The 56,936-nt window shown below is 72.0% G+C and carries 53 protein-coding genes and 1 tRNA gene (2 of these 54 running past the window's edge); 26 read left to right on the top strand and 28 right to left on the bottom strand.

All coding sequences use genetic code 11. From position 1 onward, the window contains the following. Positions 1-97, top strand: the 3' end of a protein-coding gene (locus B7K22_RS09670) for an acyl-CoA dehydrogenase (protein WP_084040055.1). The gene continues 1,868 nt to the left of window position 1, outside the view; the window shows 97 of its 1,965 coding nt (coding positions 1,869-1,965); the start codon falls outside the window, past its left edge; it ends in the stop codon at positions 95-97. Between the two features lie 7 nt (positions 98-104). On the opposite strand, the gene B7K22_RS09665 is transcribed toward B7K22_RS09670, so the two are convergent. Continuing rightward, the gene (locus B7K22_RS09665; protein WP_144276386.1) at positions 105-1,223 is read right to left on the bottom strand and encodes an NAD(P)/FAD-dependent oxidoreductase; all 1,119 of its coding nucleotides are present in this window, start codon (positions 1,221-1,223) and stop codon (positions 105-107) included. 87 nt (positions 1,224-1,310) lie between these two features. On the opposite strand from B7K22_RS09665, the gene B7K22_RS09660 reads away from it, so the two are divergent. Beyond that, on the top strand, positions 1,311-1,766 hold the full coding sequence (locus B7K22_RS09660; protein ID WP_084040053.1) for a hypothetical protein: 456 nt from the start codon (positions 1,311-1,313) through the stop codon (positions 1,764-1,766). 88 nt (positions 1,767-1,854) lie between these two features. After that, complete coding sequence (locus B7K22_RS09655) at positions 1,855-2,469, top strand: YitT family protein (RefSeq protein ID WP_234983448.1); 615 nt, start codon at positions 1,855-1,857, stop codon at positions 2,467-2,469. Between the two features lie 11 nt (positions 2,470-2,480). On the opposite strand, the gene B7K22_RS09650 is transcribed toward B7K22_RS09655, so the two are convergent. Next, a complete protein-coding gene (locus tag B7K22_RS09650) occupies positions 2,481-4,304 on the bottom strand; it encodes a DEAD/DEAH box helicase (RefSeq protein WP_084040052.1) in 1,824 nt (607 codons plus the stop codon). A 139-nt stretch (positions 4,305-4,443) separates the two neighbouring features. Here B7K22_RS09650 and B7K22_RS09645 point away from each other — a divergent pair. Further along, positions 4,444-4,517, top strand: a tRNA-Pro gene (locus B7K22_RS09645). Between the two features lie 67 nt (positions 4,518-4,584). Here B7K22_RS09645 and B7K22_RS09640 read toward each other — a convergent pair. Then, entirely contained in the window at positions 4,585-4,854 is a 270-nt protein-coding gene (locus B7K22_RS09640) for a Rho termination factor N-terminal domain-containing protein (protein WP_084040051.1), read from the bottom strand. Between the two features lie 289 nt (positions 4,855-5,143). On the opposite strand from B7K22_RS09640, the gene B7K22_RS09635 reads away from it, so the two are divergent. Both B7K22_RS09635 and B7K22_RS09630 read left to right on the top strand, forming a co-directional pair. Further along, complete coding sequence (locus B7K22_RS09635) at positions 5,144-6,361, top strand: zinc-dependent alcohol dehydrogenase (RefSeq protein ID WP_084040050.1); 1,218 nt, start codon at positions 5,144-5,146, stop codon at positions 6,359-6,361. A gap of 2 nt (positions 6,362-6,363) precedes the next feature. After that, positions 6,364-7,371: an NAD-dependent epimerase/dehydratase family protein gene (locus tag B7K22_RS09630; protein ID WP_144276385.1), complete on the top strand. Its 1,008-nt coding sequence runs from the start codon at positions 6,364-6,366 to the stop codon at positions 7,369-7,371. A 14-nt stretch (positions 7,372-7,385) separates the two neighbouring features. Here the strand turns inward: B7K22_RS09630 and B7K22_RS09625 are convergent, their stop codons facing one another. The 3 genes from B7K22_RS09625 to B7K22_RS09615 form a co-directional block, all read right to left on the bottom strand. Beyond that, positions 7,386-9,038, bottom strand: a complete 1,653-nt coding sequence (locus tag B7K22_RS09625) for an SDR family oxidoreductase (protein ID WP_084040048.1) — start codon at positions 9,036-9,038, stop codon at positions 7,386-7,388. A 202-nt stretch (positions 9,039-9,240) separates the two neighbouring features. After that, a complete protein-coding gene (locus B7K22_RS09620) occupies positions 9,241-10,080 on the bottom strand; it encodes an NAD(P)-dependent oxidoreductase (protein WP_084040047.1) in 840 nt (279 codons plus the stop codon). Beyond that, the gene (locus tag B7K22_RS09615; RefSeq protein WP_084040046.1) at positions 10,077-10,850 is read right to left on the bottom strand and encodes an enoyl-CoA hydratase/isomerase family protein; all 774 of its coding nucleotides are present in this window, start codon (positions 10,848-10,850) and stop codon (positions 10,077-10,079) included. Before B7K22_RS09615 ends, B7K22_RS09620 begins: the two co-directional genes overlap by 4 nt. A 191-nt stretch (positions 10,851-11,041) precedes the next feature. Here B7K22_RS09615 and B7K22_RS09610 point away from each other — a divergent pair, with 191 nt between their 5' ends. The 4 genes from B7K22_RS09610 to B7K22_RS09595 all read left to right on the top strand — a co-directional run bounded on the left by B7K22_RS09610 (position 11,042) and on the right by B7K22_RS09595 (position 15,798). Further along, complete coding sequence (locus B7K22_RS09610; RefSeq protein WP_234983447.1) at positions 11,042-11,581, top strand: PadR family transcriptional regulator; 540 nt, start codon at positions 11,042-11,044, stop codon at positions 11,579-11,581. A gap of 38 nt (positions 11,582-11,619) precedes the next feature. Further along, complete coding sequence (locus tag B7K22_RS09605) at positions 11,620-13,302, top strand: AarF/ABC1/UbiB kinase family protein (protein ID WP_084040045.1); 1,683 nt, start codon at positions 11,620-11,622, stop codon at positions 13,300-13,302. A gap of 135 nt (positions 13,303-13,437) precedes the next feature. Further along, positions 13,438-15,159 carry an FAD-binding dehydrogenase gene (locus tag B7K22_RS09600; RefSeq protein WP_084040473.1) on the top strand — a complete coding sequence of 574 codons (1,722 nt, stop codon included), beginning with the start codon at positions 13,438-13,440 and terminating at the stop codon, positions 15,157-15,159. A 48-nt stretch (positions 15,160-15,207) separates the two neighbouring features. Beyond that, positions 15,208-15,798, top strand: coding sequence for a thymidine kinase (locus B7K22_RS09595; RefSeq protein WP_084040044.1), 591 nt, complete (start codon positions 15,208-15,210; stop codon positions 15,796-15,798). Between the two features lie 23 nt (positions 15,799-15,821). Here B7K22_RS09595 and B7K22_RS09590 read toward each other — a convergent pair whose 3' ends face one another. Together B7K22_RS09590 and B7K22_RS09585 are read right to left on the bottom strand one after the other, a co-directional pair. Beyond that, on the bottom strand, positions 15,822-17,459 hold the full coding sequence (locus tag B7K22_RS09590; RefSeq protein ID WP_084040043.1) for a M15 family metallopeptidase: 1,638 nt from the start codon (positions 17,457-17,459) through the stop codon (positions 15,822-15,824). Between the two features lie 291 nt (positions 17,460-17,750). Continuing rightward, positions 17,751-18,347: a Pr6Pr family membrane protein gene (locus B7K22_RS09585; protein WP_234983446.1), complete on the bottom strand. Its 597-nt coding sequence runs from the start codon at positions 18,345-18,347 to the stop codon at positions 17,751-17,753. A gap of 141 nt (positions 18,348-18,488) precedes the next feature. Here B7K22_RS09585 and B7K22_RS09580 point away from each other — a divergent pair, with 141 nt between their 5' ends. Continuing rightward, positions 18,489-19,400, top strand: a complete 912-nt coding sequence (locus tag B7K22_RS09580; RefSeq protein ID WP_084040041.1) for an NUDIX domain-containing protein — start codon at positions 18,489-18,491, stop codon at positions 19,398-19,400. 23 nt (positions 19,401-19,423) lie between these two features. On the opposite strand, the gene B7K22_RS09575 is transcribed toward B7K22_RS09580, so the two are convergent. Next, a complete protein-coding gene (locus B7K22_RS09575; RefSeq protein WP_159448836.1) occupies positions 19,424-20,059 on the bottom strand; it encodes an alpha/beta hydrolase in 636 nt (211 codons plus the stop codon). Between the two features lie 44 nt (positions 20,060-20,103). Beyond that, positions 20,104-21,345, bottom strand: a complete 1,242-nt coding sequence (locus B7K22_RS09570; RefSeq protein WP_084040039.1) for a glycosyltransferase 87 family protein — start codon at positions 21,343-21,345, stop codon at positions 20,104-20,106. A gap of 125 nt (positions 21,346-21,470) precedes the next feature. On the opposite strand from B7K22_RS09570, the gene B7K22_RS09565 reads away from it, so the two are divergent. Both B7K22_RS09565 and B7K22_RS09560 read left to right on the top strand, forming a co-directional pair. After that, complete coding sequence (locus B7K22_RS09565; protein WP_144276383.1) at positions 21,471-23,123, top strand: polysaccharide biosynthesis tyrosine autokinase; 1,653 nt, start codon at positions 21,471-21,473, stop codon at positions 23,121-23,123. Between the two features lie 23 nt (positions 23,124-23,146). After that, entirely contained in the window at positions 23,147-23,680 is a 534-nt protein-coding gene (locus tag B7K22_RS09560; RefSeq protein ID WP_159448835.1) for a low molecular weight phosphatase family protein, read from the top strand. Between the two features lie 43 nt (positions 23,681-23,723). Here B7K22_RS09560 and B7K22_RS09555 read toward each other — a convergent pair whose 3' ends face one another. The 7 genes from B7K22_RS09555 to B7K22_RS09525 form a co-directional block, all read right to left on the bottom strand. Next, a complete protein-coding gene (locus B7K22_RS09555) occupies positions 23,724-24,821 on the bottom strand; it encodes a glycosyltransferase (RefSeq protein ID WP_084040036.1) in 1,098 nt (365 codons plus the stop codon). After that, positions 24,818-25,936 (bottom strand): glycosyltransferase, encoded by a 1,119-nt coding sequence (locus B7K22_RS09550; RefSeq protein ID WP_084040035.1) that lies wholly within the window; start codon positions 25,934-25,936, stop codon positions 24,818-24,820. The genes B7K22_RS09555 and B7K22_RS09550 overlap by 4 nt, the downstream gene beginning before the upstream one ends. Continuing rightward, positions 25,933-26,976 (bottom strand): glycosyltransferase, encoded by a 1,044-nt coding sequence (locus B7K22_RS09545; protein ID WP_144276382.1) that lies wholly within the window; start codon positions 26,974-26,976, stop codon positions 25,933-25,935. The genes B7K22_RS09550 and B7K22_RS09545 overlap by 4 nt, the downstream gene beginning before the upstream one ends. After that, positions 26,973-28,910 (bottom strand): glycosyltransferase, encoded by a 1,938-nt coding sequence (locus B7K22_RS09540; RefSeq protein WP_234983444.1) that lies wholly within the window; start codon positions 28,908-28,910, stop codon positions 26,973-26,975. Before B7K22_RS09540 ends, B7K22_RS09545 begins: the two co-directional genes overlap by 4 nt. 67 nt (positions 28,911-28,977) lie before the next feature. Next, entirely contained in the window at positions 28,978-30,099 is a 1,122-nt protein-coding gene (locus B7K22_RS09535; RefSeq protein WP_144276381.1) for a glycosyltransferase family 4 protein, read from the bottom strand. 14 nt (positions 30,100-30,113) lie between these two features. Then, positions 30,114-31,445, bottom strand: a complete 1,332-nt coding sequence (locus tag B7K22_RS09530; RefSeq protein ID WP_084040032.1) for an O-antigen ligase — start codon at positions 31,443-31,445, stop codon at positions 30,114-30,116. A 4-nt stretch (positions 31,446-31,449) separates the two neighbouring features. Continuing rightward, positions 31,450-32,433 carry a glycosyltransferase family 2 protein gene (locus B7K22_RS09525; protein WP_084040031.1) on the bottom strand — a complete coding sequence of 328 codons (984 nt, stop codon included), beginning with the start codon at positions 32,431-32,433 and terminating at the stop codon, positions 31,450-31,452. 126 nt (positions 32,434-32,559) lie between these two features. Here B7K22_RS09525 and B7K22_RS09520 point away from each other — a divergent pair, with 126 nt between their 5' ends. The 3 genes from B7K22_RS09520 to B7K22_RS09510 all read left to right on the top strand — a co-directional run bounded on the left by B7K22_RS09520 (position 32,560) and on the right by B7K22_RS09510 (position 36,891). Then, positions 32,560-33,768 (top strand): ABC transporter ATP-binding protein, encoded by a 1,209-nt coding sequence (locus B7K22_RS09520; RefSeq protein WP_144276380.1) that lies wholly within the window; start codon positions 32,560-32,562, stop codon positions 33,766-33,768. Between the two features lie 11 nt (positions 33,769-33,779). Continuing rightward, positions 33,780-34,589, top strand: coding sequence for an ABC transporter permease (locus B7K22_RS09515; protein ID WP_159448834.1), 810 nt, complete (start codon positions 33,780-33,782; stop codon positions 34,587-34,589). Between the two features lie 178 nt (positions 34,590-34,767). Beyond that, entirely contained in the window at positions 34,768-36,891 is a 2,124-nt protein-coding gene (locus B7K22_RS09510) for a glycosyl hydrolase (protein ID WP_084040029.1), read from the top strand. Positions 36,892-36,915: 24 nt separating this feature from the next. On the opposite strand, the gene B7K22_RS09505 is transcribed toward B7K22_RS09510, so the two are convergent. From B7K22_RS09505 to B7K22_RS09495, 3 genes are read right to left on the bottom strand one after another with little or no spacing between them, the layout of a single operon-like run. Continuing rightward, positions 36,916-37,773: a hypothetical protein gene (locus tag B7K22_RS09505; protein WP_144276379.1), complete on the bottom strand. Its 858-nt coding sequence runs from the start codon at positions 37,771-37,773 to the stop codon at positions 36,916-36,918. Positions 37,774-37,784: 11 nt separating this feature from the next. After that, positions 37,785-38,738, bottom strand: coding sequence for a glycosyltransferase family A protein (locus B7K22_RS09500; protein WP_084040027.1), 954 nt, complete (start codon positions 38,736-38,738; stop codon positions 37,785-37,787). 9 nt (positions 38,739-38,747) lie between these two features. Further along, positions 38,748-39,683: a glycosyltransferase family 2 protein gene (locus B7K22_RS09495; protein ID WP_144276378.1), complete on the bottom strand. Its 936-nt coding sequence runs from the start codon at positions 39,681-39,683 to the stop codon at positions 38,748-38,750. 54 nt (positions 39,684-39,737) lie between these two features. Here B7K22_RS09495 and B7K22_RS09490 point away from each other — a divergent pair, with 54 nt between their 5' ends. From B7K22_RS09490 to B7K22_RS09465, 6 genes are all read left to right on the top strand, one after another. Continuing rightward, positions 39,738-40,949, top strand: a complete 1,212-nt coding sequence (locus B7K22_RS09490) for a glycosyltransferase family 4 protein (RefSeq protein WP_084040025.1) — start codon at positions 39,738-39,740, stop codon at positions 40,947-40,949. Between the two features lie 39 nt (positions 40,950-40,988). Beyond that, positions 40,989-42,062 carry a glycoside hydrolase family 99-like domain-containing protein gene (locus B7K22_RS09485; protein WP_200807425.1) on the top strand — a complete coding sequence of 358 codons (1,074 nt, stop codon included), beginning with the start codon at positions 40,989-40,991 and terminating at the stop codon, positions 42,060-42,062. Position 42,063: 1 nt separating this feature from the next. After that, positions 42,064-43,110 carry a glycosyltransferase family 4 protein gene (locus B7K22_RS09480; protein WP_084040024.1) on the top strand — a complete coding sequence of 349 codons (1,047 nt, stop codon included), beginning with the start codon at positions 42,064-42,066 and terminating at the stop codon, positions 43,108-43,110. Positions 43,111-43,116: 6 nt separating this feature from the next. Further along, positions 43,117-44,088 (top strand): glycosyltransferase, encoded by a 972-nt coding sequence (locus B7K22_RS09475; protein ID WP_234983479.1) that lies wholly within the window; start codon positions 43,117-43,119, stop codon positions 44,086-44,088. Between the two features lie 74 nt (positions 44,089-44,162). Continuing rightward, the gene (locus B7K22_RS09470; protein ID WP_084040022.1) at positions 44,163-45,329 is read left to right on the top strand and encodes a GNAT family N-acetyltransferase; all 1,167 of its coding nucleotides are present in this window, start codon (positions 44,163-44,165) and stop codon (positions 45,327-45,329) included. Continuing rightward, positions 45,326-46,459 (top strand): GNAT family N-acetyltransferase, encoded by a 1,134-nt coding sequence (locus B7K22_RS09465; protein WP_084040021.1) that lies wholly within the window; start codon positions 45,326-45,328, stop codon positions 46,457-46,459. The genes B7K22_RS09470 and B7K22_RS09465 overlap by 4 nt, the downstream gene beginning before the upstream one ends. A 47-nt stretch (positions 46,460-46,506) precedes the next feature. Here the strand turns inward: B7K22_RS09465 and B7K22_RS09460 are convergent, their stop codons facing one another. From B7K22_RS09460 to B7K22_RS09440, 5 genes are read right to left on the bottom strand one after another with little or no spacing between them, the layout of a single operon-like run. Then, positions 46,507-47,394, bottom strand: a complete 888-nt coding sequence (locus B7K22_RS09460; protein WP_159448833.1) for a glycosyltransferase family 2 protein — start codon at positions 47,392-47,394, stop codon at positions 46,507-46,509. Beyond that, entirely contained in the window at positions 47,391-48,293 is a 903-nt protein-coding gene (locus tag B7K22_RS09455; RefSeq protein ID WP_084040019.1) for a glycosyltransferase family 2 protein, read from the bottom strand. The genes B7K22_RS09460 and B7K22_RS09455 overlap by 4 nt, the downstream gene beginning before the upstream one ends. Then, the gene (locus B7K22_RS09450; RefSeq protein WP_084040018.1) at positions 48,290-49,225 is read right to left on the bottom strand and encodes a glycosyltransferase family 2 protein; all 936 of its coding nucleotides are present in this window, start codon (positions 49,223-49,225) and stop codon (positions 48,290-48,292) included. The genes B7K22_RS09455 and B7K22_RS09450 overlap by 4 nt, the downstream gene beginning before the upstream one ends. Further along, complete coding sequence (locus B7K22_RS09445) at positions 49,222-50,217, bottom strand: glycosyltransferase family 2 protein (protein WP_084040017.1); 996 nt, start codon at positions 50,215-50,217, stop codon at positions 49,222-49,224. Before B7K22_RS09445 ends, B7K22_RS09450 begins: the two co-directional genes overlap by 4 nt. Beyond that, positions 50,217-51,083, bottom strand: coding sequence for a polysaccharide deacetylase family protein (locus B7K22_RS09440; RefSeq protein WP_084040469.1), 867 nt, complete (start codon positions 51,081-51,083; stop codon positions 50,217-50,219). Before B7K22_RS09440 ends, B7K22_RS09445 begins: the two co-directional genes overlap by 1 nt. 57 nt (positions 51,084-51,140) lie before the next feature. Between B7K22_RS09440 and B7K22_RS09435 the strand changes: the two genes are divergently transcribed. Further along, on the top strand, positions 51,141-52,058 hold the full coding sequence (locus B7K22_RS09435) for a glycosyltransferase family A protein (RefSeq protein WP_159448832.1): 918 nt from the start codon (positions 51,141-51,143) through the stop codon (positions 52,056-52,058). Here the strand turns inward: B7K22_RS09435 and B7K22_RS09430 are convergent. Further along, entirely contained in the window at positions 52,030-52,836 is an 807-nt protein-coding gene (locus B7K22_RS09430; RefSeq protein ID WP_159448831.1) for a hypothetical protein, read from the bottom strand. The genes B7K22_RS09435 and B7K22_RS09430 overlap by 29 nt on opposite strands. Positions 52,837-53,002: 166 nt before the next feature. Here B7K22_RS09430 and B7K22_RS09425 point away from each other — a divergent pair, with 166 nt between their 5' ends. Then, positions 53,003-53,428 carry an OsmC family peroxiredoxin gene (locus B7K22_RS09425; RefSeq protein WP_084040014.1) on the top strand — a complete coding sequence of 142 codons (426 nt, stop codon included), beginning with the start codon at positions 53,003-53,005 and terminating at the stop codon, positions 53,426-53,428. A 34-nt stretch (positions 53,429-53,462) separates the two neighbouring features. Here B7K22_RS09425 and B7K22_RS09420 read toward each other — a convergent pair whose 3' ends face one another. Beyond that, positions 53,463-54,911 (bottom strand): amidohydrolase, encoded by a 1,449-nt coding sequence (locus B7K22_RS09420; RefSeq protein WP_234983443.1) that lies wholly within the window; start codon positions 54,909-54,911, stop codon positions 53,463-53,465. 177 nt (positions 54,912-55,088) lie between these two features. Here B7K22_RS09420 and B7K22_RS09415 point away from each other — a divergent pair, with 177 nt between their 5' ends. Further along, positions 55,089-55,910, top strand: a complete 822-nt coding sequence (locus B7K22_RS09415) for an EI24 domain-containing protein (protein ID WP_084040013.1) — start codon at positions 55,089-55,091, stop codon at positions 55,908-55,910. Here the strand turns inward: B7K22_RS09415 and B7K22_RS09410 are convergent. Continuing rightward, positions 55,867-56,757 carry a LysR family transcriptional regulator gene (locus B7K22_RS09410; protein WP_084040012.1) on the bottom strand — a complete coding sequence of 297 codons (891 nt, stop codon included), beginning with the start codon at positions 56,755-56,757 and terminating at the stop codon, positions 55,867-55,869. The genes B7K22_RS09415 and B7K22_RS09410 overlap by 44 nt on opposite strands. Positions 56,758-56,840: 83 nt before the next feature. On the opposite strand from B7K22_RS09410, the gene B7K22_RS09405 reads away from it, so the two are divergent. Then, positions 56,841-56,936, top strand: partial view of a bifunctional proline dehydrogenase/L-glutamate gamma-semialdehyde dehydrogenase gene (locus B7K22_RS09405; protein ID WP_084040011.1) — the start only. Its footprint extends 3,309 nt past the window's final position; 96 of the gene's 3,405 nt are visible here — the first part of the coding sequence; its start codon is at positions 56,841-56,843; its stop codon lies off the right edge, out of view.

Here is a 56,936-nt window from a genome sequence, read left to right as displayed (position 1 = left end):
CGACCTGTGCCGCGACCTGCGCCCGCACGCGCTGAGCCTCGTCGAGGGGATGGGCATCCCCGAGACCTGGCTGGGCGCCGCGATGCTGACGGACTGACCGGCCCTCAGGCGCGGGCCCGACGCCGCGGGGGCGGCCACTCGGCATCGTCGAGGTAGCGCTCGACGTCGCGCGCGATGCGCCTGGCGCCACGGTTCGCGCTGATGGTCGACGCCTGCGGACCGTAGCCGGCGAGGAAGAGGCCGGGAACGTCGACGGCGTGCCCGTCCGCCACCGTGACTCCACGGCGCGCGTCGACGCCGAGCGGCGCGAGCGGTCCGAGGTCAGCGTGGAAGCCGATCGCCCAGATGATCGCGTCGAGGGGCTCGAAGGTGCCGTCCGCGAGCACGACGCCGTCGGAGACCACGCGCGCGAACATGGGCCGGCGATCGAGCAGCCCGCGGTCGCGCAGGCGCCGCAGCCGCGGCGTCAGGGGCATGCCCGTCGTGGACACGATGCTCGGGAGCTCCCGACCCGCCCGCGCCGCCGCGTCCTGGAGCCGAACGGACTCGCGCCCGAGCTCCTCGCGCAGGTCGGTGTCGCGGGCGTTGAATCTGACGGGGCGGCGCGTATGCCAGTGGACCGAGCGCGCCGTGTCCGCGAGCTCACGGATGAATCCGAGCGCGGATGCCCCGCCGCCGACGACGGCCACGCTGAGGCCTGCGAAGTCGGCGGGGGAGGTGAACTCCGGCGTGACGATCTGGCGCCCACGGAAGTCCTCGCGGCCGGGAACGTCCGGCAGGCGGGGGCTGCCCCACGTGCCGACCGCCGCGATGACCACGCGCGGTGAGAACCCAGCCCCAGCATCGGCCGTCTGCACGTCGAAGGCTCCATCCGCGCTGCGCCGCACCGCGGTGACCTCGACGGGGCGCCGCACCCTGAGGCCGTAGTGGCTCTCGTACGTGCCGTAGTAGTCGCGCACCACCTCCGAGGCAGGTGGCTCGGTGGGGGCGCTGGCGAACGTCAGGCCCGTCGCCTCCATCCCCGGCAGGTCGGCGATCCGGTGGGCGTCACCCAGGCGCAGGGACTCCCATCGGTGCTGCCACGCGCCGCCGGGTCCGGGGCCGCGGTCCACGATCACGACGTCCGTGCCTGGCCGGAGGCCCCGGCGCACGAGGTGATACCCCACCGACAGGCCCGCCTGACCTGCGCCGATGACGAGAATGGGGGCAGCGGCATCGGTCACGGTCAAGGTGTACGCCTTCGCCCGCCTGCCAGGCAAGTCGGTAGGGCTCGTCTAGGCTGAAGCCCCGCCGACAAGAGAGGTGCGCACGTGCTCGAAGGCCTGCAGGAGTTCGCTGGCTCGTTCCCCGACTGGCTGCAGTGGGCCGCGATCGCGCTGATCTCGGCCGTGCCGTTCATCGAGTCCTACTTCGGCGCGTTCGTCGGAGTCGCGATCGGCCTCGCCCCCGTCGTGGCGATCGCCGCGGCGTCCGTGGGCAACATCGCGTCGATGATCGGCTTCGTCTACGTCACCGGTCGCATCCGCGATCGAGCTGTGGGCGACGAGGAGCTCACACCCAAGCGCGCCCGACTGAGGCGGATGTTCGACCGCTGGGGCGTGCCCGGCGTGTCGCTGCTGGGGCAGACGGTGCTGCCGTCACAGATCACCTCGGCCGCGATGGTGGGGTTCGGCGCCTCGCGGCGGGCGGTGGTCGTGTGGCAGATCGTGTCGATCATCCTGTGGGGGACGGCGTTCGGGCTGGTCGCCGTGGGCGTGCTCGGCTGACGCGCCGCCGTTCCTGCAGCATCGAGGACAATGGTGCCTGCGCCACCCGCGCATCGTCCCTGATCGCTCCCACAAGGAGGCCTCAGCCGTGTCCGTCGTCGATCCTCCCATCGCGGAGAAGCATGCGCTGTGGGAGGACGTCCTCGCCCTGCCGTCCGGCGCCTTCCTCATGTCCTTCGGCCTGTTCCTGCTCGAGCAGATCGGGGGAGTGTCCGGCGGGCTCGCGGGTGTCGCGATCCTCGGCAGCTACTGGACAGGCGCCACGTTCGGTCTCGTGTTCTTCCTGGTGAATCTGCCGTTCTACTGGCTCGCGGTACGGCGCATGGGATGGACGTTCACCATCAAGACGCTCATCACGGTGACGCTCATCTCGGTGCTGTCCGCCGTCCACGGGCTGTACCTCGACGTGTCCTCCATCGCGCCGCTGTACGCGGCGATCTTCGCAGGCCTCAGCATCGGGGTGGGGATGATCATGATCTTCCGCCACGGTGCGAGCGCGGGCGGGTTCGGGATCCTGGCCGCATTCCTTCAGGAGTCGCGGGGAGTCCGCGCCGGCTACGTCCAGGGCGCGCTCGACGTGGTGGTGGTGCTCGCGTCGCTCGCGCTGGTGCCGCTCGACATCCTGGCGTACTCGATCCTGGGCGCCGTGCTGCTGAACATGGTGCTGGCCATCAACCATCGGCCCGGCCGGTACTTCGGCTGACGGGCCGGCGCCTAGCGATCGCGGTGGCGCGGCTTGCGGTACGGCTTGGCATCGGCCGATGCGCGCTCGTCCCTGCCTCCCCGTCTTCCTGACGAGCGGGGCTTGTCGGAGCGCTGGCCACCGTTTCGCCCTCGGTGGCCGCCAGGTCCGCGGTCGACCTGCAGCTCGATCAGCTGGCCGCTGATGCGGGTGCGCTCGAGACGCCGCAGCGCCTCCTTGTCGAGCTCGGGAAGCTCGACGAGGGAGAACTCGGGCTTAATCGTGATGCGTCCGAAGTCCCCGCGCTGGAGGCCGCCCTCGTTGGCCAGCGCACCGACGATCTGCCGCGGCTCGACCTTGTGGCGCCGGCCTACGGAGATCCGGTAGGCGATGCGCCCGCCCGACGGGCCGCCTCGACGCTCCTCCCGGTCGAACTCCCGACGCGGGCGGTCGCGGTCGTTGCTGCGCTCCGCGAAGCCCACCTGCTGGGGCCGGTCGCCCTCCGGGTCGAGGAGCAGGGGCGTCTCGCCCTGGGCGACGACCGCAAGCGCGGCAGCGACGTCCGCCTCCGGGACGTCGTGGTGCGCGACGTAGTGTGCGATGATGTCGCGGAACCGGTCGATGCGCTCGCGCTGCTCGAGCGCTGCGGTGATCGAGTCGTCGAAGCGCGTCAGGCGCGTCGCGTTGACGTCGTCGGCGGTCGGCAGGCCCATGGGCGTGACGGGCTGCTTGGTGGCCTTCTCGATCGACTTGAGGCGGCCGCGCTCGCGGGGGGTCACGAAGCTGATCGCGTCGCCCGTGCGGCCCGCGCGGCCCGTGCGCCCCACGCGGTGCACGTAGGACTCGTTGTCGACGGGCAGGTCGTAGTTGACGACGTGGCTGATGCGCTCGACGTCGAGGCCGCGGGCGGCGACGTCGGTGGCGACCACGATGTCGAGCTTGCCGTCCTTGAGCTGCTGGATGGTGCGCTCGCGCTGGGCCTGCTGGACGTCGCCGTTGATCGCCGCGGCCGCGTAGCCGCGGGCTCGCAGGCGCTCGGCGACCGTCTCGGTCTCGTTCTTGGTGCGCGTGAACACGATCATCGCCGCGAAGTTCTCGACCTCGAGGATGCGGGTGAGGGCGTCCATCTTCTGCTGATAGGACACCACCAGGTAGCGCTGCGCGATGTTCGCCGACGTCGCCGTCTGGCGCTTGACCGTCACCTCCTCGGGGGAGCGCAGGTACTTCTGCGACAGTCTGCGAATCTGTGCCGGCATGGTCGCGGAGAACAGCGCGACCTGCTTGTCCTCCGGCGTCGAGGCGAGGATGGTCTCGACGTCCTCGGCGAAGCCCATCTTCAGCATTTCGTCGGCCTCGTCCAGCACGAGGTAGTCGAGCTCGGACAGGTCGAGCGTGCCCTTGTCGAGATGGTCCATGATGCGGCCGGGCGTCCCGACCACGATGTCGACGCCGCGGCGCAGCGCCGACAGCTGGACGCCGTACCCCTGGCCGCCGTAGACGGGGAGGATGTGGACGCCGGTGCGGTGGTTCGCGTACTGCTCGAACGCCTCGCACACCTGGAGCGCGAGCTCGCGGGTGGGGGCCAGCACGAGCGCCTGTGGCTTCTTGCGCCCCGGGGTCAGGCGGTCGAGGATCGGCAGCGCGAACGCGGCGGTCTTGCCGGTCCCGGTCTGCGCGAGGCCGATCACGTCGGTGCCGGCGAGCAGGTGGGGGATGGTCGCCGCCTGAATCGCCGAGGGCGTCTCGTATCCCAGCGCCTTGACCGCGCGAAGCACCGAGTCGCCCAGCCCGAGGTCGGCGAAGGTGAGGGACGGGGAGGCATTCGCCTCGGCGGGCGCGGCTGAATCGGAGCTCATAGGACAACCGTAGGCGCAGCGGGGCGCTGGCGAGTGACGCACCCGCGATTCGCCGCCGTCGGTACCTCGAGGCTCCGTCACCTGTGTAAACTGTTCCGCGGTCCACAGCGCGCCGGTTCACCGGGGCGGAGGGGCCACTCGGGCTGTGGCGCAGCTTGGTAGCGCACTTGACTGGGGGTCAAGGGGTCGCAGGTTCAAATCCTGTCAGCCCGACCGCGAGAGCAGGGCCGTTCATCCTGGTATCAGCCAGGATGAACGGCCCTCGTGCGTGGTGCCCTGGTCAGTGGTCCCTGAGCGCCTTGATCAGCTCTGACTTGTTCATCGACGATCGACCCTCGATGCCGATCTCGCTCGCGCGCTTGCGAAGATCGTCCACCGTCCAGTCCTCATACGACGATGACGAGCCGCCCCGCTCGCCCACCTTGGAGCGCGACGAGTTGGCCGAGGCATTGGCGATCCTCGCGGACTTCTCCTTGCTGTTGCCCTCGTCTCGCAGCTTCTCGTAGAGCTCGTCATCCTTGACGCTGGGACCTGGCTTCCTGCGTGGCATGGCGCCTCCTGCCTGTGGGTGTGCCCTCTCGGTCACTGTAAGGACGCCTCGCGAGCGATCGCAAACGCTGCGGAATGCATCGGCCATGCGCTTGCCATTCCACCCATCGGCGTTCGATCGCAGACTGTCCGAGCGCACACTGTTCGATCGCAGACGGTTCGATGCCGCGGCGCGGAATGCGTGATGCATGTCCGGGGTTGCCGCACAGGGTGGCATGCGTACGACGGCAGGAGGCCATGATGATCACAGCGGATCACCGAAGCACCGATGCGAACCCGGCGGCACGATCATGAGGGCGCTGACGTGGCAGGGGCGGGAGGATGTCAGGGTCGAGACCGTGCCCGATCCCGCGCTCAAGGATCCTACGGACGCGATCATCCGGGTCACGGCCACGGCGATCTGCGGATCCGACCTGCACCTGTACTCGGTGCTCGGCGCCTACCTCTCGCCCGGCGACATCCTCGGGCATGAGGCGATGGGCATCGTCGAGGAGGTGGGCGAGGGCGTCGACAACCTCAGCGTCGGCGATCGCGTGGTGGTGCCGTTCGGCATCGCCTGCGGCGAGTGCTACATGTGCTCGCGAGGCCTGCACTCGCAGTGCGAGACCACGCAGGTTCGAGGCCAGGGGAAGGGTGCCGCGCTCTTCGGCTACACGGAGCTGTACGGCTCCGTTCCAGGGGGTCAGGCGGAGTACCTGCGCGTGCCCTTCGCCCACGTGGGCCCCGTCACGGTGCCCAGCGACGATCAGCCAGACGAGCGCTACCTGTACCTGTCCGACGTCCTGCCGACGGCATGGCAAGCCGTCGAGTACGCTTCGGTGCCGGCCGGCGGCACGGTGGCCGTGGTCGGACTGGGCCCGATCGGCCAGATGGCCGCGCGCATCGCGCGGCATCGCGGCGCGGGCACCGTCATCGGGATCGACTCGGTGCCCGAGCGGCTCGCGATGGCGCGCCGGCACGGGACCGACGTCATCGACCCGTCGGAGGTGTCGGACGTGGCTGAGGCGGTCGCCGACATGACGGCCGGGCGGGGCGCGGACGCCGCGATCGACGCCGTCGGCATGGAGGCGCACGGCTCGCCCATCGGGCATCTGGGGCACCAGACCGTGTCGCGACTGCCGGACGCCGTGGCGAAGCCCCTGATCGAGCACGCAGCGGTCGATCGTATGAACGCCCTGCACACGGCGATCGCCGTCGCGCGCAGGGGCGGGGTGGTATCGGTCGTGGGCGTGTACGGCGGCGCGATCGACCCGTTGCCCATGATGGACGTCTTCGACCGTCAACTGACGCTGCGCTTCGGCCAGGCGAACGTGCTTCGGTGGATGCCGGAACTCGTGCCGCTCGCGAGCGATCCGGCCGATCCGCTCGGCGTCCTGGACCTCAGGACGCATCGTCTGGGCCTGAACGAGGCCCCGAACGCGTACGAGATGTTCCAGCGCAAGGACGACGGGTGCATCAAGGTGGTGTTGGACCCGCACCAGGTCGCGGAGGGCGCGGACGCGCTGTGAGGGTGACGGTCGTCGGGGCGAGCGGCAACGCCGGCAGCGAGGTTCTGCGCGCTCTCGGCGCCGCCCCCGACGTCGATGACGTACGCGCCGTGGCCCGCCGCGTCCCCCGCACCACGCCGCCTGCTCCCTACGACCGGGCGCGCTGGCACCGTGCGGACGTCAGCACCGCGGACACCGACGCGCTCGCGGAGGCCTTCGCTGGCGCCGACGCGGTCGTCCACCTGGCATGGGCGATCCAGCCCAGCCACGATCGCGGGCTGCTGCGCCGGACGAACGTCGACGGCACCGCGCGGATGCTCGCCGCGGCGCGGACGGCAGGCGTCCGCCATGTCGTGGTCGCCTCCTCGGTGGGCGCGTACGCGCCCGCGCACGACGACACGCTCCACGATGAGAGCTGGCCAGCCACGGGGCACCCCACCTCGGAGTACAGCGTGGACAAGGCGGATGTCGAGGCGTTGCTCGACGCCCACGAGCGCGACCACCCCGAGATCACCGTCACCCGAATTCGGCCCGCGCTGACCTTCCAGCGACAGGCGGGTGCAGAGATCGCCCGATATTTCCTGGGGCGTTGGGTGCCCCAGGGACTCATGGATGGCCGGCTGCCTGTCCTCCCGTGGCCCACGGGGATGCGACTCCAGGTGGTGCACGCCGAGGACGTCGCGTCGGCGGTCCTCGCCATCGTGCGCACCGAGCCCGGCGGCGCCTTCAACCTCGCGGCTGACGGGGTTCTCCGCGGCGAGGACGTCTCACGCGCCATGGCCGGAGGTCGCCGTGTCGAGATGCCGGTGCCCGCCGTGCGCGCGGCGGTCTCCGCGGCGTGGAACGCGCGCGTGCTGCCCATGAGCCCCGGCTGGATCGACATGGCGGCGCACACGCCCCTCGTGAGCACAGAGAATGCTCACGCCGCTCTGGGATGGCGACCGACCCGCGACGCCCAGACGACCTTGCACGAGATGGTCGTCGGTCTCGCCGCGAACGCGGCCGCGCCCAGCCCTCCGCTGCGCCGCTGAGCCGCTGAGCCGCCTCAATCGTCGCCCGCGGCGTCCTCGGCGAGCGCGACGATGCGGTTCACCATGCCGCTGAAGATCAGGCCGTGGAAAGGCAGCATCGACAGCCAGTACAGGCGTCCGGTGAGCCCGCGAGGGAAGAACACCGCGCGCTGGTGATAGTGCGAGCCGTCAGGGGTGGGATCCACCCCGAGCTCCAGCCAGGCCTTCCCTGGAACGCGCATCTCGGCCCGCAGGCGCAGCAGCCTGCCACGATCCACGCGCTCGACGCGCCACACGTCTATCGCGTCTCCCACGCGTACCTTGCCCTTCACGCGGCGCCCGCGCCGGTGGCCCACGCCGCCCGCGACGCGATCCATGAGCCCGCGGGCCGCCCACAGCACCGACGCCGAGTACCAGCCGGTCGAGCCGCCGACCTCCGAGATCACCTTCCACACGGCGTCGGGAGATGCGGTGCTGTCCTTGGTCCGGGCGTCGGTGAAGACCGTGCGGCCCGCCCAGTCGGGGTCCGATGGCATCGGGTCGCTGGGCGCGCCGGCGACGCGCGCGTCGACCCAGCTGGTCTCCACCTGGTCGAGCTCGATGCGACCAAGAGCGAGCTCCACGGCCTCTCGGTACCCGGTGGTGCCGCCATCCGGCTCGGGGACGACGTCGTGGATGCGGTCGTCATCCACCACGCACGTGTGCAGCAGAGACTCCACGAGCGGGCGCGCGATCGAGCTCGGCACGGGCGTCACGAGACCGACCCAGTGCGACGCGAGTCCCGGCGTGAGCACCGGCAGCGCGGTGATGCCGCGGCGCGGCAAGCCTGCGACGGCGGCGTAGCCGTTCATCATCTCGGCGTAGGTCATCACGTCTGGCCCGCCGATGTCGAAGGCGTCGTTCACGCCGTCGGGGGCACGGGCGGTAGCGAGCAGGTAGTGGACGACGTCGCGCACCGCGATGGGCTGGATCTCGTTGCGCACCCACTGGGGAGCCGGCATGTACGGCAACACCTCGGTGAGGTGGCGGATCATCTCGAAGGAAGCGGAGCCCGCGCCGATGACGACCCCGGCCTGGAGGACGATCGTGGGCGTGGCGGACGCCAGCAGGATGTCGCCCACCTCCTTGCGCGAGGCCAGGTGAGGCGCGAGCTCGATTCCTGCGGGGTGCAGCGCGCCCAGATAGACGATGCGGCCCACGCGCTGGTCGGCCGCGCTGCGCGCGACCGCGAGGGCGATCTCGCGGTCGGTCCTGCCGTAGCTCCTGCCGCTCGACATCGAGTGCACGAGGTAGTACACGATGTCCACGCCGGCCATCGCGCCATTCATGGCCTCGCGATCCTTCGCGTCCCCCTCGACGATCTCGACGTCATCGGCCCAAGGCAGGGCGCGAGTGCGAGATGCCGCGCGCGTGAGCGTGCGCACCCGGTAGCCTCCCGCCAGCAGGCGCGGCACGAGCCTGCCGCCGATGTATCCCGTCGCCCCGAGCACGAGCACCAGGGGAGTCGAGCCATCGTCGCGCACCGGCGCCCGCAGCTCCAGCTCGGTGCCGTCGGGACTGCTCAGGCCATCGAGAACGGCGGGGCTGTCAGGATGGCCGGCGCCTTCAGGCCCGCCGGCGCTCCCGGGCCCATCCCTGCCCTCAGGGCTGAGCGAGCCAGCGCCAGAGGCGTCGTCCTGCGTGCTCATGGAGGCCATCCTGTCTCGCCGCCCCTGGCGGCGCGTCACCAGCCTGAACCACTCGGTCCAAAGCGCCTATTCCCGTGAACCTCGCCCGCGGTCGACCCGACCGATGTGGAGGCGCCGTGCGCCACATGGGTGGCGAGCGCATCGGCCATTCCCACGTCCGTCGCGCGCGATGCGGCTCGTGCCCCGAGCCGCCGGGCGCGGCTCAATCGAGGAAGATGTCAGGGAACAGCGCGTCGTCCGGTGTCCCGGGGACCGCCGCGTAGCCCGACAGGTCGGTCACGCCTGCGGCCTCGAGCACCTGCTCGACGATGAGCTGCTGCCCCGAGAGCTCCCGCGCCGGCGACGTCAGCACCTTGTGCGCGGCGTCGGCGTAGATGTCCGGCGTGCGCGACAGCCGCATCACCCGGTCACCTCCCAGCAGGTTCTGCACGGCGGCGGTGGCGATCGTGGTGCGCGGCCACAGCGTGTTGGCGGCGACGCCCTGCTCGGCGAACTCGGCGGCGATGCCGAGCGTCGCCATGGTCATCCCGAACTTCGCGAGGGAGTAGCCGGTGTGAGCGCCCAGCCAGCGGGGGGAGGGGTTCAGCGGGGGAGACAGCGACAGGATGTGGGGATTGTCGGACCTCAGCAGGTGCGGCATCGCCGCCCGCGACAGCATGAACGTGCCGCGCACGTTGACGTCCTGCATGAGGTCGTAGCGCTTGGCGTCGAGCGAGACGGTGGGGGACAGGTCGATGACGCTGGCGTTGTTCACCACCACGTCGATGCCACCGAACCGCTCGACGGCGGCGTCGACGGCCCGGGCGATGTCCTCGTCCTCCCGGACGTCGCCCACGACGGCGAGGGCCGCGCCGCCTGCGGCGACCACCGCATCGGCCGCCGTGTGAACGGTGCCCTCGAGCCGGGGGTGAGGCGCGTCGGTCTTGGCGAGCATGACCACGTTCGCGCCGTCGCGCGCCGCACGCAAGGCGATGGCGAGGCCGATGCCGCGGCTGCCGCCCGACATGAGCACCGTGCGACCGGCGAGCCCCGCGCCCCTCATCGGGCGGCGCCCCGCGACGCGCTGGCCTTGGCGAACGCGGCGATGCGGGCCTTCGCCTCCTCGCCATCGAAGGCGCGCCCGATGGTGTGCGCCTCGTCGGCAAGGCTGTCATGGAAGGGGCGTGCGGAGGAGGCTCGCACCAGGCGCTTGGCCTGCCCGAGCGCGCCGCTCGCGGCCTGCGCCCAGCGCCGAGCGAGACCGAGCGCGCGCTCCTCAGGATCCGCTGCGACCTCCGCTGCGACTCCCCAGGCGAGCGCGGCCTCGGCGTCGAGCTCGAGCCCACCGAGCAGGATCTGCAGAGCGCGCCTCTCGCCCACGGCGCGGGTGAGCAGCGTCGACACGCCCAGATCAGGGGTGAGGCCGATGTCGGAGTACTTGCCCGCGACGCGCAGGTCCTCACCCGCAATCACGTAGTCGGCGGCGAGCAGCAGGCCAATGCCGCCGCCCGCTACGGCTCCGCGCGCCGCCGCGGCCACGGGGATCGGAGAGCCGACCAACGCGGCGATCCCCTCGTGGATGGCGTGAGCGCTCTCGGTCACCTGGGGGCCGGCGCCGCCTTCCGCCATCGCGAGCACGTCGCCTCCGGCACAGAATGCGCGCCCCTGCGCGCTGATGACGATCGCACGAGTGCTCGCGTCCGAGGTGGCCGCGAGGCACGCGTCCCGATAGTCGCGCCCCATCGCGAAGTCGAACGCGTTCAGCCGTTCGGGTCGCGCGAACGTGATGCGCGCGACGCCGTCGAGCGTCTCCAGCCGTACCTGCGATGCCATGAAACCTCCTGGCGCATCGTCGGCGATGCGTGGAGTCATCCTGTCATAGCGCCCGCACCGAGGAGGACGCGCGGGCTTGCACGAAGCCGATGCGCGTGCGACCATAGCGATATATCGTTCGGTATCGCTCGGAGGGCGAGCCGACAGGCGACAGAGGTAGGCGACAGAGGTAGGCGACACAGGAGGTCACCATGGGTACGCACCGGTACACGAGCTTCGATCCGTCACAGGCCGGCGACGCCATGCGGCAGGCGTTCGATCAGATGCGGTCCACCTTCGACCGCCAGGTGGGACAGCGCATGGGTCGCGGCGACGTGCGCGCCGCCATCCTGGCGCTGCTCCTCGAGCAGCCGATGCACGGCTATGAGATCATCCGGCAGATCGAGACGCGCACCGGCGGGCGCTGGAAGCCGAGCCCCGGCTCCGTCTACCCCACGCTCCAGCTGCTCGCCGACGAGGGTCTGCTCCACGCCACCGTCACCCAGGACCGCAAGGTGTACTCGCTCGCCGAGGAGGCGAAGGAGGAGGCGGAGGCGTCTGCGGCATCCGCGCCATGGACCGGCGGTGGGTTCGACGCGTCCGGATTGGGCGTGGTGCCGAAGGCGGGCGCCGAGCTCGCGCAGGCCGCGGCTCAGGTGTTCCGCACGGGCACCACCACGCAGCAGGAGCAGGCGGCCGAGGTGCTTAACGAGGCGCGCCGTAAGATCTACTCGATCCTCGCTCAGGACTGACGAGGCCCTTGCCGGACACCGGGGATCAGGGAGGTTCGATGCCCGATCCCGTGCTGGATCGCGCCCGCTACCGGCGGCTGCTCCGGTTCTCCGCGCGGCACCTCGCGACCACGTGGTGGTACGAGGTGCTCCTGCCGCTCGTCGGGCTGCGACGCGTCGCGGAGCGCACTCGTGCCGCGCGCATGCAGGACTTTGCGCGACGCTTCCGCGCTCTCGCCGTCGAGCTCGGCGGACTCATGATCAAGATGGGCCAGTTCATGTCCTCCCGGCTCGACGTGCTGCCACCGGAGATCACGAAGGAGCTCGAGAACCTGCAGGACGAGGTCCCGCCGGTCGAGTTCGACGCGATCCGGGAGCTCGCCGAGGCGGAGCTGGGGGCGCCGCTCGACAGAGTGTTCGCTACCTTCGACAGCGATCCGGTCGCGTCGGCCTCCCTCGGACAGGCGTATCGAGCGACCCTCGCGGCGGTCGACGCCTCGCAGGCGGGGTTCGCGGACGTCGTGCTCAAGATCCAGCGCCCAGGCATCGGGGCGATCGTCGCCGTCGACCTCGCCGCGCTGCGCAAGGTGGGCGACTGGCTGCAGCGGTTCCGGCTGGTGTCCGATCGCGTCTCGATGCCCGCGCTCATCGAGGAGTTCGCCGCCGTCAGTCTCGAGGAGATCGACTATCTTCACGAGGCCGGCAACGCGGAGACCTTCGCAGCGAACTTCGCCGACGATCCGCGGGTGCGCGTCCCTCGGGTCGTGTGGGAGCGGACCTCGCGGCGAGTGCTGACGCTCGAGGACGTGACCGCGATCAAGATCACCGACCGCCCGGCGTTGACGGCCGCCGGCATCGACCCGCGCGAGGTCGCGCAGGTCTTCGCGCGGCTCATGTTCGACCAGCTGTTCGAGCACGCCTTCTTCCACGCCGATCCGCACCCCGGCAATCTGTTCGTCACGCCGGCGCCCGCGGGCGCGGGTGGTCCAGCCTGGACCATCGCGTTCGTCGACTTCGGCATGATGGGGCGAGTCGATCCGGGTGTGAGAGCAGCGATGCGCAAGCTCATCATCGCCTCCGCCGCGCGCGATGGCGCGGGGCTCGTCGCGGCGATGAACGAGGCCGGCGTGCTCCTTCCCAGCGCCGACATCCCTGAGCTCGAGAAGGTGATGTCGCAGGTGTTCTCCCGCTTCGGCGGCATGGGAGTCGCCGAGCTCAGAGACGTCGATCCCCGCGAGTTCCGCGACTTCGCCGTCGAGTTCGGCGACGTCATGCTGGCGCTGCCGTTCCAGCTGCCCGAGGACTTCCTGCTGGTGATCAGGGCGGTGTCGCTCACGTCAGGGGTGTGCACGTCGCTGGACCCGCGTTACAACGTGTGGGACTCGATCGAGCCCTACGCGCAGACGCTGGTGCGCAGCGAGGGCGCTGGCCTCGCCGCTGACCTGGGACGAGACGCGATCGAGCTGGTGCGCATCGCGTGGGGCCTGCCGCGCCGCGCCGACGCACTGCTCGCGCAGGTCGAGCGCGGACAGCTGCCCGTCACCGCCCCGCGCCTCGAACGCACCGTGAGCCACCTGGAGCGCACGGCCAGGCGGCTCCTCTGGGGAATCGTCTTCGCGGGGCTGGTCCTGGCCGGCGCGATCGTCCGGGCGGACGCGCCGGCGCTCGGCACGGCGCTCATGATCGCCTCGGGAGTCCCGCTGGTCATCGCCATGCTCGGGGGGCGACGCCGCAGCCGGTGAGACGATGATGCCAGGCTGTCGCCGCGCCGCCCGAGGCTCTCGCGCCTACCGTGGGTCCATGGATGGGTGGCTGACGGAGCACAGGCATGCCGGAGGCGTGGAGAGTCATGCCTCACGCCCGCGGAGCCGCCCGTGGTGAGCGCACGGGGCGACAGGGCCGATGCGATCGTCGTCGGCGCCGGCATCGCAGGGCTGGTCGCGACTTACGAGCTCACGCGGGCGGGCAAGCGCGTGGTGCTCGTGGAGCAGGAGAACCACGCCAACATGGGAGGCCAGGCCTGGTGGTCGCTCGGGGGACTGTTCCTGGTCGACAGTCCCGAGCAGCGGCGGATGGGCATCCGGGACAGCCTCGAGCTCGCGCTGCAGGACTGGCGCGGGTCGGCTCAGTTCGATCGCCTCGCCGACGAGGACGCGTGGGGCGCGAGGTGGGCCGAGGCGTACGTGACGTGGGCTGCGGGAGGCAAGCGCGACTATCTTCGGGCGGTCGGCTTGCGCAGCCTGCCCATCGTGGGATGGGCGGAGCGCGGCGACGGCTCGGCGACCGGTCACGGCAACTCGGTGCCGCGCTTCCACATCACGTGGGGCACGGGCCCACGGATCGTGCAGGTCTTCGCCGAGCCGGTGCTGGCTGCGGAGCGCGCCGGGCTTGTCGAGTTCGCGTTCCGTCACCAGGTCGACGAGCTCGTCGTGGACGACGGACGCGTCGTCGGCGTGCGCGGGTCGGTTCTGGAGCCCAGCGACGAGCCGCGCGGCGTGCGATCCTCCAGGGCGGCGGTGGACGGCTTCGAGCTGCGGGCGGGCGCGGTCGTCGTGACCTCCGGAGGGATCGGGCACAACCCTGAGCTGATGCGAGCCCACTGGCCCACGGAGCGCGTGGGACCTGCGCCCGAGCACATGATCATGGGCGTCCCCGCCCACGTGGACGGTCGGATGCTCGCGATCGCGGAGGACGCCGGCGGCCGGGTGGTCAACAGGGACCGCATGTGGGCCTACACCGAGGGCATTCGCAACTGGGATCCCGTGTGGCCCGAGCACGCGATCCGCATCCTCCCGGGGCCATCGTCGATGTGGTTCGACGCCACCGGACAGCGGCTCCGGGGGATGTCGGGCGTGCCTGGTGCCGACTCGATCGGGGCCATGCGTCAGATCCTCGGGACCGGCCACGACCACTCGTGGTTCGTGCTCACGCAGTCGATCATCGAGAAGGAGTTCGCGCTCTCGGGCTCCGAGCAGAACCCGGACATCACCGGGCGCAGCGTCCGAGAGCTGGTGCGCTCGCGCCTCGCGAAGGGCGCCCCCGCGCCGGTCGAGGCGTTCAAGAACCACGGCGCCGACTTCGTGGTCGCGGACACCCTCGAGCAGCTCGTCGACGGGATGAACGGCCTCGGGGACGGTCCGGCACTCGACGCTCGGGTGATCGAGCGCCAGATCATGGCGCGAGACCGGGAGATCGTGAACGACTTCTCGAAGGACGTCCAGGTGATGGCCATCCACAATGCGCGCCGGTCGCGCACGGACCGTCTCATCCGCGTCGCCAGGCCCCATCGCATCCTCGACCCCGCGCACGGGCCGCTGGTGGGCGTGCGTCTGTCCATCCTGTCGCGCAAGACTCTCGGCGGCCTCCAGACGGACCTGGGCTCGCGCGTGCTCCGCTCCGACGGGACACCGGTTCCGGGCCTGTACGCCGCGGGCGAGGTGGCGGGCTTCGGCGGCGGGGGAGTGCACGGGCACAATGCGCTCGAGGGCACGTTCCTGGGAGGGTGCATCTTCTCGGCCAGAGCGTCGGCCCTGGCCGTCGTCGACGACGCCGCGCCTGCGGGCGCCGAGCCGCGCTCGCAGGGGCGGCCGCGCCGCTAGGGTGGGTGCCACTCGCGCGCGACGGCATGCGAGGCGAAAGGGTGGGCGATGGCCAAGCTGTACTTCCGCTACGGCGCGATGAACTCCTCCAAGACCGCGCTGCTGCTCACCGCGGCGTACAACTACGAGGAGCGCGATCAGCACCCCGTCATCGTCAAGCCCGGCCTCGACACCAAGGCAGGGGGCTCCGTCTCCTCGCGCATCGGGCTCGAGAGGCCGGTGGACGTGCTGCTGGCGGACGACGACTCCCTGCTGGACCGCCTGCGGGGGCACGGACCCCTCGACCAGATCGACGCCGTCTTCATCGACGAGGCCCAGTTCCTGACGCCCTCACAGGTCGACCAGGCGTTCGTGGTCGCTGTCCGTCACGGCATCCCCGTGCTCTGCTACGGGCTGCGGGGGGACTTCATGACGAGGTCGTTCCCCGGCTCGCTCCGCCTGCTCGAGATCGCGCACGCGATCGAAGAGCTCAAGACGATCTGCCGATGCGGCTCCAAGGCGATCTTCAACGCGCGCATCGTCGGCGGCGTGTTCGTCAGCCACGGCGACCAGGTCGCGATCGATGGCCAGCAGGCGGAGTACGAGTCGCTGTGCGGCCGGTGCTACCTCGACGAGGTGGGAGAGATCGGCGTCGCCTGAGCACAGGGCGCCGCCGGCGCGGCTCAGCTCTCTGAGGTCGCGCCCGGCTTCGGGTCGTCGGTGCCACCGTCGCCGGTGTCCCCGAACGTCGCGTCGCCGAAGGCGCTCGCGGCCGGCTTGACGAGAGCTGGCTCGTCCGGTGCGTCGAAGGCGACGTCCGCGGCGACGAACTCCAGGTGCCACCACTCGGGGCGCGAGCCGCCGGCACGGGCCCAGGTGGGGTGGATCCAGCCGTAGTCGGCTCCGTTCGCGGCGAGCCATGTCGCGGAGGGGTGGTCGAGGTCGACCGCCATGCCCCATCCGTGGTTCGACGTGCCTGGCCGGGCTGCGGTGGAGGGCTTGCGAGCCTTGGTCACGACCTGGCTCGCGTAGGTGCGGTAGGAGTCCGTCATGACGAGGTGTCGGCCCGACTCGGCGTGGTAGGCGGCGTCGGCTGCCTCCAGAGCCGCCGCGGCGTCGCACTGCAGGCGGTGGCCGTCCGCGAAGTCGACATCGCACAGGCTGTCGCGCGCCAGCCTGCCATTCGATCCTGAGACGCCGGCTGGCTGGCCCGACCATCCCGCGCTGCGGGACTCGGCTACGTCCCTGACCACCGCCTTGTGGTCCTCTCGCGCTGCCTCGAGGCTCGCCTCATACGCGGTCAGGCGAGTGGCGTTGATCGTGTCACGACGACTGTTCTCCTCGGCGAGCCAGGACTCATGCGAGACCTGCAGCTGCCCCATGGCGTGATCGAGCTCGGATGTGGCCGCGGCAAGAGCATCGAGCTGCTCCTCGACGGCGACCCCGTCGTCGCGGTCCAGGTCGTCGGCCTCGGCCACGGCCGCGCGCATGCCCGAGTTCGTGGCGCGTGCATCGGCGAGGGTCGCGATCGTCACGACCCGTTGGCCCACGTCGGCGATGATCGCGGTGGTGTGCTCCACGAGCTCGGAGGCACGGGCGAGGCTTCCATCGAGCACGAGCAGGTTCTGCGCGAGGGCGATCGCGGCCGTGGCCTCCTGCAGGCTCCGAGTCTCGGCGTCCACGTCCGCGGCCGCGCGATCGAGCGCCTCGCTGGCGGCCGTCAGTCGCCTTGTGGCGGCGAGTGCGTCCTCCGTCGACTCGAGGTCTCCATCGAGCACCTGCTCCACGTCGGCGACCGCGTCCTCCGCCTCGTCGAGGATGGGGCCTTCGGCGGGTGCGGGGGTCGGATGGGGCGTGGCGTCAGCGGCGGGCGAGATGGGCTGCTCCGCGTCCTCGGCAGTGCCGGGCTCGTCTGGGGATCGGGCCGGCTCGGCACCATCGGCTGCCGCCATGTCATCCGCGACGGGCGCGACGCCGTCGACGACGATCTCCGTCGTGTCGGGAGCACCCTCGGCCGCCTGCGGCACTGCTAAGGAGCGTGCGTGCGCGATCGACTGCACGAGCGCATCGGCCGCGTCGCTGATCTCTGGCTCGTCGGCGAGTCCCTTCGCCGCGGCCACAGCGTCCTCAGCCTTCTCGATCGACTGCGCGAATCGCGTGCGATCCTCCTCGAGCTCCGCGGCTGCGGCGCGGGCCTCGGTCAGCGCGCGGTGTCGGTCGAGAGCGTGCGCTGAATGCGCGCTGAAGAGCCCTATGGAGAAGCAGGCGAGCGAGACAGAGGCGGCGAGCTGGACGTACGGGCGTGAGAGCGGTGAGTGCATGGATGAAGAGGGTCGGGACGAGGACGCGCATGCTGGCGCTGCCAGGCCATGCGGCATCGCACACCGTGTGCGGATCGGTGGTGCGCAGGTCACGGCGAGGAGTGCGCGCCGGACGCGCCCGGGTTTCCACGCCGGGTGGCCCCCTCGGGGGCCGTCAGGAACGCGCGATCTTCGCGGTGGCGCGGCGATGCGACAGGCGGACAACGCGCGGGTGGCACGGGTGGGTTCCACGCGCAGGTGTGAGAATCGTCACCCCGCGTCGTGAGCGCTCCAAGGGCGGTCCCGCGAGCATCACGCCGCGTCCACGCCGACGGCACGTCGCACGGCGAGGCAGCCGTGCAGCGCGGCCGCCACGGCGAGACCGAGCGCTGCGATCGCCGCGATCGTGAGCGTGAGGGGCGTGAGGCCCCGAGCTGGATCGAGGAAGGGGTAGGGCACCCAGCCGTCGATGTGGGAACGGGCGACGAGGTAGCCGAGCCAGAGGGCGGGAACGGCGAGCACCGTCCACCACGTGCGCACCGGCAGGCGACCCGCATGGCCGACGAGCAGCAGGTCCGCCATCAGGATCGCGCCGGACCCACCATGCAGGATGAGGTTCGCCCAGGGGAACACCGGGGTCGCGACATCCGACAGCAGAGCCCAGTAGACCACGCCGGTGAGCACTCCGTACGTCGCGGCATTGACGCGCAGCAGCGCGACCCACCGCGGCTCCGCCGAGCCGGCGATCGCCGACGCGACCAGCGCGGTCACGGCGCAGACGGCGGCGAGCGGAGTGAAGTAGCCGGGCAGCTCGCTCCAGGTGAACGTCCCGTACGTGAGGTCTGCCCACGCCTGCACGCCGAGGGCGGCGAGGATCGCCGAGGCTCCCACAAGCCTCGACGCGCTCACGACGGCACCATTGCTCACCTGCCTGACTTTACTAACACTTTGCTCAACTGTGAAGTAAACACGCCCGGACTGTGACGAAGTCCATCCCCACGGCGTCGCCGCTGCGGTGGCGACACACACGAGCTGTGCCACGCTGAGACCATGGCCCGTCACGATCCCGCGAGCGCCTCGCCGCCGCCCAGGACGGACCGCGATCCTGGCGACGCCTGGGTCCTCGGTCCAGGCGGGGAGCGGTACTGGGGTCGCTACGGCGCGGCAGGGGTGCTGGTGCACGACGACGCACGCGGAGTGCTGCTTCAGCATCGTGCACTGTGGAGCCACCACGGTGGAACCTGGGGCATTCCGGGCGGAGCACTTCACGAGGGGGAGAGCGCGATCGACGGCGCCATGCGGGAGGCGCTCGAGGAGGCGACCGTGCCTCGGCGCGCCGTGGAGCCCACCTGCACGCTGGTGGTCGATCGACAGGTGTGGCGCTACACGACCGTCGTCGCCCATGCGGTGCACGCGTTCACCCCGGCTCCAGCCGATGCCGAGAGCCTTGAGCTTCGGTGGGTGCCCGTGCAGGACGTGTCGCAGCTCGCCCTGCACCCAGCCTTCAGGTCGGCGTGGTCGCAGCTCGCCGGCATGATCGGCCCCCGCCCGCGGGTGATCGTGGACGCGGCCAACGTCATCGGATCACGACCGGACGGGTGGTGGAAGGATCGCCGCGCCGCCGTCGAGCGCCTCGCGGACCGGCTGTCGAGCTGGAGCCAGGACGGGGTGGACGCCTCCGCGCTGGGATTGCCGGGCGACCGCTGGTTCCCCCGCCTCGAGATGGTCACGGAGGGCTCCGGGCGCGGCGGCAGCATTCCCGATGGCCTCGTGCACACCGAGGCGCCGCGTGACGGGGACGCGACCATCGTCGCCCGCGCCAGCATGGCGATCGGCGCCGCCGAGCGTGTGGTGGTGGTCACGAGCGATCGCGCGCTTCGCGACCGCGTCGCCGCGTGCGGCGCGGAGGTCTGGTCTGCGGGGCGCCTCCTGCGGCTGCTCGACGGCGCCGATCCGAGCTGACGGGCGCGGCGCCCGGCTGCGCGTCAGCCGAGCGCGGCGTCGAGGAATGCGCGCGCGTCGGACAGCATCCTCTCGTCCACGCCGTGGCCGAGCCTGTCGTACGCGCGTTCGGTGAGGGTGGAGATCTGCGGGAGCAGCGAGGCGGTCCGAGCGATGGCCGCGGGCCAGATCACCTGGTCTGCGGCGCCGCGCCCCCAGAACACGGGCGGACGCTGCTCGCTGAGGCGCGCATCGGCCACCTCGGAGCCTTCCGCGACGAACCCGCACAGCATGACCGTGGCCGCGACTCGCTCCGGCCGGGTGCGCAGCAGCTGCAGCGCCATGAGACCGCCCTGCGAGAACCCCAGCGGCACCAGCGTGCGCTGCGGGCCGACCTCGCCGTCGAGGGCCTCCCACAGGCGCCGAGTCGCCTCCGCGATGTCGTCGCGCCTGGGCTCGTGGGGCAGGTCGAGCGGAAACCACGCGGCACCGGCGCCGGGCAGCTCGAGCGGGGCGCGAAGAGAGATCCAGGGCAGATCGCACACGTACGGGGCGATCGGCGGCAGGTCCCTCTCGTGCGATCCGAAGCCGTGCAGCAGCACGACCAGCGGCGGTTCATCCTGTCCCTCGGTCAGCGATGCGCGGTCAGGGGCGGAGCGAGGGGACCTGAGGGCGTGCATGGCCTCAGTATCCAGGAGCGTCGGCCGAGGCGAGAGCGGGGCCGTCACCACTCGAGCAGCACGCCGACGTCGGCCAGGTGGGCGACCGACCACACGAACCATGCCGTCACCACCGCCAACGGAGCGAGCAGGACGGCGCCCGTTCGTCGTGGCGCGACGAAGGCCAGGGCGGCGAACCCGCCGTAGACCAGCACGAGGGCTCCGTAGGCGGCTCGGAACGACACCGCCTGCACCATCGTCACGGTGGCGAGCCACGCGCCGACCGCCAGCAGCGCGACCGCCAGCACCACCAGCGCCAGGCGAGCACGGTCGCGCCCGCGCCGCGCGTGCGCCACCCGCGGAATCCACCACAGCGCGGCGATGCCTGCCAGCGCGACCACGGTGATGCCGATGACCAAGGCATCGACGAGCGGAGGGCTCTGGACGCTGTTGCGCACGTACTCCGTCGGCAGCCAGAGGTCAGCGATCGCGCTCTGCGCCACGGACGCCATGTCGCCCGCGCCGCGCGGCGGGAAGTCGTAGCCGGCTGCCTCCACGGCCGAGCGGCCCGTCGGGTCTCCGTAGAGCACGGCATTGCGGACGAACCACCACCCTGCGACCAGGGCGGCCGTGCTCACCACCACCACGAGGTCGCGGGCACGCCGGCGCCACAGCAGCCATGCCGCGATGGCGACGGCGAAGGGCCACGCCGTGAGCTTGGTGAGGACCGCGAGCCCGACGAGCGCCCCGCCGATCAGGCTGCGACGCATCGTCAGCGGAGAGTCGGTGACCACGACGAGCAGCGCGGACGTGCCGAGCAGCAAGGCGAGCGTGTCGTTCTGGACGGAGGTGGACACCGCGAGCAGCATGGGATTGAGTCCGACTGCGGCGGTGACGACCATCGCGACGGACGGGGATGCTGGAAGCAGGCGCCGCGCCACCATGCCGATCGCCACGGCGAGGGCAACGAGCTGGACGGCGCCTAGAGCGCGCGCTGCGTAGAACGCTGCCTCGTCGCTTCCCCCCAGGTGGAACGGCGCCGCGACGACCGCGTAGAGGACGTAGGCGACGGGGCCCATCTGCGCCTCGTAGGAGGAACCCGGCTCGCCGATCCTCGGCATGCGCCCATGGTCGAGCAGGAACGTGACGTTGGCCCAGTGCGCAGGTTCGTCGTAGGGCAGCCCCGGGGGCATCACCACGATCATCGCCACCGCGATCAGCATGATGGCGAGCAGCACGCCCCAGCACTGTCGCACGACAACGAACACGTCCTCGAGCCGGCCGACGGCAGAGGAGGGGGCACCCATCACGTCACGCTACTGGACGGCCGCGCGCCCACGGCGGACGAGCGTCCCCGGGATTCCCTTAGCACCCGGGGGAGAGGTAGTGTGCTTCTACGCTCTTCGAGCGCTGAGGGGGGAGGCGGGTCCTGGTGACTCTAGGGCAGATGCTGCAGGTGCTGTGGCGACGCAAGTGGCTCATGCTCGCGATCGTGGTCACCACTATGGCGGTCACCTGGATGCTGCTCGAGCGTCAGGTCCCCGAGTATGAGTCGACTGCTGTGATGCGCATGAACACGGTGGTTGCGGAGGCTGCCGCCACCGGCGCGGTGGTGGACGTCCAGGTCGACTTCGACCCTCAATCGCTGTCGAGCACGCTGATGGACGACGTCGCGGACACCGCTCGCGAGCCGGGGGCCACCCTTCGTGGTCAGGTGGTGTACGCCCCCGCCGGCGAGTTCGGCAGTCCGCGCATCCTGGTGACAGCCAGAGGCGTCTCGCCCGAGCAGGCGAAGGAGCGCGCACGCGCAGCCATGGTCGTCTATCGCTCGTACGTGGCCAGCGAGATCGAGGACGCGGTCCTGCAGCTGACGGAGCGGCGCGACGCCGCGCTCGCCGAGGCCGAGGAGTACCAAGAGGACGTGGTCGACGAGCCCGACGACTCGATCGCAGCGTCCCGGCTCCAGGACGCGCTGGCTCGCTACGGCGCGCTGCGCGAGCAGATCCGGGTCATCGACATCGCCGGAGCGCCCACGGCCGTGGTGGAGCCACCGAGCGAGGGCGCCGAGCTCGGAGCGAGCCGCATGTCCGTCCTCGCCCTGGCTCTGGCGGGCGGAATCCTCGCGGCCATCGGCGCCGCGCTGCTCCGGGACCAGTTCGACCACCGCATCCGCGGCGAGGCCGAGGTCCGCGAGCTCACCGGTCTCCCGGTGCTGGGCGAGCTGCCCTATGACCGTGCCGTGGCCAGGCGCCACGGCACGTTGCCCGTCACGACCGCGAGCGCCACGGCCCTGGGCGAGGGGCTGCGGTCCCTGCGCTCCGCAGTCCAGGTGCTGCTGCCGCTCAGAAACGCAGCGGTGGTCATCACCAGCGTCGAGCCGTCCGACGGCAAGTCCTTCGTGTCCGCGAACCTCGCGCTCGCCTGGGCGCGCGCAGGCAAGAGCGTCATCCTCGTGGGAGGCGACCTTCGTCGCCCTTCCCTGGCCACGTACTTCGGTGAGGCGGCGGACGGCCCTGGCCTGACCGAGCTGCTCCAGGATGCCTTGAGCGCGGACGCGGCGGCGACGCCGGCCGCCATCGAGGCAGCGCTCCGGAGCACCAACCACCACGGCCTGCGCATCCTGCCGTCCGGTCGCAGTCCGCTCGACCCGGCCGACCTGCTGGCGAATGCGCCCTTCGAGGCCGTGGTCCTCGCGTTGCGCTCGCTCGCGGACATCGTCGTCATCGATTCGCCGCCCTCGCTCGGCCTCGTCGACGCCAGCCTGATCGCCTCCCACGCCGACGGCGTCGTGGTGGTCTCGTGGCTCAACCGCACCACGCGGGGCCACCTGGTCGAGACCATCGAGGCGCTGCGCCTGCAGGAGCTGCCCATCCTCGGGGCCGTGGTCAACGGCGTCAAGCGTCGTCACCCGCGGTCGTACACGCCCTACTACGCCAAGAGCACGTCTCGCTGGCGTCGCCCGCGCGGGGACGAGCTCGACCCGCATGGCCTCGGGGGCGTCGACCTCGAGGGCGACGGCCCTGACCGACCTTCCGAGGACTCCACGCCTGCGGCCGATCGACAGGACTCGGGCCGATCGCGGTAGCGCCCGCGGCGGAGGCGAAGCCGGTGAGCGTCCTGATCGTCTGCCGGGCGAACCGGTGTCGCTCTCCGCTCGCGGCGGCACTGCTGAGCCGCGCCGCCGATGGGGCTCTCACGGTCAGCTCGGCCGGGCTGCTCGTCTCGGGCATCGGCGTTCCTGACAGGGGCGTCGGCGTGGCGGCCGACGGGGGAGTCGACGTGTCGACGCACCGCAGCCGCCGCGTGACCGCCGCGGATCTCGACGAGGCCGACCTGGTGCTGGCCGTGGACGGAGACGTCCTGCGCGAGCTCGTCACCGACCACTCGGCGCAGTGGGCACACGTGCACACCTTCGGTTCGCTGCGTCGTGCCCAAACTGCGGCGCCGCGGCTGGCCCACGAGGGCGCGCGGGAGTGGATCGCGCGCGTGGGCGCGGCGCGCGAGCGTCGAGAGCTCGTGGAGCTGCCCTCGAGCGACGACGTGGAGGACCCCTTCGGCCGTTCCACGCGTACCTGGAGGCGGGTGATGGCGCGTCTCGAGGGGGAGACAGCGGCAGTCTGGGAGGCGCTGCGCCCTCGGTGACCGGGCCCCGCTGCGGGGGTCCGGGCCCCGCTGTGCTCACGGGTCAGGTCAGGTGGCTGCCCATCCACGCAGCGATCCGGTCGCCGAAGTCCTGACCGTCGAAGTCCTCGGCGCGGGCGAGCCGGGCCTCCCGCGAGGTGCCGACGGCGACCTGCACGGCATCGCGCACATGAGCGGGGTCGCGCCAGTCGTGAACGTGCGCCCCTGAGCGGCCGTGCTCGACCGTCTCCGCCCCTCCGCCCACGTCGCTCACCAGCACTGGCGTCCCCGTCGCGAGGGCCTCGAGCGGCATGATCCCGAAGTCCTCGATGGGGGCGAACACGTACACCAGGGCGCGTGAGTACAGCGCGCTCAGCAGCGCCTGCGAGGGGCGTCCGGCGAAGACGACGGGAACCGTCGCCTCGCGTGCGACTCCATCGAGTCGCTCGCGGTCAGGCCCGTCACCGGCGATGACGACGGGAAGTCCGACCGCCTCGCCCACGCTCACGGCCGCCTCGAGCCTCTTGTACGGCACGAGGCGAGATGCGCCGAGCACGTACTCGCGCGGCAGCCGCCGCAGCACCTCGTGCTCGGCCGGCGTCAGCCGGGGCTCCGGGCTCTCGCGAAACGCGCGCACGTCCACAGGGGGGTGGATGACGGTGCTCTCGCGACCCCAGCAGCGCTCGATGCGCGCCGCGATGAAGCTGCTCACGGCAGCGATCGCGGTGGCCTCCTGCGCGCGCCGGCGATCGAGGCGCCGCAGCGGTCGCGCAGCGACGCGAACCGCCGCGGACTGGCCGCGTCGGTCGAGGTCCGGCTCCCACAGGTAGCGTGCAGGCGTGTGCGCGAAGACGAACTTGGGTGCCCCTGGCAGGCGGATGTGATGCGCGAACAGGTGGCTCGAGCACAGCACCCAGTCGGCGGCCTTGACAGGCGGAAACCGCCAGGTGGCCGTCATGGCGGGAAGGGCGGCGGCCTTCGACCGCCGCAGCGGCGTGCGAGCGAGCAGCGACTCATGCGTCCGCCCTGGTGCGAATGCCCCGTGGGTGTCGTCCCATGCGCACACGATGGGCGCATCGGGAAATCGGGCGGCGAACGCCGCGACCACGTTCTCCGCGCCGCCGCGGGGCTCGATCCATTCGTGCGCGATCAGGCCGCTCACCGTGGCCCCCGTCCGTCGGCGACCTCTGCGAGGATCTCGCCGAACTCGCGCGCCCGGTCGCGCCAGTCAGGGACGTCAGCATGATGGGTCGTGGCGCGGCTCGAGGTCGCCGCCTCGACCGCCACGCTGGCCAGCCGATCGACTGGTGCGATCTCGACGCCCGGGGCGTCGCGGAACCCTGCCACCGGAGTCGACACGACGGGTCGCCCGACCGCGCGGTACTCGTAGAGCTTGATCGGGTCCAGCGTCTCGGTGAAGGCGTCGACGCGGTGAGGCACCACGAGCACGTCGGCGTGCTGGAGATAGCCTGGCACCTCGTCGCGATGACGTGCGCCCAGCACGACGACGCCCGTGGCGGCCCGCAGACGTCCGGACGCCGCCGGGTCGAGCGCGTCGGGTCCCACCAGCACCAGGCTGCCGCCGATCGCGGCCATCGCCGCCGCAGAGGTGATGCACAGATCGACGTCCAGGCGGTCCTCGTGGAGGGTTCCGCAGTACAGGGCGATGGGCGACGGCGGGAGGTCGCCCGGCCTGGGCGCAGCCGTGCGATAGCGATCGACCTCGACGGCGTTGGTCAGGAGCGTGCCGCCCTTCGTCGCCTGGAGCCGCGGCGAGCACACGACGACGCGGTCGGCACGCTCCAGCAGCCAGGCATCCGTCCGTCGCAGCCGCTCGCTCTCGCGGGGGCCGCGATCCGCGAGCACCCAGTCGTCCGTGATGTCGTAGACGGCCGGCGCACCCAGAGCGCTCACCACACCGGCCCGGCGGGGATCGTTGATCCATACGGTGGGGGAGCTCCAGCCCAGGTGCCGCACGGCCTGCACCACGGCGCGGTCGAGCGCCCTGTCAACGGTGTCGCCCAGCAGTCGGGGAAGCCACTTGGTCGACTGCAGGGCGTGCAGGCGACCGTCGTACCCGGGCACGCTCCTCAGGCCGTTGCCCTTCCGAACAGCGCGGCCGGACAGCGCGGCATGGAGCGGGTCTGCGGGCGGCTCGACCACGAGCACCCGCCACCTCGGGTCGGAGGTCAGCAGCCCATGGGCGAGGTACTGGTTGCGTCGCCAGACGTCGTCCCACGGCTCGAGCGAGCACAGGACGACCGTGCGGCTCGTCATGCGCGCGCCCGCGCGGGACGGAGGGCCGCGTCGAGCACTGCCGAGGTGGCGGCCGCGCCCTGGAGCTCCGCGCTGAGGTGGTGACGCTGATGCGCGCGCAGCGCCGCGCCGATCGCGGCGCGGGAGTCCGGATCAGCCGCCAGCTCGCGGATGACCTGCGCCGCACCCTCGGCGTCGCCGGCGGCGAAGAGGAGCGACGGTTCGACGGCTCCGACGGTCTCGAGGTGCCCGCCAGCCCCGGACGCGACGACGGGCACGCCTGCCGCCATCGCCTCGATGGCGCTCAGCCCCAGGCCCTCGCGGGGCGTGGGAGCGATCGAGAACGCCGTGGCGCCCAGCAGCCCGGGCACGTCCGGGTGGTGGCCCACGAACTCCACCGAGTCGGAGATGTCCAGCTGCGCGGCCAAGGCCTCGAGCCTCGTGCGCTCGCTGCCGTCGCCGACGACCATGAGCCGCCAGGGCGCGCCCAGGCGCGCCAGCGCCCAGGCCCGCAGCGCCGTGGCTCCGTCCTTCTCGGGCTCGAGGCGCTGGGCGATGATGGCCGTGCGCGAGCTGCGCACGTCGGCTGCATCGCGATCGTCGACGCCGGTGCGCACCACGACGCACTCGCCCTCGACGTGGGCGGCCACGAAGTCGGACACAGCGACCTGCCCGGCGAGACCTCGCGCTGACCACACGGCGAGGCGCCTCACCGCGCCGGTCGAGCCGCGAGGCGCCGCGAAGTGCCGCCAGCTGACATGAGGCATCGAGCGCGCGCGCCGCACCGCCGCGCCGATGAGGTCCGCCTCGGTCATGTGGCTCACGAGCGCGGCGTGCCGAGGCGCGCGCAGGGCCTCGCGGAGCGCCGCCGAGGGGCTGCTCGCTGGCCGCCACCGCGCGCCGACGGCCTCCAGTGGCTCGCGCATGGCCGACTCGCGCCCTCCGATGACGAGGACGTCGTGCCTCGCGCGCGCTGCCCACACGGCCTGGGCGAGCACCGCTCGCTCCACACCGGCGAAGGCGTCGGACCGCACCAGGTGAACGATCGTGGCGTGGGTCACGTCGCGGACTCCCACCGGACCGGCCCGGTGCTGAAGATGCGCCTGCGTCGGCGGGCCTGCTGGCCGCGAGCACCGGGCAGCATCATGCCGCGAAGCGCCGCGCCAGCGACGTTGGCGGCACGGTACACGGCCCATCCGGCAGCACCGTGGTGCTTGCGGACGTACCTCTCGGCGCTGCCGTAGAAGTGCGCCTCGCGTCGCCGCGGGTCGCCGCCGGTCCCGCCCCCCACGTGGGTCGCGGCGACCTCCGCCAGCTCGATCATCCATCCTGCGTCGCGGGCTCGCCGCTGCCAGTCGGTCTCCTCGGCGTACAGGAAGAATCGCTCGTCCATCCCGCCCAGCTGGTCCAGGGCCTCGGCGCGCAGGAGCAGCACGGATCCGATCACGAAGCCGTGCGAGCGGCGCAGGCGACCCAGGCCCACCGCCTCGATCCAGGCCCCGACAGGCGTGGGGAACGGCCACCACACCCGCACCGGGTGCCCCGTTCCCGGCTCCGTCTGCGAGGCGCCCACCGCCGCGCAGTCTCGGGTGGCGCGCAGGCGTCTCTGCATGAGCCGGACGGCCTTGGCATCGATGCGGGCATCGGGATTGAGCAGGAGCACATCGCCCTGCAGGCCGCGCCGCCTGCGGTCCTCGAGGCCGCGGTTCACCCCTGCGCCGAAGCCGACGTTCCCTCCCGCGTCCACATAGACGGCACCTGCGCGCTCCGCGATCCGACGCGTCTGCTCGGACGAACCGTTGTCGACCACGGTGACGGCAAGCGTTCCGTCAAGCTGGGCGAGACAGTCGCCGAGCACCGAGGGATCTCCGTAGGCGACGATCAGCACGTCGGGATCTGGCGCGGCCGCCGGGTCGCACACCTCGTCGTAGAGCGCTCGCTGGCGGAGAGCGATCGAGCTCCACGAGAAGTCGCGTGCTCGCCGCAGACCCGACTCGCGCAGGCGGAGCCATGACGGCCCCGCCGCATCCTGCAGCGCCGCGGCCAGCGCCGGCGGGTCGTCTTGCGGCACGAGCATGCCCGCGCCGTCGATGACGTCAGGGAGGGCACCTGCGCGAGAAGCGACCACCGGCACTCCAGCGGCCATGCCCTCGGCGGCCACGCGTCCGAACTGCTCCCGCCAGCGAGGGGTGTCGCGGGATGGCACGGCGAGGACGTCCAGACGGCGATAGCGCTCGACCAGGGCGGCGCCTTCCGCGAAGCCCAGGAACGCGGTCCGATGCCCCATCCCCAGGGAGCGCGCGCGCTGCTCGAGCTGAGAGCGCAGGGGACCGTCGCCGGTGATCTCCAGGCGTGCCTCGGGGATCCGCGCCACAGCGTCGAGGAGCACGTCCACGCCCTTGTGGGCCGCGAGGCGTCCCACGAAGCCGACGACCGGCCTCCCGGGGTCGGGCGGCATGCGGTCCTCGCTCGAGAAGAAGTCCTCGCTCACGCCCAGCCCGAGAGGGACGCACGGTCCGCGCAACCCCTTCGAGCGCAGGATCGCGACCGCGTCCGAGTTGCACACGTGTGCGCCCGCGGCATGGGTGAGCGCGGAGCGCTCCCACCAGCGGAACGGCGGGGGATAGCGCTTGTCGATGTTCTGCGCCGAGTACAGGACGTAGGGCGCGCGGATCCCCCGAAGCCGTGCCAGCAGCCGGATCTGCGCGGTCGCGACGGAGACGGGCTCCTCGTGGATGTCGATGAGGTCCACATCGCTGCCGAGGGCACGCCACAGCCCGAGGGGGGAGTACAGGAAGAGGTTCGGGTGGCTGCCCCAGGTGCGCACTCCCTGGACGGCCTCGTCCGGTGCGGGCTGCAGCGCGACCAGCTGACCGCCCTCGTTCCACCGCCGAGCGCTCACGAGAGTCACCTCGCAGCCCGTGGCTGCGAGCGCGGACTCCCGCTCCCTCCAGGCCGTCACCACGCCGTGGTGGGCGAACCTCAGCACACGCACGCGCGACCCCTCCCCTCAGCGCCAGCCCCCTCATCACTCTAGTGGCGCCACACCCGCAGAGGAAGGCTCAGCAGTGGTCGACCACCTCCCGCAAGGCGCGCCAGGTGCGCGACCAGTCATGAGCCTCGGCACGCCGCCGCGCTGCGCGGCCCAGGTCAGCGCGCGCGTGCTCGTCGCTCACCAGCCAGCGCAGCGCATCGCCCCACGCGCGCGCGTCGCCCGCGCGGGCCAGGACGCCCGCGTCGCCTACGACCTCTGGCAGGCCCCCCACGCGGCTGGCGACGACCGCGAGGCCGGTGGCGAGCCCCTCGCCAGCGGTGAGTCCGCTGGGCTCGGCCCACGTCGAGGGCACGGCGAGGACGTCGGCGCGGCGGAGCATCTCGGGCAGCGCGTGACGGTCGACGAAGGGGACGAAGTGGACCGGAATGGGTGCTCGTGCGGCGAGACGCCGGAGGCGCCGCTGGTACCGAGTGAGCGGATCAGAGGCCGAGAATCCGTGTGAGCCCACCACGGTGATCTCGACCGGAAGCCCGGCGAGCGCCGCGGCCGCCTCGAGCAGGACGTGCACGCCCTTGTGCGGAACGGTCCGCCCCACGAACATCACCTGAACCGGCCCTGGCTCCCTGGCGTCGCGCGGGTGGAAGGCGACCGTGTCGACCCCGTGGCCGATGGCGTGCACGCGCGCGCGCAGGTGGTGCGGCAGCCGCGCCGCGGTGGTCGAAGCGAGCGCCTCCGAGACGCAGACGATGCCGACGGCGGGTCCCAGCGCGCGAGCGGCCTCGCTGCGCGTCATGGATGCAGGCAGCGCGTTGTGAAGGTAGGGGAAGACGGGCGTGTCGTGCAGCGCCGGGTGGCCCGCGAGAGAGGGAGCGCCGTGGGCCAGGACGGCGTGCGGTGCCTCCGCCGCCGCGCGCGCCGCGACGGGATGCCACCACGCGTCCTCGGCGTGCCGACGGCGGCCGATGGCTCCGCGCGCGTAGTCCGCGAGGGCGCTCACCCGGCCGGGTGGGCTGCTGGGCTCGCACTCCCATGCGACGGCGTCGCGGTACCGCGGCTGAAAGGTGGTCCGGTCGATCGCGACGCCATGGCGCCAGTCAGTGTCGCCGGAGGCCGCTTGCGCGATGCCGTGGACGACTGTCGGGATGGCTGATCCGGTGCGCGGCGAGTAGTGGTCGCCGGGAGTGAGCACGTGCGCGAGGACCCTCACCGCCGGAACACCGCGGCGCGCAGGTCGAGGGTCCGCGGCGACTCGTCCTCGATCACGGTGCCCTCGGCGAGGTGCTTGGCGTAGACGCCGTAGCACAGGGCGGCGACCAGCCACAGGAGCGCGGCCTGCCCGGCCACCCAGTACAGGTCGAACTGCCCCTGAGTGAATCGCCCGGCCACCACGGCGAGTCCCAGCGTGCCGTAGGCGGCCGGCAGCCGCAGCAGCGCCCAGGAGGCGATCGCGAACATGGCGAGGAACCCCACGAGTCCGACGACCCCTCCCGACGTGAGCACCTCGAGCTCGGCGTTAGGCGGCTGGATGTGGCCCGCGAACTCCGGCGTGTACCACCAGCGCAGGCCGTTGCCCACGATGGGCGACTCCCGCCATACGGCGAGGCCCTCCTCGTACCATCGCACGCGTTCGGTGGCGGAGTTGAACGGGTTGCCGGAGCTCAGCTGTGAGCTCACGTTGATGGCCACGAGCACCGCGACCGCGAGCGCGACCAGCCAGATGAGCTTGGGCCGGCGCATGCCCCCGACGTAGGGCCGCGTCGCGATGATGAGCATGCCGACGAGCGCGGCGATCATCCCTTGGCGCGACTGCGAGGCGGCGATGCCTGCCGCGAGCACCGCCATGGCGAGCCCGACCCGCCCCCTCGACCAGCCGAGCCATGGCGGGCGCGCGTACGCGATGATGAGGGCCGACGCGAGCATGCCTCCGACGGTGTTCTTGTGCAGGTCGCCCACGTACGCAGGGGCCAGCGCGCCCGTGGCGATGAACCAGTTGACGGTCGTGAGCACCGCGATCACGCCTACCACGCAGCACGCCAGGACGTAGGCTCCCAGCGCCGCGCTTGCACGACCGTTGCGCCCCACGACGAATCCCACCGCCATGGAGCCGAGCACGAGCACGAGCTCGTGCGCCCACTCCACGAGGTTCTCCGAGTACGGTCTCCACACCAGCGTGGGGATCATGAGTGCAAGGTAGGCGACGCCGGCGAGGATCAGCGGCTGCATGACCATCGCGCCCCTCCGCTGGAGCATGAAGAGTGCGATGACGGTCGCGGCGCCGAGCACGACGTCCGACAGGCTCACGAAGCCCCCCACGCGGAGCGTCGCGAGCGTGGCCGGGAACGCGACGATGGGCACGAGGGTCATGTCGACCGACGCCACGCCGATGAGGAGCAGTCCTACCGCGATCGGGAGCACCAGGCTGGAATGATCGACGGCGAGCACCGCGAGCGAGGCGGCGATGGCCACCGCACCAGCGGCGACGGCGATGGTGTTCGCCCAGGCTCGATCCCGAGCCCTCCCCAGCATCACGGCCATCGCGTCACCCTTGCCTCGATGGGCCGACGCCGGCAGCGGTCGGGACCTCGCGTGGTCGCCAGGCCTCGGCGCGGGCCCGCAGCCAGCGGGGAGCGGGGCCGAAGCGTCGAGTGACGTACGAGACGACGGCGCTGGCGACCATGAGAGCCTCGTGGCTGGCCTCCGACGGTCGGCCGGCGCGCCGCTCGGCGGCGATGGTGTGCAGCGCTCGCGTCCTCAGCAGCCTCACGCGCGATGCCGCGCTCCCCCCGGCGCTCCTGTTGTAGAGGAGGGCGTTGCGAACGAAGTAGTACGTGCTGAGCAGTCGGGCGGCGCCGGTGAATGATGCGGAGACGCGATGCAGGATGCGCACCTCGGTGAGGACCTCGAGCGGATGTCCCGCGTCGGCGACCCTCCTGCTCCAATCCGAGTCCTCGAAGTTGAGGAAGTAGCGCTCGTCGAACATCCCCACCCTCTCCCACACGGTGCGGGCGGCCGTCACGCAGCAGCCGGCGAGGACCGGCGTGCGGCGGCGGCCGTCGAGCGGCGGCGAGAGTGCGTCAGCGGGAGCGTGGCCAGGGATGAGATCGCGGGGATCGACGGTGGCGCCCCCGAACCACAGCACCGAGGGATCGTCGAGGCGGAAGATCGCCGGGCTCACGACGGCGCCCCCGAGTGCCGCGAGCTCGAGCGCCGCGATCGCGTCAGGACTCGCGACCGTGTCGTTGTTGAGCACGGTGATGGTGCGCGCACCACGCCCGATCGCCCACGCGATGCCCCGGTTCATGCCGCCGGCGAAGCCCAGGTTGACGCCGGTCTGGAGCGTGTGGACACGAGGCCAGCGCCTCTCGATCTCCTCGAGCACGCCATCGAAGGAGCCATTGTCGATCACGAGAATGTCGCTGCCCAGCGCCTCGGGGCGGAGCGACTTCACGCACCGCAGGGTGTCCTCGCTGCCGTGCCACGACAGCACGACCACGGCGCCGCGCTCGCTCGACCCTGCCGTCACCGTTCCCCCTCCGCCAGTGCCCCCTGTCCCACCCTAGGCGACGAGGGTCGAGGGTGGTAGCGTGACGTCCGGCAAGGGCTGGGGGCATCTCGCCTGCTGGGGAGCGCGAGACGAGGGGGGTCACGGGTGCGCGACACTGCAATCTCGGTCGAACAGCTCACGAAGGTGTACCGGATCAACCGGCGCGCCGCGGGCATCGACCGGATCACGGACGCGGTCGTGGACATGCTCAAGAACCCGCTCCGTCGCCCCACCTATGACGAGTTCCGCGCGATCCAGGATGTCACCTTCGACATCCCCTGGGGCGAGGCCGTCGGCATCGTCGGCCGCAACGGAGCCGGCAAGTCGACCCTGTTGAAGCTCCTGACTCGCATCACGGCGCCCACCGAGGGGCTCATCGATCTCGGCGGGCGCGTGGGCTCCCTGCTCGAGGTCGGGACCGGCTTCCATCCCGAGCTGACGGGACGCGAGAACATCTACCTCAACGGCGCGCTGCTGGGCATGACGCGCAAGGAGATCAGGCGCCGGTTCGACGAGATCGTCGACTTCTCGGGCGTGGAGAAGTTCCTCGAGACTCCCGTCAAGCGGTACTCCTCTGGCATGTACGTGCGTCTCGCCTTCTCCGTCGCGGCACATCTGGAGACGGAGATCCTCGCCATCGACGAGGTGCTGGCCGTCGGCGACGCCGAGTTCCAGGCGCGGTCGCTCGCGAAGATGCGCTCGGCTGCCGCTGAGGGCCGCACCGTCCTCTATGTGAGCCACCAGCTTCACACCGTGACGGCGCTGTGCTCCTCCGCGATGTACCTCGACAAGGGACGGCTGAGCCACTACGGCACGGTCGACGGTGCTCTCGAGGCCTATCGCGAGAGCCTCGCGAGCTTCCGCGTCGAGCAGCGTGACGCCTCCCGTCGCGAGGGCACCGGCGAGATACGGTTCGACAGCGTCCAGGTGACGCAGCAGCAGCAGTCGCCCACCGACGACACCGTGGTGGTGATGCGTCTGCCCGCCGCGCCTCACGTGCCCGGCAGCTACTTCGTGTCGTGTCACGTGGAGGACCACAACGGCGCGACGATCGCCCAGTGCGACTCCCGCGCGGTCGGGGAGTGGTTCGACCCCGAGCAGGCTCACGAGGTCGAGCTGACCGTGCGAGGCCTCTGGCTCAAGCCAGGGACCTATTCGATCAAGGCGTCCGTGTGCCAGAACGGCATCCTCGACTCGTGGGAGGCAGCGGACGTGTTCGACGTGCTGCCGCAGTACCCGTACCCGGTGCAGACGTCCGACGAGGCCTTCAAGGCCGGGCTGGTGCTCACCGACTTCAGCTACGAGAGGAGCTGACGATGGGCCGCATGATCGTCACGCCCCCCAAGGGGCTTAGCCTTCCGCGCTGGTCCGAGGTGTGGGAGGCGCGTGAGGTGCTGTGGCGCTTCGGCCTGAGGGATGTCGTCCTGCGCTATCGCCAGACGGTCGTCGGTGTCGCGTGGGTGATCATCCAGCCGCTGATGTCCGCCGGCGTGTTCACCATCATCTTCGGCAACGTCGCCGACCTTCCCAGCGGCGGCATGCCGTACTTCCTCTTCACCTTCGCCGGCATGCTCGGGTGGAACCTCTTCGGCGGCGTGGTGGAGCGCTCCGCCCCGTCGCTCGTGGCCAACCAGTCGCTCGTCGCGAAGGTCTTCTTCCCTCGCATGCTCGTGCCCATGTCGAGCGCGTTCTCGGTGCTGATCGACTTCGTGGTGGCGCTGGGACTCATGGTCGTCCTTCTCGTCGTCTTCGGCGTGAACCCAGGCTGGGCGATCCTCACCCTGCCCATCTGGGTGATGCTCGCCGTGCTCCTGGGCCTCGGGATCGGGCTCGCCGCCTCGACGCTGCTCGTCCGCTACCGCGACGTCGGCTACGTCCTGCCGTGGCTCCTGCAGCTGCTGTTCTTCGCCACGCCCGTCGCCTACTCCCTGGAAGCGGTCCCGGAGCAGCTCGAGTGGCTCTTCACCATCAACCCGCTGTCGTGGCTCATGGAGTCCTACCGCTGGGCGCTGCTCGGGCTCGACGCCCCACCCCTGTGGCAGATGCTCGGCGTGGCGGGGGCCGCGATCGTCGTGATGAGTGCCGGGCTGCTCGTGTATCAGCGCTTCGAACGGGAGTTCGCGGACGTCATCTGAGCAGGCGCGCCGTGCGCGGGCTCTCGACGCGGATCGGGCGGACGACGCTGGACAGCGCCCGCGCGACCAGGGACGCTGGACTCGTGAGGGTGCTGCAGCGTCGTGGCGTCGGCCACGGTGGAGGCCACGCCGTCCGCGGCCGCCAGGCTGTCGGGCGAGTGAGCGCCGGAGCGGCGTCGTGAGAGCCCGGCTCGGCGGGGTCGTCGCCGCGCTCGCGCTGCTGGCAGCGTCCGGATGTGGAGGTGACGAGACCTCCGCCGGACCCGAGGGAACCCTGGGCATCTCGGAGCCGGCGCCTCGCGACGGGAGCGATGAGGTGTCCGCTGACGAACTCGAGCCACCCAGCAGCGACGTGGTCGCCCCGTCCGCGCTCGACAGCGCCGCGCCGCTCCCGCAGCGCGCGGGCGCGAACGGCGTGGCGGGGCGAGTCGAGGCCGGTCTCGCACCACCGACCAACCGCTGGTACTCCGGCCTGGTGTTCGGTCAGGGGCCGGCATCGGCCTATGCCTCGCCGCTGTCCATCACGTCGCGCGACGGAGGTCTCAGCATCGGCGTGCCGTCCGTGTCAGTGACGGAGACGGCCATCATCGGTCCTGCGGTCCACGATGTGGCGATGGCCGTCGAGGGCGCCACGGGTCTGCCGAGGGCGGTCGAGGCGGGCCCGGTGCACGCGGTGCTCGGGCTCGGGGGCGCCACGGGCGAGCTCGCGCGCGTGACGATGGCCGCGGGTTGGCCAGCCGTGTCCGTCGAGGCGAGGGCCGACACCGCGCTCGTCCTGGACATCGCGCTCACGAGCGTCGGCCAGGGCGTCTGGGCGGCGGAGGTCGACGGCCGGCGGTACGCCGTCGTCGTGGACGGAGACGACGTCGATCCGGGCGGCGGTGACGGCGGCGGTGACGGAGGCGGCGTCGCGGGATCGCGCATCCGCCTTCCCGCAGGCGCCACAGTGATCGTCATCGCCGTGCCAGACGGCGCGGACCTCGTGGAGATGGCGAGGCAGGTGGGAGGCGCGATCGACGGCGTCGACGTGGGCCTCGCTGTCCGCGAACACGAGGTTCTCACCTCGCTCGCCTACCGGGGCGGCGATGGCACGGTGGTCGCGCTCGATCCGTCGCGCGCGGAGGGGCTGGACTGCAAACTGGGGGAGTGGGAGACGATCCAGGGGCCCCTGCGGGCGTGCGCGACGTCATCGGTGACATGGCCGGTTCCAGCCGTGGAGCCGACGACCACGCACGAGCTCGACGCGATAGCCGGTGAGGAGCGGGCGGCGGTGGTCGCCGCGCTGCGCGAGAGCGCCGAGGCCACGCCGGAGTTCCTCGACGACACCTACTTCGGCGCGAAGGTGCTCCACCGTCAGGCCGTGCAGGTGTCCGTGGCGGCGAGCCTGGGGGAGGAGGCGCTGGCCGCAGAGCTGGCGGCGCCGCTGATCGACGAGCTCCTCGTGTGGACGCAGGCGGACGGCTGCGACGTGCGCGACCGTCGTTGCTTCCAGTACGACGTCGATGGCCGTGGCGTTGTCGGGCTCCAGCCGGCGTTCGGCTCGGAGCTCTACAACGACCATCACTTCCACTACGGATACCTCCTCAACGCCGCCGCGATCGCCGCGCGACATGACCCCGGCATCATCGACCAGATCGCGCCTGTGATGGACCTGGTGGCGGCGGACATCGCCAGCCCACCGGGGTCCACGCTGTTTCCTGAGCTGCGGGTGTTCGATCCGTACGCAGGCCACTCGTGGGCCTCGGGCCACGCGCCCTTCGCCGATGGCAACAACCAGGAGTCGAGCTCGGAGGCCGTGCTCGCGTGGAACGGCGTCGCCGCTTGGGCTCAGGTGCGCGACGACCCAGCGCTCGAGACCACCGCACGGTGGATGCTCGCGCTCGAGGCCGATGCCGCGCGGCGCCTCTGGCTGCATCCCGACCTGTCGGCATGGCCACGCTACGAGCACGACATGGTGTCACTCAGCTGGGGAGCGCGGCGGGAGCATACGACGTGGTTCTCGCAGGACCCGAGCGCGATCCTGGGTATCCAGCTGATTCCCATGGCCCCCGTGCAGACGCACCTGCGCCCTGCCGATGCGGACCAGTCGGCCGCGATCGGCTCACTGGTCGAGGAGTCCGGCGGCATCGCCGCCGGCGCGCCGCTGAACGACTACGTGCTGATGTACTCGGCACTGGCCGGTGAGTGGGAGCGCCAGGCGGCATGGGAGGCGGCCCTCGCGATGCCGGCAGCGGCGATCGACGGGGGGAACTCCCGGGCGGCACTGCTCGCCTGGATCGCAGCCGCTGGGTCGGGAGGGTGACGTCCCGGTGGCCACGGCCCGGCCTCAGTCGGCGAAGACTCCGCTGCGGTCATGCCGCACCAGCGCCGGCCAGAGACTTCCGGTCAGGGGGTGGAAGTCGCGCATCAGGGGCCGCAGCAGGGGCGAGGGCCACCACCTCATCCAGTAGTAGCGACGGAGAGACGTGTCGCGGGCATGGCCCGAGGAGTCGATCTTGCGCCGGATGTCCCTGGCGGGCCGCGCCCAGGACCGATGGATGATCGCGTCCTCGTGGCGCAGGAGACGGGCGCGGCTCTCGCCGGGCTCCTCGGCCCTGGTCACCTGGATGGACCGGTCGTCGCCCGCGACCTGTGGGCGCAGGAAGGGGCCGTCCGACCGCCTCGCATCCGTCAGCCGGGAGCCGGGTCGCACCGCGATCGGTCCCGGGTACTCATAGATGGGCCGGTGATCCCGCGCCACGACCTCCAGCACGGAGCGTCTCGTCGCGCGGTACAGCACCCGCATCGGCCATTCGACGGCCGTGACGCCGCGACGATCGGCCTCGTCGAGCACCGCCGACAGGCGCTCGGGCCTTGGCATCAGTTCGTCGTTGTCGACGCACAGGATCCACTCCACCTCGAGGCCCAACGCATCCACCGCCGCCTGGCGCTGCGCGACCTCCGCTGCGCGAGGGTCGGAGGGGTCGGTCCACCGCCCGTGGATCTCGGTCACGATTCCGCGCGTGTCGAGCCTCCGGATGACCTCCAGCGCCCGGGCGACGGGCAGGGGTCGGCCCGTCCAGCTCCTGTGGTCGGCAGGTACTGGCACGACGATGCGTTCGACGAGGGGATACCACTGCGGCAGGGTGCGCTCGAGCCACACCGTGTCGCCTGGGAGGACGTAGGCGCCGAGCCGACGGGTCATCGGGGCGTCCGTCACCGCAGTCCGACGCGCCGCGTCGCCCATCGCCGCAGCCAGCGCGCGCGGCGGCCGCGTGGCACGGTCAGCAGCAGCAGCGCAAGCTGCTCCGCCGCCGTCGCGTCGGATCGCGCGAGCCCGTAGAGCAGGTGCTCGACGTTCGCGCCTGCGCGGTGCTCGCGCGGGAACACCCCGCCGAGCCGCACTGCCGCCTGCGTCGACAGGAACGGGGCGACCATGGGCGAGACGGTGGTGGTGGACCGCGAGTGCACGCGGTAGAGCAGTTGGCGCGAGTCGATCCGGGGGATGGGACCGCCGATGCGTGCGACGTTGAGGTTGAGCACGTGGTCGTCGAGCGCGCGTGCGTGCGGTGCGCAGCCACCTGCGCTGATGGCGACCTCGCGTCGGTAGAGGACGGTGGTGGTGAGCATGGCGGCGCCCTCGAGGAGACGGTCGAGCGTCAGTTGCGAGACCTCACCCGAGGCGCCCGCGATGGAGCCGCGCACGAGGGCGGGCTCGTCGCCGGCGGCGATCCACGCCTCCGGCCAGGTCTCGCGCCCGTCGCTCACGGCTTCGAGCGCCTCGCGGTCGCTGTCGAGAGCGAAGCGGGACTCGGTGGTGGCGACCGCCGGCGCATCTGCGACGGCCGCCACGTCGAGCATGGTCGCGAGACGCTCCTCGTGCCAGAGGTCGTCCTGATCGAGGAAGGCCACCCACGGCGTCGTCGCCATGGCGAGACCGCGGTTGCGCGCGACCGCGACGCCGAGGTTGGGCTGCTGCAGGACCTGCGCCACGGCATCGTGGGAGCGCGCGATCTCCACGGAGCCGTCGCTCGAGCCGTCGTCCACGACGACGACGGCCGGCGGCGTCGGCGTCTGCGCCGCCAGCGAGTCCAGCGTCGCGGCGAGGTAGCGCTCGCCGTTGTAGGTGGGCACGATCACCGTGGCGGGTGCGCTCGTCTCGCTGGTCACGCCGCCATGCTAGCGAGTGACGGGCGGTGCGGTGAGGGGCCAGGACGCGGAGCTCATCGACACGTCGACCCAGCGTCCAGACGGCTCCCAGCCGACGGCGGGCACCGCCTGGCCCGCCTCCATCGCGCGCCACATGGCGTCGGCATCGTCTCTCGCGAGCGCAGCTCCGGCGCGCCAGTGCCAGCCCTCCCACTCTCGCGCACCGGCGGCGTCGAGCGCGCGGGACCCGTTGGCGAACTTGCGCGCGACCTGCGAGGAGTCGCGGTACGGCACATGAGCGATGCGCAGGCCGCCGGTGACGCGTCCGCGGCGGTCCACGCCATGGTTGCCGGGCCCGACGTTCACCAGGGGATGGGCGCGGAAGGCCACCTTGTGGTCTCCCGCAGGGACAGGATCGAGCCTCGCGAACGGCGCGACAGCGGGGAGCGCGTCGTGCATCGCGGCGGTCAGCACGCCGGCACGCGAGGCCCGGAGCGCATCGCCCAGCGATCCCGTCTCGGCGAACCACCACTCATCGGCGTCGAACGGCACCACCCACGACGCTCCCGCCCACCACGCCCGCCGCGCCAGCGCGGTGATCTTGTGATGCTGGAGGTGCGCCTCGCCGTCATCGACGGCGAGGTGGATGCGCCCGTCCGAGCGCTCGAGCTCCCGCAGCAGCTCGCGGGTGCCGTCGGCAGACCTGTGGTCGCATACCAGCACGTGATCGACGCCCTGGGAGAGAAGGTGATCGATCGCGGCACGCACCACGTCCGCCTCGTCACGCACGGTGGCGACGGCCCAGATCTCATCGCGGCCGGGGGACCGGGGCAGGGGAGGCAGCGTCAGGCCGCGCAGCGCGAGCGCGCGCTCGTCGGCGGGGTGCTCGTGGCGCACGCGCGCTGCGAGCCACTCGCGCGCCTGGCCGATGTCGACGAGGTCGGCGGCCGCTGCCCGGATCGTCACGACCCCGAGCATAATGCGGGGCCGCGCCCCGCACCCGTGGCTAGACTCGCGACCGTGCCAGCACTGCGCGTGACGCTCGTGAGCCATGCCGCTCAGCGCGGCGGTGCGGAGACGGCGGCCATGCGCCTCATCGAGGCCCTGGACCAGCGCAGCGTCGATATCGATGCCGTGCTGCTCGCCGAGGGACCATGGGCCGGCGAGCTGGGCTCCCTGCTTCCCGTGTCCATGGTGGAGATGGGCGCGGCGGCCTCGGTCGCTCGCAGCGAGGCCGCCCGAGCGCGATCCGTCCAGCGGAACGTGCGCTCGACCATGGCCGCAGCGCGTGCCCTGGCCGCGCATTGTCGACAGCAGGGGACGGAGCTGCTCGCGGCCAACAGCCTCAAGGCAGCGGCTGTCTGCGCACTCGCCGCACCGCTCGCGAGGGTGCCGTGGGTGTGGCATCTGCATGACAGGCTCGCGAAGGACTACCTCCCGGGCGCGCTCGTGCACGTGTCGCGCGCGGCCGCGACGGCGCTCCCTCGGGCGATCGTCGCGAACTCGATGGCCACCGCTCGCACGCTGGGACGCGCGACCCGGCGCAAGGTCGCGATCGCCTATCCCGGCGTGCCGGACGGATGGTTCGACGATCCCGGGCCTGACACGGACGGGCCCGTGGTGATGCTGGGGCGCGTGAGCGAGACCAAGGGCCAGCTGGAGTTCGCCGATGCGGTGATGCAGGCGGCACCGCGACTGCCAGGGGTGCCGTTCGTGGTGGCGGGCGACGCGCTCTTCCAGGACGGCGGCTATCGTGACGCGCTCGCCCGCCACCCAGCGGTGCGCACAGGTGCCGTGACGCTCGCTGGCTGGGTCGACGATCCGTCGCGGATCCTGCGATCCTCACGGCTCCTCGTGCACGCGTCACCGGTTCCGGAGCCCTTCGGCCAGGTGATCGTGGAGGCGATGGCGGCCGGCGTGCCCGTGGTGGCGACGGCCGCCGGCGGCGCGGGGGAGGTGCTCGGCGGGAGCCGCGACGCGCTGAGCATCGGTGACGGTGTCTGGCGAGCGAGGCACGGTCTGGCGGCGCGACCAGGGGACGCGCGAGCGCTGGGCAGCGCGATCGAGCATGCGATCCGTCACCCGGAGGAGATGGCCGCCTTGGCCGCCGCGGCACGGACGCACGCGTGGGAGACCTACCGCATCGTCGACACGGCGCGCGTCACCCTGGAGGTCTGGCACCACGCGTCTGGGCGAGGTCAGGGACTCCCGCCGCTGCACGCGCTGCACTAGGGTGGCGACGTACAGACGGCATGGTGAGGGGGTGCTGGAGTGGAGTCGTTGCGTGCCCGCGCGATCGCGTTCTACCTCCCCCAGTTCCACCCCATCCCGCAGAACGACGCCTGGTGGGGACCGGGGTTCACCGAGTGGACCAACACGGCGAGGGCCCGACCGCTCTACCGTGGGCATCGCCAGCCCCACCTCCCGGCCGACCTGGGCTTCTACGATCTCAGGCTCGCGGAGGCGCGCGAGGCTCAGAGCGCGCTCGCGCTCGAGCACGGCGTGGAGGCGTTCTGCTACTGGCACTACTGGTTCGGACGGGGGACCCGCATCCTCGAGCGCCCGTTCGCGGAGGTGATCGCGTCCGGCTCGCCGGACGTCTCCTTCTGCCTCGGGTGGGCGAATCAGACATGGACGGGCATCTGGCACGGCGCCGACGACCGCATCCTCCTCGAGCAGCAGTACCCGGGCCCTGAGGACGACCGGGCTCACTTCGACGCCGTGCTCCCGGCGCTGCGCGACTCGCGCTACCTGCGGGTGGACGGCAGGCCGGTGTTCTACGTCTTCCGCCCCGAGGAGCTGCCCGATCCTCGCGCCTTCGTGGACCGCTGGCAGAGCATGGCGCGCTCCGCCGGGCTCGAGGGGCTCTACCTCGTGGCCGAGGTCAGCGACCTGCTGGGGCAGGGTGCAAGGTATGTCGATCACGCCGATGCGGGGTTCGATGCGGGGGTGTACGTGCGATTGCCTGCGTCGCGGACGCGCGGCGACGTGCTGCGCATGCGCGTGCGCCGCAAGCGGGGCGGGCCGGAGGTGTACCCGTACTCCACCGATCCCGACCTGTGGGACGCGGTGCGCGCGGACGTGACGCTGCAGCCCAGCGTGTACCCGAACTGGGACAACACGCCCCGCTCGGGGACGCGTGGACTCGTGCTGTCCGGCAGCTCGCCCGAGGCGTTCGAGCGCAACGTCGGCACCGCGGTCGCGACTCTTGCTGACCGACCCGAGCAGGAGCGGCTGCTGTGGATCAAGTCGTGGAACGAGTGGGCTGAGGGCAACTACCTGGAGCCCGACCTCGAGCACGGCCGCGCCTGGCTCGAGGCGCTGCAGCGCGGGCTGCGGGGCTGACGTGGCGTCGTCAGAGCCGGGGCTGCGCATCGCGATGATCTCGTACTACCTCCCGAGCGAGAGCAAGATCGGGGTGGGGCACCAGGTGCACGCGCTCGCCACCGCCCTGGTGCGACGAGGGCACGAGGTGGACGTGCTCAGCGCGTGCGCTCCTGTGCCAGGAGCGGAGTACGGCCATCGCCTCATCCCTCTCGCAGGGTCGATGCGCACCTTCAGGTTCGCGACAGCGCTGCGACGCCTCGATCTCAGCGACTACGACGTCCTCCACGCGCACGGCGACGACTACTGGATGTGGCGGCGGCGCGTGGGGCGGCACGTGCGCACCGTCCACGGGTCATGCTTCGAGGAGGCGCTGAGGATCCGGGGCATGAAGGAGCGCACGCGCATGGTCGCGCTGGGCCTGTCGGAGACGCTGGCGAGCGTGGTCGCTGACGCCACCACGGTCGTCTCGCCTCGCACCTCGCGCTGGGTGCCGCGCGTGGCCGCGGTCATCCCCAACGGCGTCGAGCTGTCGCGGTTCTCCGCGGTGCCGCGGGAGCGCACGCCTCATCCGACCATCCTGTTCGTCGGCACGTGGCACCAGCGCAAGCGCGGCGCCGCGCTCGCCCGCGCCTTCGTCGAGTCCGTGCTGCCCAGGCATCCCGACGCCAGACTGCAGATGGTCTGTCAGGACGCTCCCGACGATCCGGGGCCCCAGATCGAGATCCTGGGCCGTCTGAGCGATGCCGAGCTGGTCGCGGCCTACCGACGGGCATGGGCGTTCTGCCTGCCCTCGAGCTACGAGGGCTTCGGCATCCCGTACGCGGAGGCCATGGCGGCCGGCGTTCCGGTGGTGGCGACGCCCAACGTGGGGTCCGAGTACGTGACCGAGGACGGGTCCTGCGGCGTGCTCGTGCCGCTCGAGGATCTGGGTCCCGCGCTCGCCGACCTGCTGTCGCGGCAGGACGAGCTCGAGCGGCTGTCGGCTCGGGGCCTCGAGCGCGCGCGAGAGTTCGACCTCGCCTCGGTGGTCGACCGGTACGAGGCCCTCTACCGGAACGCGCTGTAGGTGACCATGCGCGTGTCCGTGGTGATGACCTCGTGCGACGGCGAGCGGCACCTCGCGGAGCAGCTCGCCTCGATCGTGGGACAGCGACGCCCGCCTGACGAGCTCGTCATCGCCGACGACGCCTCGACCGATGCGAGCGGGGACATCATCGCCAAGGCCCTGGCGTCCGTCCCCTTCGACACCACATTCATCGTGCGGGACGAGCGCTGGGGGCTGCGCCGCAACGTCGAGGACGCGCTGCGCCGTGCGACCGGCGACGTCGTCGTCCTCGCCGATCAGGACGACGTCTGGCGTCCCGACAAGCTGGAGGCCGTGGCCGAGGCGTTCACGGACCCCGCCACGGCGCTGTGGTTCTCGAACGCGCGCCTCATCGATGACGTCGGCGTCGACCTCGGCTCGACCTCGTGGCAGGCGGTGGGGCTGGGCGACGATGCCCAGGAGGAGTTCGCAGGACACTTCGGCATCGACCGCCTGCTTCACGGCCAGACCGTCACCGGGGCGACCATGGCCGTGCGCGCGGACGTGGTGGAGCTCGCGCTGCCGCTCCCCGAGGAGCTGGAGGGAGTCGACCACCTCTTCCTGCACGACGGCTGGCTCGCGGCGCTGGCCGCGCTGCTCGGCGCGGTGCGGGTCGACCCGCGGCCGCTCGTGGGCTACCGCCAGCACGGAGGTCAGGTGACGTCGATGTCCATGGCCCGGCCGGTCGCCGGCGACGCCGCTCCCGCGCCGGACCCGCGCGAGCGCATCGCCCGCGACCTCGATCGCACCATTCTCGTGGCGCGCCGCGCGGCGCGCGCTCACGACGTGCTCGCTGACGTCCGCGACTATCGCTCCCTCGCCACGCGCGAGAGGTTCCTCCGACTACGATTGGAGCCGCAGGGCCTGCGCAGGCGCGCCAAGGTGCTGGCGGCCCTCGCGCTCGGCCAGTACGGGCGCTACGCGGCGGGCGCGCGCACGGCCGCTGCGGACCTGCGCTGATGACCCTTGCGCAGCCAGGAGCGCGTCGATAGCGTATGCGCGAGTGGTGTGCGCACGCTTGAGGGGAGCCGTACGTGCCGTTCCGAACCATCAGGCTGTCTGAGGTCTCGGATGACGACGTCTCACGCTGGTCGGACCTCGCTGCGCGGGCCTGCGAGCCCAACGCCTTCATCGAGCCGGAGTTCCTGCTCCCTCTCGAACGAGCCTTCGGGGACCGCGATGAGCGGCGTCTCGCGGTCGTCGAGCGCGGGGGCGAGTGGCTGGCGGCGATGGTCATTCGTGTCGCTCGTCACCGTGTCGCTCGAGTCCCATACCGGTCGGTCGCGCTCGACTCTGAGGGCGGCCCGCCGTTCCGCTCTCATCCGCTGGTGGACCGCGATGTCGCAGAGGACGCGTGGTGCGCGCTCCTCGACGGGCTGAGGCGCGACGGCTTCCCTCCGCTGCTGGCGCTGGGCTTCTTCCCTGCGGACGGTCGGCTGCATGACTCCCTCATGGAGGTCGCCGCGCACCGGGGCATGGCGTGGCAGGACGACCGCACGGACGAATGGGCATGGGCGCACGCCGGCCGCCCAGCGCCGCCGGTGCACGACATCGATGCGTGGCTGGCAGGGTTGGCGGACTGGTATCCCCACCTGTCCCGCAGGTCGGGCAAGGCCATGCGTCGAGCGGTTCGCCTCGCCGAGCAGGCCACCGAAGGGCGCCTCGCCTACGAGGATCTCTCCGGCTCGGCGGCCGCCGTCGCACAGTTCATCGAGCTCCAGGCGTCCGGGTGGAAGGGCGACCGACATCGGGGCGGGGCGGCCATCGCACGGATCCCCGGGTATCGCCAGGCGTTCGAGCAGATCGTCGACGCGCTGCGCGCCGAGGGTCGGTTCCACCTGTCGGCACTCACCGGCGGGGAACGGACGCTGCACATGGCCTGTGTCGTGCGCGGTCGCTCGGGCACCTGGTTCGGGCTGCTCGACGCCTTCGACGAGGAGTTCGCCGCCGCGAGCCCCGGCCGACTGGGTCGACTTCTCCTCAGCGGCAGGCTCGCGGGCCTCGACCCCGACGAGGCGTTCGACCCGGGCATCATGCCCGACTACGCTGCGGACACCGCGATGTTCCCCGACCGGCGCCGCTTCGTCTACCGCCGCGTCAGCTTCGGGGGCGCGACGTCCGCCATGCTCCTGCGTGCCCTTCCGACGCTCACGCGGCTCTCGGCGACCACGCGCCGCATGCGTGGGAGCGCTTCGCCGTGAGAGCGACCGTCCTGAGGATCGAGGACGTCGACGCCGGCATGGCCTCGGCCTGGCGCGAGCTCGTGGACCGCTCGGCGTCGAGCAACGGGTGGCTGGACCCTCGCTTCGTGCTGCCGGCGCGCGATTGGGCAGTCATGGCGCGGGACCTGTCGCTGTGCGTCGCCACCGACGGGCACCGCGTGACGGGCGTCCTCCCGGTGACGCCGCATCGGCCGTTCAGGCGCCTGAGACCAGAGTTCCTCGTGACCGGTGGACGGTTCGTGGACTGGCACGCGGACAGCACGCTGCCGCTCCTCGATCGCGCCGCCCCCCAGGCCGCGATGGCCGCGCTGCTGCGCGCCGCCCTCGACGGCTGGCGGCGGGTCCGAGTGGAGCTGCGCGGCATGCCCACCGAGGGGGTCGTGGGCGCCGCGCTCGGCGACGCCTTGGCGGACCGCCCCGGCTCGGTGACGCGCGGCGAGACGTGGAGTCGACCCTTCGTTCCTCCGCGAGCCGAGGTCGTCCCCATCGGTCCAGGACGTGCGACGGCTCTCCTCGTCGGGCACATGAGCGGGCGCAGACGCAGGGAGGTGCTGCGGCGCGCTCGTGCGCTCGAGCGGCACCTGGATGGCGAGATCGTGCTCCGACGCGCCGACCCCGGCCGCGCGAGCGAGGACTTCGAGACGTTCCAGTCCTCGGGCTGGAAGGGAGACGTCCGCAGCGGGGGCCGGGGAGTGCTCCAGGATCGCGGCTATCGTGACTGGTATCGGGCCGTCGTGGCGGAGTTCATGAGCGACGGCGACCTCATCGCCCACGAGCTCTGCGTCGGCGACACCGTGGTCTACATGCATCTCGCCCTGCGGTCGGGCGGTCGCGCCTTCGGCTTCCTCGACGCCTACCTGGGCGGGCTCGAGGCGCAGCGGGTCGGCACGCTCGGACGTCTCGCCGTGAGCGCCGAGCTCGCGCACGCACCCGATCTGGATGGCTTCGAGCCAGGGGTCTCGCGGCATGACCGCGAGGTCACGCGGATGATGCCGGCGAGCTACGAGGTCGCCGACGTGACGGTGCACGCCGCCGGGCTCGGGGGATGGGTGTCGCGAAGCGTGCCCGCCGTCGAGGGTCTCCGGCGCCGCCTGGGCCGCGACGCCTGAGCTCGTCCGCGTCGCGCTGGCCGCCGCCCGAGCGCATCGGCCCTCGGTCAGGCGCCCCAGCGGCGACCGAGCGACTCCGCGATCGCCATGATGCCGCTGACCCGTTCGCGAGGGTGCACCAGCGAGCGGACGATGTATCTGGAGCGCGAGGCGACGGCGCTGGCCCGCACGCGCACTCGCCGCACACGCGCCTTCCGTCCGACGCCGTCGTCCTGCGCGAGCTGACGAGCGGTCGATGCGTAGCGCCGGCGCAGCTCGCGCTCGCCGCGACCGTACAGCCATCCCTGCCTCCACGCTGCCGCGACGCCCGACCGCACGCGCACGCTCACGATGGCATGGCCGGCAGGCTCGAGCGTCGCTCCCGCGAGCTGCACGCGCCAGCACAGGTCGATGTCCTCGCCCACCCGCAGGCTCTCGTCGAACCCCTGGACCCGCTCGAACAGGTGCCTGCGGATACCGAGGTTCCCTCCGCCGTGCGCCGGCAGCTCCGGCATGAAGCTCACGTAGGTCAGGACCGGAGGCTCGATGTGCGCGAGGTGGTGGCCGGGGTTCAGCGACTGCAGCTCCCACCCGCCGCCCACGAACTCGTGGGCGCTCAGCGCGTCCGTCATGAGGCGCACCCACGAGTCTGCGGCGACGTCGTCGGCGTCGCAGAACAGCAGGAGGTCTCCGCTGGCGGCGGCGGCCCCGACGTTGCGCGCGGCGCCGGGCCCGCGCCGCGCCGACGAATCCACGCGGCGCAGGTGAGGCAGGGACCCGCCGTAGCGGTTGACGAGCGCGGCGGTGCCGTCCGTGGAGCCGTTGTCGCTCACGACCACCTCGAACGGCTCGCCGCAGTCCTGGCGCAGCATCGCGTCGAGCTGCTCGCCGAGGGTCGCCTCGGCGTTGTACGCAGGGATGATGACGCTGATGCGCGGGGGACGCTCGGTGCTCACTCGGTGACCTCCCCGGGTGTCAGCGGAGCGACCACCAGCCGCGCGCGGCGCCGCCCCCACCACTCTCCGACGCGCCAGACCGGGTCCGCGAGGTCGTCGAGTCGGCGCACGGCGATGAGCCGGCGAAGTCGACTGCGCGAGCCCCCAGCGGCGGCCGCGGGCGCCGCGGCGACGACAGGCGCTGAGGCATGGCCCCGCGCGGCGCGTGCGACGCGGGAGAACTTGTGCTCGAGCTGGCGCACGCCGTTGCCGGTGTTGCGCGCCTGGCGGTACACGGCCCGCAGCCCGGAGCGCCTGCGAAGGTGGACCACCGCCTCGGGCGCGTGGCCGAGGGTGCCTCCCGCGAGCTGGATCCGCCAGCACAGGTCGACGTCCTCGCCGGTGCGCAGCCGCTCGTCGAAGCCGTGCGCCCGGTGGAAGGCAGAGGAGCGCACTCCCATGCCTCCGGATCCCACGGCCTCGTACTGTGGCCAGAACGGCATCCTGATGCTGTCGCTGACCTCCCAGGTGACGCCGCCGGCGCCGGGGTTGAGGCGTCGATGCTCGAAGCTCGAGCCCACGATCTCGAAGTGATCGAGGGCCGCGATCAGCGCGTGGGCCCACCCGTCGGCGACCACGTCGTCGGCGTCGCAGAACAGCAGGACGTCGCCGGTGGCGTGCTCGGCCCCGATGTTGCGCGCGGCAGCGGGACCGCGGCGTGCCGACGCGTCGACGACGGTCAACGGCAGCCGGTCAGCGAACCCTCTGGCGACGGCGACGGTGTGGTCGCGCGAGCCGTTGTCGCACACGAGCACCTCCCAGGCAACCGTGACGCGCTGGCGCGCGAGGGCCTCGAGCTGCTCGCCCAACGTCGAGGCGGCATCGAACGCGGCGATGATCACGGATGCGTGGGGCCTCATCTGAGGGGCTCGCTCATCACTGGCACTCCGGCGTCGGCTCGGCCCAGCCGGGCTCCGAGGCGCCGTCCATGGACGGTCGCGGCGTGCTGCCACGCGTAGGGCTGACCCATCTGACGTACGCGGCTCAGGAGGGTACGGCGGCCGGGGCCGCTGCGCGGCGCCTCTGCCGGGGAGGGCTCGGTCCAGCCGTGGCTGGCCCGGGCCATGGCGGCCCACCGATGCTGGAGGGTGCGCTCCGCGCGGCCGTAGGCGAACGACTGCCGGAACAGTCCGCGGACGGTGGCGGGGCGACGCACGTGCACGAGGGCGCCGGGGGCATCCACGACGGCGTGGCCGGCGATCTGCGCGCGCCAGCACAGGTCGACGTCCTCGCCCACGCGCAGCGCCTCCTCGAACCCGCCGAGCTCCGCGAACACGGCAGCGGGCACGCCCAGGTTGCCAGCACCAGCTGCCCGCAGCCCGACGAGCGGCGCGACGCTGAACGTGGCGGGCGTCACGGCACCGGCCCCGTACATGGCGTTGAGCCGTGACAGCTCCCACGGACCGGCGATCACGTCGCCGCTTCCACACGCCCCGAGCATCGCGGCGAGCCAGCCGTCGGCGACCATGTCGTCGGCGTCGCAGAACAGCAGCAGGTCGCCCCGGGCGTGCTCGGCCCCGATGTTCCGGGCGGCCGCAGGGCCACGTCGTGCGGACGCGTCGATGATGCGCAGGTCGAGCCGCGCTCCGAACGTCGCCGCGCGCTCGGCGGTGCGGTCCTGCGAGCCGTTGTCACAGACCAGCACCTCCCAGGGGACGGTGACCTGCTGACGCGCGAGCGCGTCCAGCTGTTCGGCGATGGTGTCCTCCGCATCGAACGCGGGAACGATGACGGAGGCGACGATGCCGCCGGCACCGGTGCCATGCCGATGCGCGGTGCCGGGTGTGCTCACCCCTCCCTCCCGACGACGGGGAGGTGCGGTGCAGGCAGGCGCTCGGGAGCGCTCACGACGGGAATGTCAGGATCGAGAGCTGCGCGACGGAAGCCGAAGGCGCGGCCGAGCCGCCTCACCGTGTAGACCAGGTCCCGCGGCCGCCGCAGGCGAACCGCGCGAGCCAGGAGACGCCTGCCACCGCCGTGGTCCACGGGTGCGTCGAGATCCGTCGACGGCAGCGCGCGCGGCGAGGGCGCATCGGCCGAGGTCGTCGGCGCATGGGGGACGGCCGTCCGGGTGACGGCGTTCCTGTCATAGGCGCGCCTCACGGGCTCGTAGCGCGCGGCGAGACGCCGCTCCGCTGAACCGTACGACCGAGCCTGACGCCACACGCCCCTCAGCGTCTGCCGCTCGCGTGCATGGACCACCGCGGTGGGCGCCTCGCTGATGGAGAAGCCGGCGAGCTGAAGGCGCCAGCACAGGTCGACGTCCTCGCCCACGCGCAGCGCCTCCTCGAATCCGCCAACCTGCGCGAAGGCGTGAGCGCGCACGCCGAGGTTGTTCGACGAACCCGCCGCGAGCGCGGGCAGCCAGTCGAACGTGAACAGACCCGCCGTGATCGGTCCACGGTCCGCGTAGTGCGTGTTGAGTCGAGCCCACTCGAGCCGTCCGCAGACCACGGGCGCGGATGCGAGCGCGGCGATCATGGCGTGGGCCCAGCCGTCGGCGACCACGTCGTCGGCGTCGCAGAACAGCAGGACGTTGCCGGTGGCGTGCTCGGCCCCGATGTTGCGCGCGGCAGCGGGACCGCGGCGTGCCGACGCGTCGACGACGGTCAACGGCAGCCGGTCGGCGAACCCTCTGGCGACGGCGACGGTGCCGTCGCGCGAGCCGTTGTCGCACACGAGCACCTCCCAGGTAACCGTGACGCGCTGGCTCACGAGCGCCTCGAGCTGCTCGCCCAACGTCGACTCGGCGTCCAGGGCCGCGATGATGACGGATGCCCTCATCACTGGCCGCGCATCCGTTGCCGCGCCATGCTCCTCACGGGCTGGTGGTCGCGCATGGCGTCGGTGACCGTCACGAGCCGGTAGCCATCCGCGGCGAGCCCTTCGAGCAGCATCTGCGCGACCGCGGCCCGGTCGAAGGCCGGCAGCGCCTGCCCTGGCTGCAGGGTCTCGGGGTCGGCGCGGTTGTCGTGGAGCAGCAGCATGCCTCCAGGGAAGGCGGCCTGGCGACCGAGGCTCGCGACGTGATCGGCGTCGCCATCCACCCAGTCCTGCGCGTCGCCCGACCAGAGCACCACGCGCAATCCCGCCAGCGCGAGCAGCAGGGACTGCAGCGTGCTGTGGTGGCCGTAGGGCGGGCGGTAGGTGCGCAGGCGCACGCCCGCGATGCGTTCGACGTCGCGGCGGGCGCGCCGGATGGTGCGCAGCGCCTCGAGCGCCGACATGGTGGTCAACGAGCGGTGGTCCTCGCCGTGGAGGGCGACCTCGTGACCGTCGCGCACCATGCGCCGCACCACCTCGGGGTGGCGACGAGCCTGCTGCGCGAGGACGAAGAAGGTGGCACGCGCTCCGTGCTCCTCGAGCACATCGAGGATGCGGGCCGTGTCGGACTCGTGCGGGCCGTCATCGTAGGTGACCATCAGGACGCGCTCACGGGTGTTGACGCAGTAGACGCCCAGGGCGCCCACTAGGCCGTCGGGCACGGCGAACGGCACGACGGTCCGCTCGTCGAAGTCACCGCCCGCGGGTCGGGGATGGACGTCGATGTCTCTCCGCCGCACCACGAGTGTTCCGCGCGCACGCCCCACGACATCCCCCTCCCGCTCGCCGCCCCCCGGCGACATGAACCTATCGCGTGGATCGGCCATCGACAATGGGTCGGGCGGCCACGCCGCGCTACCGTGGTGGCCCAGAGGGGAGGCGCGATGGCAGCGGGGGCTGACGCGACGGTGTCGTGCGTGGTCGCGACCAACCGGGCGAGCCCGTATCTGCGCGAGGCGCTCGAGTCCGCCGCCTCGCAGTCCAAGCCGCCCGTCGAGATCATCGTCGTGCTGGACGGCGCGCCCGACGTCACGGCCATCCGGGAGCTGGTCGCGGGGGTGCCGATCGCGCGAGCCATCGAACGCCGGCACAGCGGCGTCGCCGCGTCGCGGAACGTCGGGGCGAAGGAGGCCACAGGGGAGTGGATCGCGTTCCTCGATGACGACGACCGCTGGCACCCCGAGCGGCTCGCACGGCAGCTCGAGGCTCTCGCGCAGGACCCCGCAGCGGTCGTCGGGTACTGCGGCATCCGCACCATCGGTGCCGCTGGCGAAACCCTCGCCCACGGCGACCACACTCCCGTGTCAGGGAGACTCGACGTCATGCGACGCCGGACCGGCATCCTCGCGGGCAACACGCTGATCCGTGCATCGTCGTTCGCGGACGTCGGCGGCTTCGACGAGGACATCCTCGTGGCGGAGGACCTCGACCTCATGCTGCGGCTCGCGCCTCGAGGATCCTTCGTGCTCTGCCCGGAAGACCTCCTCGACTACCGCCTCCACGCGGGCAACACCACGGGCAGCCACCGCCGCCTGAGCCGAGGCGTCCGCGACGTGCTCGCACGACACCGAGCGGCGGCGATCGCCGAGGGCGACGTCGATGCGCAGTCAGCGTTGAGCGCCAGCATGCGGTCGAACGGCAGATACGCCTGGTGGGCCGCCACCCGCGCCGCACGCGCGCACGGCCCTCGCCACCCGTGGAGGGCGCTGAGCGAGTGGGCCTGGGCTGCTCGGTTCGCGCCGCTCGCGCCCGCAGACGCGGCACTGCGACGGCTCACCCGGCGCGACGACGGGGAAGCGTGAGCAGGACCGCGGTGGTTCCCGACGCCACGGTCAGGCCGAGGCCGAGGCACGCCATCGCCTGCTGCTCGGACTCGTAGGCGGATCCCGCCCAGCCGAGGAGCAGCCACGCCCCGACGGCACCCGACGCCACGCCCAGCACGCCGTGCACCCATGCGGCGGTCCGTCCCAACGGACGTGGCTCCAGCGACCACGACGCGGCGAGCGCGCCGGCGAGGAGCACGGCGCAGAGCACGTCAGCGAACAGCGCCGCGAAGGACGTCACCTCGAGGGCCGCCAACAGACCCGCGTACGCGACCATGAAGGGCAGCAGCACGCCTCGCCACACGCCCTGCGGCAGGAGCGACCAGATCACCGCCAGCGAGGCGATCGCGACGGCGAGGTGCTCGCTGGGCACCGTGTTGATGCCGTAGCCGTACTCCCCGAGATACGGACGCGACAGGATCACGTCGTGAAGCGCCGTGGCGAGCAGGTAGGTCGCGACAGGGAGCCCAGCCGCCCACATCGCGCGACGCCATCGCCGCCGAAGAAGGGTCGCCAGGATCAGCGCGGACGCTGGCACCACGGCAATCCACGGCCCGAGCCTCGCTGCGGCGGACAGCTGGTCCTGGCCGATGGTCTCTCGCAGGTCGATGCCTACCGCCAGGCTGGAATGGTCGAACTCCTGCCCGGCCTCGGTTCGCACGAACCACCAGTACGCCCCGACGAAGGCGCCGGCGAACGCCAGCGTCGCGAGCAGACTCCATGCGCGGTGCGTCGACGGTGTCGGTGAGGCGCTCATGCCAGTCGGATCCCCCAGAGCGCTCGAGCCACGTGCCGTCGCGCACTCCACACTGTAGCGATCGCCCTCACGGTCGGCGGGGCTCGAGCACGCACGGCTCGTCGCGGCGTGCTTGACTGGGACGAGCGCGGCGAGCGCGCTCGAGCGACGACGGAGGATGATCGACATGGCAGTGAAGAGCACGGCGAGCACGTTGTGGCGCGGCTCGCTCGGCGACGGTTCGGGCACCACCTCGTTCGGAACCGGCGTCGCGACGCTGAACGTGGACTGGAAGGCGCGCTCGGAGGGCGCGGAGGGCACCACCACCCCGGAGGAGCTGCTCGCTGCGGCCCACGCCTCCTGCTTCGCGATGGCGCTGTCGCACGCCCTGGGCGAGGCGGGCCACGAGCCCGAGGAGCTGCAGGTCTCCGCCGAGGTCTCGTTCCAGGCGGGCGAGGGGGTGCTGGGCTCGGTCCTCAAGGTGACCGGCGCCGTTCCCGGGCTGTCCCGGGACGAGTTCCAGACCTTCGCCGAGGAGGCCAAGGCTGGGTGCCCCGTCTCGCAGGCGCTGTCGGGCATCGACATCACCCTCGGCTCGGCCACCCTGTCCTGACGCCAGGGACGTTCGAGCCTGACGCTGGCGGCGTCTAGAGCGCGCGGTGCGTGAAGACCCCGCCGGTCATCGTCGCCGCGACGGGCATGCGCTGCAGTTCGTCCAGGTCGCACGTCAGGGGATCCGCGTCGACCACCGCCAGATCCGCGACGCGCCCGTCGTGGAGCTCGACGGATCCGCCGACCGCCGCCTCGAGCGCCTCGCGCCTCTCGAGGCTGTGCTGCGGATGCCACGGCTCACGATCGTCGGCGCTGCGGTGCACCGACGCGGCGATGCCTCGCCAGGGATCGAGGGGAGCCACAGGAGCGTCGGACCCCAGCAGCAGGCGCGCTCCGCTGTGAAGCAGCGCGGCGAAGGGGAATGCCCGGCTCGCACGGTCGGGCCAGAACCTCTCGGTCGCGTCCCTGTCGTCCCACAGGTGCTCGGGCTGCACGGATGCGGCGACGCCGAGGTCGGCGAAGCGGGCGAGGTCGTCGTCGGACACCAGCTGGGCGTGCTCGATGGTGCCCTGGGCGCCTGTCGCCGCGAAGGCATCGAGGGCGTGAGTGACGGCGGCGTCGCCGATGGCGTGGACGGCGACGGTGAAGCCGTGCGCCGTCGCGCGCTCGAGGAGCGTCTCGCACAGCTCTGGCGAGACCGTCAGCACCCCGCGCGTGTCCCGCAAGGGCAGGTAGTGGTCGTGACAGTAGGCGGTGCGGGTGTTGAGCGACCCGTCGGTGATGAGCTTGAGCGGGCCGATCGTCAGCAGGCCGCCCGTGCCGGGCACGGTGTCACCCGTGCGCCAGCCCGCCTCGATGCGCTCGTCGAGCTCGGCGGGATAGAACCCTGACCTCACGCGGAGCGCGTAGAGCCCGCGCGACATGCGCTCGGTCCAGCCCGCGAGGTTGTGCGCCATCTCGAGATCCACGATGCCCACCACGCCGCGCGCTGCTGCGGCGACCGCGGCCTCGGTGATCGCCAGATCCTCGTCTCCCGGCGCGGCCCTCTCGAGCCTCATCTGCAGCCCGAACGCATCGTCCTCCCTCAGCACGCCCGCGGTGGGCAGGCCGTACCGGTCTCGGGCGGCGGTGTTGACCCAGCACGCGTGCATGTCGCCCGAGAGGATCACGACGGGACGGCGAGGTGCCACCTCGTCGAGCGCCGCGGCGGTCGCCTCGTCGTCCCACATCGCGTCGCGATAGCCGTAGCCGATGAGCGGCTCGTGCATCGAGATCTCGGCGCGCAGGCGCGCTGCGACGATCTGGGCGGCGCCGGCCGCGCTGGTCGCAGCGGACAGGTCGAGCCGGCGGCGCACGATTGCCCACTGGGTGAAGTGCACGTGATGGTCCCACAGCCCCGGCATCACCCATCGTCCCTCGAGGTCGACCACCTCGTCCGGCCTGCCCTCGGCGTCACGGTCGACCACCAGCCCGTCGCGCACGCGGATGGCGGTGGGGCGAGCGCCTGCGATCATCCGCGCGTTGGTCAGCAGCAGATCACTCACGGTCAGGCGTTCCTCCAGGTTCGGCGAGCGGGCATGCGCCCAGGCGTGCTCAGAGTGCCTGCGGGATCCTGCCTTTCGCAAGTCGCACCGGCGCGCTCGCGTCGCGTCGCGCCGCCTCGCCGTTCCGGCGACCGCGCCTCGGGCGAACGGCGGGAGACGCGCAGGTAGCATGCCGCCATGGCGAGAGCGCGACCGACAGTGCGAGCCGTCGCGGCCGAGGTCAGCGCCGGCCTGCGGATCGCGTGGAGCGGGTTGCGGACGTGGAGCCGGAGTCCGCGCCTGATGCTCGTCGGCCTCGTTCCCGGCGCGATCACGGCGACGGTGTTCGCGATCGGAGCCGTGGTCCTCGTCGCCAACCTCGGCCCGTGGAGCGGGAGCCTCGCCGGCGCGCTGGTGTCATCGGACGGCTGGTTGGCCGACGCGGTGCAGGTGGTCGCAGCCCTCGCGATGCTCGGCGCGGCTGCGCTCATCGGCGTCTATACCTTCACCGCCGTGACGCTCATCATCGGCCAGCCCTTCTTCGAGCGGCTGTCGCGCGAGGTTGACGTCCGCGGCGGGTTCGACGGCGCCGACCCGGTCGAGGGCGCCTGGCGGTCGCTCATGCGCGGGCTGGGCGAGGCGGCGCGCATCGCCCTGCTGACGATCCCGCTGGCGCTCGGGCTGTTCCTGATCGGTCTGATCCCGGTCGTCGGCGGTGTGGTGGCATTCTGCCTGGGGGCGGGCTTCGGCGGGTGGTTCCTGGCGCTCGAGCTGACGGCGTACCCGCTCGCGCGCAGGGGAGTGGTGCCGCTGCGCGGGCGCCGTGCGGTGCTGGCGGCGCACCGACCGAGAGTGGTGGGGTTCGGGGCGGCCTGCTTCCTGCTGTTCCTCGTCCCGCTGGGCGCCGTGGCCTTCATGCCGGCCGCCGTGGCGGGCGCCACTCACCTGGTCGCGACCCTCGGACCGGACAGGGAGCTCACGGAGCCGCCACGGCGCGCGCGGCCGCCGTCAGAGCACTGAGCGTGGCCTCGATGGCGGCGTCGTCCCTCGAGGTGTCCCGGAACGCGGCGAAGACCGTCCGATGGGCCGGCTCTGGAAGGCTCGCGCGCGTGACGCCTGGCGTGGCGTGGGGCCACATCAGGCCGGGAATAAGCGCGACGGCGAGACCGGCATGCACGAGCGCCAGGTGGGCTTGCAGGTCCGCGGTCTCGTATCGAATGTCGGGCTCGAAGCCTGCGACGCGGCAGGTCTGCTCCGCGAAGTGCCGAGAGGAGGTGCCTCGCGGCTCCATCACCCAGGCAGCCTCGCGATGGTCATGTAGGTGGGCCGACGCGCCCGCGGGGACGGCGAGGGCGATCTCGTCCGAGATGAGGGTCACCCTGGTGAGGCCCTCGTAGTGCGGCGCCGAGTGGTGGGGGTACTCCTCGGCCACCACCAGGTCGAAGTCGCGCGCCCACGTGTCCTCGAGCGCCTGCGCCGGCTCGCTCTGCGTGACCTCGACGCGCACGCGCGGCGCGGTCCGCGCGAGCAGGGGCAGGGCGGCGGGGAGCAGCGCCAGGGCCGCCGACTGGAAGACCGCGAGGCGGACGGTGCCGCCGGGGGCGTCGTGACGAGCCGCGATGCGCGTCTGCACCTGCTCGACCAGGCCGAGTATCCGACCGGCCGAGTCGGCGAGCTCCTGTCCGGCAGGCGTGAGCAGGAGCCGTCGTCCCGAGCGGCGCACGAGCGGCACCCCCGCCTCGCGCTCGAGGGCTGCGAGCTGCTGCGACACGGCGGACGGCGAGTACCCGAGCGCATGCGCGGCGGCCGTCACCGTGCCGCGCATCGCGAACTCCCTCAGGATCCGCAGGCGGTGGAGATCGAGCACTCCGATAGTTAAGCAGATCTGCAAGGAATTCGGCTGACATGGGAAATAGACCTGAACCGAAGTCGGATCGCAGACTGTATGGCATGCCTCGCATCGCTCCTGACGAACGCACCGCCGCAGACGCCGACGTCGCGGTCGCCCACGTGCGGCGCTGGCTCGCAGGCGCGGACGATGCGCGC

Origin of the sequence: Demequina sp. NBRC 110053 (genome assembly GCF_002090095.1) — a bacterium.
GTDB lineage: Bacteria > Actinomycetota > Actinomycetes > Actinomycetales > Demequinaceae > Demequina.
Note: the sequence above shows the minus strand (reverse complement) of the source record. Positions and strands in the feature narration are given on the sequence as shown.

What these genes read in the sequence shown, in the direction of transcription:
- B7K22_RS09650 (WP_084040052.1), bottom strand. Translation starts at nt 4,304, where the DNA reads ATGAGCTCCGATTCAGCCGCGCCCGCCGAGGCGAATGCCTCCCCGTCC.
- B7K22_RS09640 (WP_084040051.1), bottom strand. Translation starts at nt 4,854, where the DNA reads ATGCCACGCAGGAAGCCAGGTCCCAGCGTCAAGGATGACGAGCTCTAC.
- B7K22_RS09635 (WP_084040050.1), top strand. Translation starts at nt 5,144, where the DNA reads ATGAGGGCGCTGACGTGGCAGGGGCGGGAGGATGTCAGGGTCGAGACC.
- B7K22_RS09625 (WP_084040048.1), bottom strand. Translation starts at nt 9,038, where the DNA reads ATGAGCACGCAGGACGACGCCTCTGGCGCTGGCTCGCTCAGCCCTGAG.
- B7K22_RS09620 (WP_084040047.1), bottom strand. Translation starts at nt 10,080, where the DNA reads ATGAGGGGCGCGGGGCTCGCCGGTCGCACGGTGCTCATGTCGGGCGGC.
- B7K22_RS09615 (WP_084040046.1), bottom strand. Translation starts at nt 10,850, where the DNA reads ATGGCATCGCAGGTACGGCTGGAGACGCTCGACGGCGTCGCGCGCATC.
- B7K22_RS09610 (WP_234983447.1), top strand. Translation starts at nt 11,042, where the DNA reads ATGGGTACGCACCGGTACACGAGCTTCGATCCGTCACAGGCCGGCGAC.
- B7K22_RS09605 (WP_084040045.1), top strand. Translation starts at nt 11,620, where the DNA reads ATGCCCGATCCCGTGCTGGATCGCGCCCGCTACCGGCGGCTGCTCCGG.
- B7K22_RS09595 (WP_084040044.1), top strand. Translation starts at nt 15,208, where the DNA reads ATGGCCAAGCTGTACTTCCGCTACGGCGCGATGAACTCCTCCAAGACC.
- B7K22_RS09590 (WP_084040043.1), bottom strand. Translation starts at nt 17,459, where the DNA reads ATGCACTCACCGCTCTCACGCCCGTACGTCCAGCTCGCCGCCTCTGTC.
- B7K22_RS09580 (WP_084040041.1), top strand. Translation starts at nt 18,489, where the DNA reads ATGGCCCGTCACGATCCCGCGAGCGCCTCGCCGCCGCCCAGGACGGAC.
- B7K22_RS09575 (WP_159448836.1), bottom strand. Translation starts at nt 20,059, where the DNA reads ATGCACGCCCTCAGGTCCCCTCGCTCCGCCCCTGACCGCGCATCGCTG.
- B7K22_RS09570 (WP_084040039.1), bottom strand. Translation starts at nt 21,345, where the DNA reads ATGGGTGCCCCCTCCTCTGCCGTCGGCCGGCTCGAGGACGTGTTCGTT.
- B7K22_RS09550 (WP_084040035.1), bottom strand. Translation starts at nt 25,936, where the DNA reads ATGACGAGCCGCACGGTCGTCCTGTGCTCGCTCGAGCCGTGGGACGAC.
- B7K22_RS09530 (WP_084040032.1), bottom strand. Translation starts at nt 31,445, where the DNA reads ATGGCCGTGATGCTGGGGAGGGCTCGGGATCGAGCCTGGGCGAACACC.
- B7K22_RS09515 (WP_159448834.1), top strand. Translation starts at nt 33,780, where the DNA reads ATGATCGTCACGCCCCCCAAGGGGCTTAGCCTTCCGCGCTGGTCCGAG.
- B7K22_RS09505 (WP_144276379.1), bottom strand. Translation starts at nt 37,773, where the DNA reads ATGACCCGTCGGCTCGGCGCCTACGTCCTCCCAGGCGACACGGTGTGG.
- B7K22_RS09475 (WP_234983479.1), top strand. Translation starts at nt 43,117, where the DNA reads ATGCGCGTGTCCGTGGTGATGACCTCGTGCGACGGCGAGCGGCACCTC.
- B7K22_RS09455 (WP_084040019.1), bottom strand. Translation starts at nt 48,293, where the DNA reads ATGAGGCCCCACGCATCCGTGATCATCGCCGCGTTCGATGCCGCCTCG.
- B7K22_RS09445 (WP_084040017.1), bottom strand. Translation starts at nt 50,217, where the DNA reads ATGAGGGCATCCGTCATCATCGCGGCCCTGGACGCCGAGTCGACGTTG.
- B7K22_RS09440 (WP_084040469.1), bottom strand. Translation starts at nt 51,083, where the DNA reads ATGGCCGATCCACGCGATAGGTTCATGTCGCCGGGGGGCGGCGAGCGG.
- B7K22_RS09435 (WP_159448832.1), top strand. Translation starts at nt 51,141, where the DNA reads ATGGCAGCGGGGGCTGACGCGACGGTGTCGTGCGTGGTCGCGACCAAC.
- B7K22_RS09430 (WP_159448831.1), bottom strand. Translation starts at nt 52,836, where the DNA reads ATGAGCGCCTCACCGACACCGTCGACGCACCGCGCATGGAGTCTGCTC.
- B7K22_RS09425 (WP_084040014.1), top strand. Translation starts at nt 53,003, where the DNA reads ATGGCAGTGAAGAGCACGGCGAGCACGTTGTGGCGCGGCTCGCTCGGC.
- B7K22_RS09415 (WP_084040013.1), top strand. Translation starts at nt 55,089, where the DNA reads ATGGCGAGAGCGCGACCGACAGTGCGAGCCGTCGCGGCCGAGGTCAGC.